Below are 57,671 nucleotides of genomic sequence, written 5' to 3' on the forward strand. Positions count from 1 at the left end.
TTGCAGTACCTCGTCCAGGGTCAGTGGCGCGGCCTGGGCGAACGCCGCACCGGGGCAGAGTGCGATCAACAAGACAACAAGACGATGCCTCATTTCTTGCCCGTCGCGTCTTCTTCGGTCTTGCCGGCGGCTGGCTTGGCCTTGCCATCCTGCTGCATGCCCGCTGCGGGGCGCTGCCCGAATTCCAATGGGAAATTGTTGAGCTGGCGCCACAGTTCGTAGCCCACCTTCACCGTCTCGCCCTGCACCCAGCCGCGCACCTTGCCGCCCTGGCGGGCGAATTCCTGGGCGGGCCAGGCCGGTTTGCCCGGCGCCGGTTCGACCAGGATGCGGAACACGCCGTCGGGCGCAGCATTGGGGTCGATGGCGCGCACCCGGCCGTCGAACATACCGTGCGCCACCGACGGCCAGCCGCTGAACTGGATCGCCGGCCAGCCTTCGAATTCCAGCCGCACCGGGCGGCCGGGACGGATCAGCGGTACGTCGCGGCCGTCGATGTACAGCTCGACCGCGCGTTCCACCCGCTCGGGCGCGATCACCGCCAGCACGGTGCCTGGCGACACCATCGCACTGCCGCTGGCGGCGTTGAGTTGTTGCACGCGGCCATCGCGCGGGGCGCGCACCAACTGCGCGGACTGGCGGTTTAACTGGATGTCGATGCGGGTCAGCTTGGCGCGCGATTCGGCCAGCTTGGCATCGGCTTCGGCCACCTTGATCTGGGTCAGCTCGAAGTCGCGGCGGCCTGCCAGACCTTCGGCGAGCAATTGCCGGCTGCGCTCCACGTCGATGCTGGCAACTGCACGCGACTGCTGGAGGGCGGCGATCTCGGCCTGCGCCTGCGCCCGTTCGCTGGCGAGGCGGGTGAGCAGGTCAGGATCCAGGTCGCCCACGCGGGCGATCGGATCGCCCTTGGACACATGCTGGCCGTCGTGCACGTACCAGCGTTCCACCCGGCCGGGCACGAACGCGGTGACCTGCTGCTGGCGGTCGTCCGGATCCAGCGCCACCACCTGGCCCTTGCCGCTGGCGGTCTGTACCCAGGGCACCAACGCCAGGATGGCACTGCAGATGACGATGCCGATCAGCAGCATCCAGGCCAGCACCTTGGCGATGCTGGGCGGGCGCATGGCCGACAGGGTGGGGAAGTGCAGCATGCGGTCAGTGGCGTATTGCATTGCCTGCCTCCTGTGCCGATGCGATCAGTTCCGCCCGCGTGGCGTAGCGTTGCTGGTGTCCAGGCTCCAGCCGGAACCAGCCATCCAGGGTGATGTCTTCCGGCCGGCCGGTACACAGCAAGACCGTGGTTCCGGCGTCCTTGAGCCGGCGCAGCACCGCCGCCAGGCGTTCGGTGGGGATCAGGTCGAACAGCTGCGACAGCATCAGCACCCGCGGGCGTACCAGCAAGGCGTTGGCCAGCTTCAGGCCCATCACATCGCCGATCCACAGCGGGTAGCCCGAGGCCGCCAGGCGCGTATCCAGGCCCTGCGGCAGTGCGGCGATGCGGGCGCGCAAGCCCACCGCATCGATCGCTTCGAGCATGCTCTCGGAGCTGACGTCCGGCGAGGCCATCGACAGGTATTCGCGAATGGTGACTTCCACGATGGTGGGGCGATCAAGCACAGTGACTTCCGAGCGCAGCAGGTACATGTCGAAGGTCGCCATGTCGGCGCCGCCCACCATCACCAGCCCGCGCTCCGGGACCTCATGGCGCTTGAGTACCATCGCCAGCAGACGTTCGGCGCCACCGGATGCCAGCGTGACCAGCTGCTCGCCGGCCTCCAGCGCGAAATCGAAGCGCGCACCTTCGATCACCACGCCATCCAGGCGCACGTCGCTGTTGCGCGGGGTCTTGCCAGCAATGGCCACCGCGCGCTCCTGCGGGATGGCGTACAGCAGCGATAATTCCTCTGCGCTGGCCACCAGGTCGTAGAACGTATCCAGGTAGGTCCCCAACTGCGCGATGCCGTAGAACACCGCGCTCAGGATCAGCTCGGCCGCCACCAGCTGGCCGATCGACAATTCGCCACGCAGGATCAGGCTGCCGCCCAGCGCCAGCAGCGCCGCGCTGGCCACCGCATAGGTGAGTAGAAATGCCAGCGTCTGGGTGAATGTGTAGCGGAAATGACGCCGATGGCGTGCCACATAGGCCGCCGTCACCGCTTCGGAGCGCTCCATCGCAAAGTTGAGGTGGCGGCTGGATTTGTAGAAACCATTGGAGCCGCCAACGCTTTCCAGCCAGTGTGCGGCATTGTGCTTGGCGTGACTCAGGTCGACTGCGGTGCGGATCGAACTGCGTGACCAGATCATCCAGATCGAGAAGATCACCAGCAACAGCAGCGCATTGAAGGCCAGGAAGAACGGATGGTAGAAACTGGTGACGATCAGCCCCACCGCCGACTGCAGCACGATGGTGAAGGCGCCCACGGCCAGGCTGGGGACAGCCTTCTGCACCACCACCAGGTCGAAGTAGCGGTTGAACATGTCGCCGCGGTTCTGGTCGGTGAAGAAGGGGTTCTGGGCGTGTACCGCCCGCACCGTGATCTCGGCCACCACCCGCGCGAACAGCCGGCGCTCGAACAACGCCATGACCCACACCCGCATCGCGCTCAGGGCGGCCACCAGCAGCAGCAGGCCCAGCAGCAGGCCGGACAGTGTCCATAGCGGCGTGGGCAGGGCGATATTGGCCACGCTGTTAATCAGTAGCTGCACCGAGATCGGGGTCGCCAGCGACAGCAGGCTAATCGCGATGCCGTACACCAGGGCCAGCCGCACATACGGCATGTCCGGCCCGACGATCTCCGCCAGCCAGCCCGCCGCTTCCCGCCATCCGATCTGCTTTGCCGCCATGTTCCTTCCACTGTTGATTTCAAGCAAGCATTGACGAGTTGCGGCAACAGAACAAGGCCGAACCGCTTATCCACCGCATAGGATTTTCCTATGCCGCTGCCGCGCGCAGCAAGTCGGCGATCAGCCCGAACGCGGGCGCGCGGCCGGCGCCTTGCCGCCAGAGCAGTCCAATCTCGCGGTAATAGCGTCCTCCCTTGATCGGACGCACCACCACGTCGTCGCCTTCGCGGATCTCCTGGCGCACGTACAGGTCGGGCAGCAGCGCCAGCCCCATGCCCATGCCGGCCATTTGCCGGATCGCATCCAGACTCGTTCCTTCGTAATCGCGCAGGACATTGGCGCCGACGTCCACCGCAATCGCGCTGATCTGTTCGGCCAGGCGGTAGTCCGGCATCAGCGTGAGCAGGTTGGCGCCACGCAGGTCGGCCGGGGTGATGTGGCGTTTGCTGCGCAGCGGGTGATCGGCGGCCATGGTCACGTGCAATGGCTCGCGGAACAGCCGTTCGCTGTGCAGGTTGCGGCCGGCCATCGGCAGTTGCACCAGCACCAGGTCGTGCACGCCATTGGCCAGGTCGTTGGCCAGCACGTTCGGCAAGCCTTCGCGGACGTGCACGCGCAACGCCGGGTGCTCGCGATGCAGGCGCGCCACCAGGCTGGGCATCAGATAGGCGCCCAGCGTGGGCGAGACGCCGAGCCGGATGGTGCCGATCAAGGTGTCGGCCGAGGTGGCGCGCAGCTCTTCCAGGTCGGCCACGTCCAGCAGGATGCCGCGTGCGCGGTCGCGCAGGTCGCGGCCCAGCGGGGTCAGGATGGCGGGCACGCCGCGCTCGAACAGCGGTGTACCGATGATGGTCTCCAGTGCGCGGATCTGCTGTGACAGCGACGGCTGCGACACGCCCATCTGCTCTGCCGCGCGGGTGAAACTGCCGGTGTCGGCCAGCGCGACGAAGTAGCTGAGTTGGCGAAGCGTGGTCTTGGGGCGGGGCATGGGTTCAGCCGTGCAGGCAGTGGCGGAAGCGCAGCATCGGTGGCGGGTGGGTGAACGCCGCGTAGCGGCCGCCGGCGCGTCAGCCAGGCGTCACTAATCGATGTCACCAATCAGCGTCACTGATCGATGAACTGCAGCCGCGCCAATTCCGCATACAGGCCGCCCTCTGCGATCAGCTGTGCGTGGGTGCCCTGCGCAACGATGCGGCCGGCATCCATGACCACGATGCGGTCGGCTTTGAGCACGGTGGCCAGGCGGTGCGCGATGACCAGGGTGGTGCGGCCCTGCATCAGCCGATCCAGCGCTTGCTGCACGGCGCGTTCGCTCTGCGCATCCAGTGCGCTGGTGGCCTCGTCCAGCAGCAGGATCGGCGCGTCCTTGAGCAGGGCACGCGCGATTGCCACGCGTTGTTGCTGGCCGCCGGACAGGCGCGTGCCGCGCTCGCCCAGCTCGCTGGCGTAGCCCTGCGGCAGCGCCCGGATGAAGACATCGGCTTCGGCAGCCGCAGCGGCGGCTTCCACCTGCGCGTCGCTGGCCTGCAGCCTGCCGTAGCGGATGTTGTCGGCGGCACTGGCGGCGAACAGGGTGGGTTGCTGCGGCACCAGCGCAATGTGTTCGCGCAAGCGCACCGGGTCGGTGTCGCGCAGGTCCACCTCGTCGATGCGCACGCGGCCACTCACCGGGTCATGGAAGCGCAGCAGCATCGACAACACCGTGCTCTTGCCGGCGCCGGAGGGGCCAACCAAGGCCACGGTCTCGCCGGGGCTGACATGCAGGTCGAAGTGATCCAGCGCCGGTGCAGCGGGGCGCTGCGGGTAATGGAACACCACCTGGTCGAAGTGGATCGCGCCATGCAGCGGCTGCGGCAACGGCGTGGGCGTGGCCGGTGCCACGATTACCGACTGTTCGTCGAGCAGTTCGCCGACGCGGCCCATGCCGCCGGCGGCGCGCTGCAGTTCGTTCCACACCTCGGCCAATGCCCCGACCGAACCGCCGCCGATCAGCGCGTACAACACGAACTGCCCCAGCGTGCCCGGGGTCATGCGCCCGGACACCACATCGTGCGCGCCCAGCCACAGCACACCGACGATGGCGCCGAAGATCAGCATGATCGCCACGGCGGTGACGCCTGCCTGGGTACGTACCCGCAGCCGTGCGGTGTCGATGGCGGACAACAGCGCCTGGCTGAACCGTTGGCTCTCGTACTGCTCGCGCGCATGCGCCTGCACGGTGCGCACCGCGCCCAGGGTTTCGGCGGCCAGCGTATTGGCATCGGCCACGCGGTCCTGGCTGGCGCGCGAGATCTTCTGCAGCCGGCGCGCGCCCAGCACGATGGGCAGCACCGCCAGCGGGATGCCGATCAGGGTGAAGCCGGCCAGACGTGGGCTGGTGACGAACAGCATCACCATGCTGCCGACCACCGTCACTGTACTGCGCAACGCCACCGACATGGTGGTGCCGATCAAGCCGCGCAGCAGTTCGCTGTCGGCCGACAGCCGCGACACCAGTTCGCCGCTACGGCTACGGTCGTGAAAGCCGGCGTCCAGCCCGATCAGATGCGCATACAGGCGGCCACGTAGGTCGGCGACCACCTTTTCGCCCAGCAGCGAGACGAAGTAGAACCGTGCCGCGGTGGCCAGTGCCAGTACCACCGCCACCACGAACAGTAGGGCGAATGCCTGGTTGATCTGCGCCCCGCCGGAGAAGCCGTGGTCGATCATGCGCTTGACCGCGGCCGGCAGGCTCAGCGTGGCCGCCGAGGAAATCGCCAGCGCGATCAGCCAGGCGGCAAACAATCCGCGCTGGCGCTGCACGAACGGCCACAGGGCGCGCAGGCTGCCAAGCTTCCGCAACGGGTTGGGCCTGGCGGCGGCTGGCTGGTTCATGCGGCTTCCGGTGTTGAGAGGTGGACACGGTTGCGACTGGCGTCGCACAGGCGGGTTTTCAAGCCTGCAAGCTGATCTGCAGGCAATTGCACGCGCAAGGCTGCGCCATCGGCATCGAAACGCTCGTCCAGCTTGTCGGCATGGAAGGCGACCAAGGCGGCATGCACCAGCCCCAGGTCGTCGAACCGACAGTGCAGATCCAGCTGCGTCAGTGCGATCAATGGCCGTCGCGTCGCCAGCCGCAGGCACTCGGCCGCAGCGCCGCCATAGGCGCGCACTAACCCGCCGGCACCGAGCTTGATGCCGCCGTACCAACGGGTGACCACCACCACGACGCGATCCAGGCCCTGGCCATCGATCGCCGCCAGGATCGGCCTGCCCGCCGTGCCGCTGGGCTCGCCATCATCGCTGGAGCGGTATTCCTGCCCGAAGCGGTAGGCCCAGCAGTTGTGGGTGGCATCGGGGACCGCCACGCGTTGCACCAGTTCCAGTGCCTGTGCGGAAGCATCCAGTGCACAGGCGTGGGCCAGAAAGCGACTGTGCTTGATGTCCAGGCTGTGGTGCGCGTCAGCGGCAAGGGTCTCTGGCATCGCCGCCATTGTACTGCGGGGTGGTGGCACCGATTGCGGCGGCGTGATCGCCGACGCCCTGTTGCGGGCGCCGGCGACCGGTCATACCAGCGTGGAGCGACGCTTCTCGTCGATCCATTTCGAGGCCTGGGCCGGCGTGTAGTGCTGCATCCATTCCAGCATCTGCGCGATGTCGCTGCCGTACCACAGGTCGGTGCGCTGGTCCGGGTGCAGGAAGCGCTCTTCCACCATGCGATCGATCATGCCGATCAGCGGCGCATAGAAGTTCTCGATATCCAGAAAGGCGCAGGGCTTGTTGCCGATGCCGAGCTGGCGCCAGGTGAGCATTTCGAAAATCTCTTCCATGGTGCCGAAGCCACCGGGCAGGGCGACGAAGGCATCGGAGAGTTCGAACATGCGCATCTTGCGCTCGTGCATGGAGCCGACGATTTCCAGCGTGGTCAGCCCGCGATGCGCCACTTCCCAATCGGCCAGTTGCTGAGGAATGACGCCGGTCACTTCACCGCCGGCCGCCAGGACCGCATTGGCCACCGTGCCCATCAGCCCGACATTGCCGCCACCGTAGACCAGGCGCAGGCCGTGCGCAGCAATGCGCTGACCCAGCGCCGTGGCGCGCTCGACATAGGCGGGCTTGTTACCGGCATTGGAGCCGCAATAGACGCAGAGGCTTTTCATGGGGGGAATCGGGAGTTGGGAATAGGGAATGGGTCGAAGCAAATACAGAAGCCAGAACGCATGACGCCGGACCTAGGTCCGGCGTCAGCATGAGGAGTGAGGTGATGGGAACGCTCTTACGATTCCCAATTCCCCACTCCCGATTCCCGGCTTAGTTAGCCTTATGGATCGCGCGCTTGCTCACCGCCATCGCGGCGTCGTGGATGGCTTCGGACAGCGTCGGGTGCGCATGGCAGATACGTGCCAGGTCGTCGGCCGAGCCGTTGAATTCCATCGTCAGCACGCCTTCGTGCACCAGCTCGGAGACGCCCACGCCCACCAGGTGCATGCCCAGCACGCGGTCGGTCTCGGCATCGGCGATCACCTTGACGAAGCCGGCCGGCTCGCCCATGGCCACCGCGCGGCCGATTGCCGCAAACGGGAAGCTGCCAGCCTTGTAGGCCACGCCTTCGGCCTTGAGCTGCTGCTCGGTCTTGCCGACCCAGGCAATTTCCGGCTCGGTGTAGATGACCCACGGAATGGTGTCGAAGTTGACGTGACCGGGCAGGCCGGCGATCAGCTCGGCCACCGCGATGCCTTCCTCGAAGCCCTTGTGCGCCAGCATCGGGCCGCGCACGCAGTCGCCGATCGCCCACACGCCGTCGACGCCAGTGTGGCAATGGCCATCGACCTCGATCTGACCACGGTCGGTGACCTTGACCCCGGTGCCGTCGGCCAGCAGGTTCTTGGTGGCGGCCTTGCGGCCCACGGCCACCAGCAGCTTGTCCACGGTCAGGGTCTGCTCGCCGGCGGCGTCGGTGTAGTTGAGCACCACCTGCCTGGCATCGCCGCTGCCGGTGATCTCGGTCTTGCCGACCTTGGCACCCAGCTTGATATCCAGGCCCTGCTTCTTGAATTCCTTCAGCGCGGTCTTGGCCACTTCAGCGTCGGCCAGCGCCAGGAAGTCCGGCAGCGCTTCGAGGATGGTGACCTCGGCGCCCAGGCGCTTCCACACGCTACCCAGCTCCAGGCCGATCACGCCAGCGCCGATCACCGCCAGGCGCTTGGGCACGGCGGTGAAATCCAGGCCGCCGACGTTGTCCACGATGGTGTCGCCATCGAACTTGGCGAACGGCAGTTCGATCGATTCCGAACCGGCCGCCAGGATCACGTTGGTGCCCTTGAGCTCGATCTCGCCGCCTTCGTGCTGGGTGACCTTGACGATATTGCCCGGCAGCAGCTGGCCGAAGCCGTAGTACGGGGTGATCTTGTTGGCCTTGAACAGCATCGCGATGCCGCCGGTGAACTGCTTCACGATCTTGTCCTTGCGGCCGATCATGGTGGGCACGTCCATCTTGGCGTCGTTGAAGCTGATGCCGTGGTCGCCGAACAGGTGACCCATGTTCCAGAACTGGCGCGAGGAATCCAGCAGCGCCTTGGACGGAATGCAGCCCACGCGCAGGCAGGTACCGCCCAGGGCGGGCTTGCCGTCCTTGCCGAGTGCCGCATCGATGCAGGCGACCTTCATGCCCAGCTGGGCCGCGCGGATGGCGGCGTGATAACCGGCCGGACCAGCACCGATGACGACGACGTCGAATTGTTCGCTCATTTCATTTGCTCACGGGAATGGGGAATAGGGAATGGGGAATCGCAGCAGCGCATGCGCCTGTCGCGTCCCATCCAGGTCCAGGCGGGAATGGAGCGGTCGATGGGTGCTTGTCCCATTCCCGACTCTCCATTCCCGATTCCCGGCGCTTACAGACCGAACAGCATGCGGCCCGGGTTTTCCAGCTGATTCTTGATGTCGACCAGGAACTGCACCGAATCCTTGCCGTCGATGATGCGGTGGTCGTAGGACAGCGCCAGGTACATCATCGGGGCGATCACCACCTGGCCGTTCTCGGCGATCGGACGTTCCTTGATCGCGTGCATGCCCAGGATGGCGCTCTGCGGCGGGTTGATGATCGGGGTGGACAGCAGCGAGCCGAAGGTGCCGCCATTGGTGATGGTGAAGGTGCCACCCTGCAGGTCATCCAGGCCCAGCTTGCCGGCGCGCGCCTTGGCGGCGTAGTCGGCGATGCCCTGTTCGACGTCGGCGAACGACTGGCGCTCGACGTTACGCAGCACCGGCGTGACCAGGCCCTTTTCGGTGGAGACGGCAATCGAGATGTCGCTGTAGCCGTGATAGATGATGTCGTCGCCGTCGATCGAGGCGTTGACCAGCGGGAAGCGCTGCAGCGCGTTGGCAGCGGCCTTGACGAAGAAGCTCATGAAACCGAGCTTGATGCCGTGGGCCTTCTGGAACTCGTCCTGCAGCTCCTTGCGTGCGGCCGACACCTTGGCCAGGTTCACTTCGTTGAAGGTGGTCAGCATCGCGGTGGAGTTCTTGGACTCCATCAGGCGCTTGGCAATGGTCTTGCGCACGCGGGTCATCGCCACGCGCTCTTCCGGCCGGGCGCCCGACGCCTTGCCCACGCCGCCGGCCTTGGCGAAGTTGACGATGTCTTCCTTGGTCACCGCACTGCGGCGGCCGGTGCCTTCGACCTGCGACGGATCCACGCCCTGGGTGATCGCGGAGAAACGCGCACCCGGGGGCAGCGCATCTGCAGCAGACTTGGACGCGGCGGCCGGCGCGGCGGCGGCAACTGGCGCCGCCGCTGCAGCAGGAGCAGCCGGCGCAGCAGCCTTTTTCTCTTCGGCCGGCGCGGCAGCAACCACGGCACCTTCTTCGATGATTGCCAGGATTTGGTTGCTGGTGACCGTGCTGCCGGCTTCGAACTTGATTTCCTTCAGTACGCCATCGACCGGCGAAGGAACTTCCAGCACGACCTTGTCGGTTTCCAGGTCGACCAGATTCTCGTCGCGCTTGACCGCTTCGCCGGCCTTCTTGTGCCAGCTGGCGATGGTGGCGTCGGAAACGGATTCGGGCAGTACCGGAACTTTGACTTCGGTGGCCATTCGGGGAGCGTCCTAGGGTTTTCGTTCTTTGGGGAAGAGGAGTTATTCAGCGACTTGGTCGTTGAACGGATTGATGAGCGCATCGGCGACCAGCTTCTGCTGTTCGGCGATGTGGTCGGCCATGTGGCCAGCGGCAGGCGAGGGCGAACGGGCGCGGCCGGCGTAATGCAGGCTCTGACCACCGGCCAGGCAGAAGTTGAGGTGGTGACGGATCTGGTACCACGCACCCTGGTTCTGCGGTTCTTCCTGGCACCACACCACGTCGGTGGCATTGGCATAGCCCTTGAGCTCGGCCGCCAGCTGCGCACGCGGGAACGGGTACAGCTGCTCGATGCGCACGATGGCAACATCGTCCTGGCCGCGCTTGGTCTGGTCTTCGAGCAGGTCGTAGTAGACCTTGCCCGAGCACAGCACCACGCGCTTGACCTTGGCCGCCTCGGCCTTGGCATCCGGGATCAGATGCTGGAATTGCCCGTCGGCCAGTTCTTCCAGGCTCGACACCGCCAGCTTGTGGCGCAGCAATGACTTGGGCGTCATCACCACCAGCGGCTTGCGGGTAGTCATGCGCATCTGGCGCCGGATCATGTGGAAGCACTGCGCCGGGGTGGTCGGTACGCAGACCAGCATGTTCTCCAGCGCGCACAGCTGCAGGAAGCGCTCCAGGCGTGCGGAGCTGTGCTCCGGGCCTTGCCCTTCGTAACCATGCGGCAGAAACAGCGACAGGCCTGCGATACGCCCCCACTTGGCTTCGCCAGCGGCAATGAACTGGTCGATGACCACCTGCGCGCCGTTGGCGAAGTCGCCGAACTGCGCTTCCCAGATGCACAGTGCATTCGGGTCGGTGGTGGAGTAGCCGTATTCGAAGCCCATCACCGCTTCTTCGCTGAGCAGCGAGTCGATGACGGTGGCGTCTTCGGGGTTCTGCACCAGCTGGCGCAGCGGCAGGTAATAGTTGTCGGTCTTCTGGTCATGCAGGATCGCGTGACGGTGGAAGAACGTGCCGCGACCGGCGTCCTGGCCGACCAGGCGCAGCTTGTGGCCTTCGGCCAGCAACGTGGCATAGGCCAGGTTCTCGGCGAAGCCCCAGTCGCCCAGTTGGTCGCCGGCGGCCATCTTGACGCGATCGTCGTAGATCTTGGCCACGCGCGCATGCAGCTCGACGCCTTCGGGGATGGTGGTGATCAGCTTGGCCAGGCGGTCCAGCTGCTCGCGCTGGACGCGCGTATCCACCGGGTCGGCGGCGGTGCCGACCAGGTACTTGGACCAGTCGATGGCAAATTCGTCCGGCTTGCGCTTGGCCAATTCGGTGGTGTATTCGCCCGAATCGAGCTTGTTGCGGTAGCCGTCCACCAGCGCCTTGGCCTCGTCGGCGCTCAGCACGCCGTCGCTTTCCAGCTTGGCGGCATACAGCTCGCGGGTGGTCTTGTGCTTGCGGATGGTCTGGTACATCACCGGCTGAGTCGCTGCCGGTTCGTCGGCCTCGTTATGGCCCCAGCGGCGGTAGCAGACCAGGTCGATGACCACGTCCTTCTTGAACCGCTGGCGGAATTCATAAGCCAGCTTGGACACGAACATCACCGCGTCCGGGTCGTCGCCGTTCACGTGGAAGACCGGCGCGCCGATCATCTTGGCGACGTCCGTGCAGTACAGCGTGGAACGCGCGTCGTCACGGGTGCTGGTGGTGAAACCGATCTGGTTGTTGATGACGATGTGCACGGTACCGCCGACCGCGAAACCGCGCGCCTGCGACATCTGGAACAGTTCCATCACCACGCCCTGGCCGGCGAAGGCGGCATCGCCGTGGATCAGGATGGGCAGCACGGTCTTGCGCTCGGCATCGCCGAAGCGCTCCTGGCGCGAACGCACGCTGCCGACCACGACGGGATCGACGATTTCCAGGTGCGAGGGATTGAACGCCAGTGCCAGATGCACCTGCTTGTCGCTGCCGACTGCGATATCGGCCGAGAACCCCATGTGGTACTTGACGTCGCCGGTGTGCGCGCGGTCGTCATGGGCATGCTCGAACTTGCCTTCGAACTCGTCGAACAGCTTGCGCGGGTTCTTGCCCAGCGTATTGACCAGCACGTTGAGGCGGCCGCGGTGGGCCATGCCGATCACGATGTCCTTGACCTGATCGTTGCCGGACTGGCGAATGATCTCGTCCATCATCGGGATCAGCGCATCGCCGCCTTCCAGCGAGAAGCGCTTCTGGCCGACGTACTTGGTGTGCAGGTAGCGCTCCAGGCCTTCGGCGGCGGTGAGCCGCTCCAGGGTGCGCTTGCGGCTGGCCGCGTCGCCAGCGATCTTGCCGCCGGCATCTTCCAGGCGCTTGTAGATCCACTGGCGCTGGTCGAATTCCTGGATGTGCATGAATTCGGCGCCGATGGTGCTGGCGTAGGTCGCCTTCAGGCGCACCAGCAGGTCCTTCAGCTTCATGCGCGGCTGGCCGCCGACGCCACCGGTGCTGAACTCGCTGTCCAGATCCGCCTGCGAGAGGCTGTGGAACGGCAGGTCCAGATCGGGCGGGTTGACCGGAGGGGTCAGGCCGAGCGGGTCCAGCTGCGCGCCCAGGTGGCCACGCGCACGGTAGGCGGTAATCAGGCGGCCGACGTTACGCTCGCGCTCGTCGCTGGCCGCTGCGCCGGTGCCGGCGTTGGCGGCCTGCCTGGAGGCAGTGAGAATATGGGCGATGGCGGCCGAATGCGGCACGTCACCGGCATCGCGACCCTGGAAACCGTCGAAATAACTCTTCCACTTCGGATCGACACTGTCCGGGGCGACGAGGTACTGCTCGTACAGATCCTCGATGTAGGCGGCGTTGCCGCCGGCGAGCTGCGATGACTGCGCGAACTGCTTTAGGAGATTATCCACGATGGTAAGTCGGGTCTGCTGTGGGGATGATTGTGCGGAAGCGGCAGGGCAAGATGCCTTGTCGGTCGGTCTCAAATCTCGAAAAATTATACCCCCTTGCGCTGGTGAGGGGGCGTCTGCGAGCTGACCGGCGGGGTAGACCACTGGCGTGCGCGCCTGCGTGAGAAGGGCCTTGCGGCATCAGATACCGAGTGCACGCGCCTCGTTCCAAAGTGCGCTGCGCCCCCATATCTGCGCGAATTCGCGCGCCAGCTGGCGGCTGCGGGCCGCGCCGGACAGCCAGGTTTTGCCGTCGTCGTAGCGATGACCTGTTGGACGAAAGTAGTAGGCGTCGTCGCCGACCACGTAGGCCGACGCATCACTGGTATCGACCGGATCGCTGACCGCGCGGAACCGGAACACGCTGGGCAGGCGTTGCGCCAGGCGCAGCATGGCGCTGCTACTGGCAGTGGCGCTGGCGGTGTCCTGCACCAGCACCTGCACCCGCTTGTCGTGGCGGGCGGTGGCGAAGCGGCGCAATGCGTCCAGCACCGCGGCGTTGTCGAACAGCGGCGGGTCCAGGGCACGGGTATAGATCAGTACCTGGCGGCGCGCGCTGCACAGCAGGCCGGTGGTGGCAGCCAGGGCGGTACCGAGGGTGTCCACCGCCATCGGGCCGTCGAGCCGGCGATGGACTGGCGTTCCGGGTGCATCGCCGATGTCGGCACTGCGGTCGGTTGACAGGTCTGCAGGGCTGTCGGGAAGAAAACCCTGGCGTGCGAACACCGCCTCGGCGCCGGCGGTGACGCGGGCCTGCAGGCGTGGCCAGCCATGCTGGGTGGCGCTGACCACGGCGGCGGAAAGCAGTTGGTCTGACAGGCCGCGGCGGCGCCAGTCCGGCAGTAGGCCAAGCCGGTCGATGCGCCGGTCCGGGGTCAGCCGGACCGAGGCGACCAGTTGGCCGTCCTCGGTCCGTGCGGCCAGGTGCAGGCTGAGCGGGTCCAGTGCGTCCCACTCGTCCTCGGCCGGACCGCCCGGGGCCGCGCTGCCGCAGGCCCGGCGCAGCGCACGCAGGGCCGCCGCGTCGGTGGCCGGGTCCAGCGAAACGATCCGTGGCCTGCCGTGTGGGCTCATGTGCGCGGAGAGGTGCCTTCGTCTTCGTCGCTGTCCTCGTCCTCGTCTTCGCCGAGGTCCGCTTCGGTGGCATCGACGCGCTCCTGCGGGTTGTCCGCGTCGTCTGCGATCGCCTCCACATCCGCGTCGTGGTCGATGGCGGCGTCGGCGTCCACGGTATCGGCGTCGTCATCTGCGTCGTCGTGATCGGCTGATACGCTCAGTGCAGCTGCCTGTGCGTGGTCGATGTCCTCGATGTCCTCATGCGTGTCGTCATGGGCACGCTGGTAATGGCCCTGGGCCAGCAGCTCCAGCACCACCTCGCGGCCGCGTGCCGATAGCTGCCCGTAGAGCGTGCCATCGATCTCTTCGGCCGCCGCCAGGCGTGCGGCGTCCTTGGCCGACAGCGCAAATTCCAGACCGCTGCAGAACAGGGTGGCGCCGCGCTTGGCACGCCGCCAGGCCAGCCGCGACCACGGGTGGCGATACAGCACCACGCCTTCGTCCAGGGCCTGTTCGACCGCCTCGCGCGGAATCGGTTCCGGTGCCGGCACCACGTCGCCGGAGGCGCGGTAGGTGGTCATGAAGCGGCCGAACCAGTCGCCCAGGCGATCCGGGTCGTTCATGCGTAGCGCATTGAGCGCTTCGACCACGCGGTTCATCGCAGTGACGTCGATCTCGTACGGGTCGGCCGGCAGCTTCAGGTCTTCGTCGTGATAGCGCACGGCCTCGTCGGCATCGGCGATCAGGGTGTCCAGGTAGTCGCCGATCAGCTCGGCCGAGGAGGGCGCGCGGGTGCCGATGGAGAAGGTCAGGCAGGGATCTTCGGCCACGCCGTGATGCGGCACCAGCGGTGGCAGGTACAGCATGTCGCCCGGGCCCAGTACCCAGTCGTGGGTGGGCTTGAAGTCGCGCAACAGTTTGAGGTCGACATCGGCGCGGAATGCCTGTGGCGTGGGCTTGCGGCCCTGCGAGGCGCGCGCATCGATCTGCCAGCGGCGGTGGCCCTGGCCCTGCAGCAGGAACACGTCGTAATGATCGACATGCGCGCCGACCGAACCGCCGGTGGCAGCGAAGCTAATCATGATGTCGTCGATGCGCCAGCGCGGCAGGAAACGGAACTGCTCCAGCAGGCCGCGCACGTCGGCGTCCCACTTGTCCACGTCCTGCACCAGCAAGGTCCAGTCATGGTCGGGCAGGCCGGGGAAGTCGGTTTCCTGAAACGGGCCGGTGCGCACGTCCCAGCCGTCGGTGGCGCGGTCGTGGCGGATCAGCCGCGCCAGCACGCCCTCCTCGCAGGCCAGCCCGGCCAGGTCTTCCGGCTGCAGCGGCGAGACGAAGTCCGCGAAGGCATTGCGGATCAGCAGTGGGTGCTTGTGCCAGTAGGTGCGCAGGAAGCGCTCCACCGGCATGCCCAGCGGCTGACCCGGACGGGCCTGGACTTCGATGACGGGAGGGTTTGCCTTGCGTGCAGCCATGGGGGTTCCTTGCAGGGGATCGATGAAGTGCCGGCGGCGCAGGCCGGGCCGGCGCGTACCGGCACCATTGTCCGATGCCTGCGCCGGATCTGCACCTGCAAGCGGGGGCGCGAACAGGCAAGGCTTCAGGGAAGTGGTGGCCGGCGATCCCGCACCGATGTAGGCCCGCTGTGGTGAGCGACGCTTCGCCGTGCAGCATGGCCCTGTGCCTGGGTCCTGCCTTGGGATCTGCCCGGCGTGTGGCCGGGTGGGCGTGCTGGGCCGCGACTGCGGCAGGCCCCGTCATGAGGCGGCGCTGACCGACGCTGGGATATTGGCGAACGCCGTGGCGAGAGCCCTTGGTCCTGCGGGTAACCGCGTAGCGTGCGCGCCGCCGGTTGCAGCGTCACGCACGGAGGTGGCTTACATCAGCTTGTTGCCACTGCCGCTGTCGTCCAGCGTCGGCTTGCTGGATGGGTTGACGGTGTTGTCGTTGCCGGAAAACCGTACTTGCTTCACTTCGCGCGCCAACACCAGGTTCTTGTTGCCCTGGATGTCCACGCGATCCACATTGGTCAGATTCAGCGTGTTGTCGTGACCGCTCACGCTGAGCTGGCCGAGCTGCCTGTTGAGTACGGTGAAATTGCTGCCTTCCACGCGGATGCTGCGTGCGTTGTCCAGATTCATCGCGCCACGTGAGGCGGTGATGGTCACTGCGCCGCAGTTGCCATGCAGGATCCATTCGCTGTCATTGCGGGTCAGCCGGACATCCTTGCCATCGCAATCCGCGCCGCTGGCCGGGTCGGTGAGGGTGGAGGACATGGCCGATACCGCCTGCGCGGCCGGGCCGTCGGCACCGCATCCGCTCAATGCGGCGATGCTGGACAGCGCAATCAGCGACGCGATACTCCGAACTGCACGCATGGGTGGTCCCTCGCTTGGATGAGGCCGGCACCATAGCAGCCAGGCCGGGAAGCGTCGTTGACGCCGGCTCGACGCCCGGGCATTGCCGGCCAATCCGGCCACGCTTCCCGTTCGGGACGGCGGCAGACACGCGACCATCCATCGTGCGTCAGCGATGGCCGGGCCTGTCCGGCACGGCCATTGTCTGCATTCCATCCGTTTGGAGCGGCCCACAACGCGTCGCGGGCAGTCATCAGGTGGGACGGATGGTGCGCTCAGAACCGGAGCGTGGCCGGGGCACATGCCGATTCCGGGTGCCGTTCGCGCCCGTAGAGTGGTTGCGCCGTAGAGTGGTTGTGCCGTAGAGTGGTTGGCCGCGTCTAGATCGCGCGCGCCAACTGCTCGGCCAGGCCGGTGTAGCCGCCCGGAGTGAGTGCACGCAGGCGCTGCTTGTCGTCTTCCGGCAGCTGCAGGCGTTCCACGAAGGCCTGCATTGAGGCGGCGGTGATGCCTTGGCCGCGGGTCAGCGCCTTCAATTGCTCGTACGGGTTGGGCAGGCCATGGCGGCGCATCACCGTCTGCACAGCTTCGGCCAGCACTTCCCAGGCCGCGTCCAGGTCCGCGTCCAGGCGCTGTGGATTGACGGTCAGCTTGCCCAAGCCCTTGGCCAGCGAATCCAGCGCCACCTGGGTGTGGCCGAACGCCGTGCCGAGCGCGCGCAGCACGGTGGAGTCGGTGAGGTCGCGCTGCCAGCGGCTGATCGGCAATTTGGCGGAAAAATGCTCGAACAAGGCATTGGCGATGCCGAAGTTGCCTTCCGCATTTTCGAAGTCGATGGGGTTGACCTTGTGCGGCATGGTCGAGGACCCGACTTCGCCTTCCTTCAACTTCTGCTTGAAGTAGCCCAGCGAGATATAGCCCCAGATATCGCGCGCCAGATCGATCAGGATGGTGTTGGCGCGGCGGGCGGCATCGCCGATCTCGGCGACGTTGTCGTGCGGCTCGATCTGGGTGGTGTAGGGGTTGAACACCAGGCCCAGGCTCTCGACGAACCGCCGTGCGAACGCCGCCCAGTCCAGCTGCGGGTACGACACCAGGTGCGCGTTGTAGTTGCCGACCGCGCCGTTGATCTTGCCGGTCAGCTCGACCGCGGCGATCTGCGTGCGCTGGCGTTCCAGGCGCGCCACCACGTTGGCGATTTCCTTGCCCAGCGTGGTGGGCGAGGCGGTCTGGCCATGGGTGCGCGACAGCATGGGCTGGGCCGCCTGCGCATGCGCCAGGCGGCGCAGCGAGGCGACGATGCCGTCCAGCGTGGGCAGCAGCACCTCGCGCCGGGCCTGTTCCAGCATCAGGCCGTAGCTGAGGTTGTTGATGTCCTCGCTGGTGCACGCAAAGTGCACGAATTCCAGTGCCGGGCCCAGCTCGGCGTCGTCGGTGAGCTGCTCCTTGATGAAGTACTCCACCGCCTTGACGTCGTGGTTGGTGGTGCGCTCGATCTCCTTGACGCGGGCGGCGTGGGTGACGCTGAAGCCATCGGCCAGCGCACGCAGGCGCTGCGCGGCGCTGGCCGAAAACGGCGCCAGCTCGGCGATGCCCGGTTCGGCGGCCAGGGCCAGCAGCCACTCGATCTCGACCTTCACCCGCGCCTTGATCAGGCCATATTCGGAGAAGATCGGGCGCAATGCATCCACCTTGGAGGCGTAGCGGCCGTCGAGCGGGGACAGGGCGAGCAGGGCGGAATCCGACATGGGCAGGGCACTGGGAAGCTGGCGGGGCCGATATTCTACGCCGCCCCGGCCTCGGCTTCGCCCACCGGCCGCACCGTCACCGCCTGGATGCGGTGGCCAGCCATGCGCCGCACGGTCAGCGCGTGGCCGTCCAGCTCCAGGGTCTCGCCTTCGTCGGGCAGCCGCTGCAACTGATGCACGATCAGCCCGCCGACCGAATTGACATGATCCGGGGCGCTCAGATCCTGGCCGAGCAGGCGCTCCAGGCGGAAGATCGAGGTGCTGCCGGCCACCAGCAGCGAGCCGTCCTGGCTGCGCACCGGGGCATCGCGCACCACATGGCGGTGTTCGTCCTCGATCTCGCCCACCACCACTTCCAGCAGGTCTTCCAGGGTGAAGAAGCCCAGGATGCGGCCTTCGTCCTCCACGCACAGCGCCAGATGGGTGGTGCCGGTGCGGAATTCTTCCAGCGCATGCGGGATCGGCGTCTCCAGGGTCAGCAGGGTGGCTGGGCGCAGCAGCGGGCGCAGGTCGTCCAGGTCCTGGCCACGTGCCATCGCCACCAGCAGATCCTTGGTGTGCAGGATGCCCAGCACCTGCTCGCCGTCGGTGTCGAACCAGGGGTAGCGGCTGTAACGCGACTCGCTGAATTCGGCGAGTACCGCATCCAGATCCATGCCCTCGCGCAGGCTGCGCAGGTGCTCGCGCGGGCGCATCAGGTCGCCGGCCACCAGGTCCGGTAGCTCCAGTGCGTGGCTCATCAGCGTCAGCCCATGGTCGGGCGCGGGCGCATTCGGATCCTGGCGGCCCACGATCAGCTTGAGTTCCTCGCGCGAGTAGCGGTGCGACTGATGTTCGATATCGCCCCAACCCAGCCGCCGTAACAGGCCGTTGGCACTGGTGTTGAGCAGCCAGATCGCCGGGAACATGATCCAGTAGAAGACATACAGCGGCGCCGCAGTCCACAGCGACATCCGCTCCGGACGGCGGATCGCCATGGTCTTGGGCGCCAGTTCGCCCAGCACGATGTGCAGGAACGAGATCAGGCTGAAGGCGATCGCCAGCGCGGTGAACTGCGCGGCTTCCGGCGACAGGCCAAGCCTGTCGAACAGCGGCTGCAGCAGATGCGCGAAGGCCGGTTCGCCCACCCAGCCGAGGCCAAGCGAGGCCAGGGTGATCCCCAGCTGGCAAGCCGACAGATACGCATCCAGGTGCGCATGCACGTCGAGCAACAACCGCCCGCGCCACCCGTTGTTCTGTGCCAAGCCCACCGCCTGGGTATGCCGCAGTTTGACCAATGCAAACTCGGCGGCAACGAAGAATCCGTTCAACAGCACCAGCAGCAGCGCGACGAACAGCAGCAAGACGTTACCGAGCATATCCGCCTCCGCAACGATCGATTGCAGTGCCCGAATGCATCAGCGCGGGCAGGGGCGAAACGGTGGGGTGTACAGCAAAGCACGACACGCTCGGTGCGTTTCTACAGTCAGGGTCGTCGCCCATGGCGGCGTGGTACCTCGGATGGATGATTCGGCAGTCTAGCCCACGCAGTGCGACGACACGGTCGCAACGGGGGAGCGGGTATCGTAGGCGGCCTTGCCAGCGTGGGCATGCCCGCGGCCAGCCATTGCGTCACCACAAATCACCAATTGCGGAGAGTGCAGATGAGCGAACGTTTCAGGACCGAACACGACAGCATGGGCGAATTGCAGGTGCCCGCGGATGCGCTATGGGGCGCGCAGACCCAGCGCGCCGTACAGAATTTCCCGGTCTCCGGTCAGCCGATGCCGCGCGGTTTCGTTCGCGCGCTGGGGCTGATCAAGGCCGCTGCGGCGAGCGTCAACGCCGACCTGGGGTTGTTGCCCAAGGCGATCGCCAGGACCGTGCAGGAGGCGGCCTTGCAGGTGGCCGACGGCGCGCATGACGCGCAATTCCCGATCGATGTGTACCAGACCGGCTCGGGTACTTCGTCCAACATGAATGCCAACGAGGTGATCGCCACGCTCGCCACGCGGGCTGGCAAGTCCACGGTGCATCCCAACGACCACGTCAACCTGGGACAGAGTTCCAACGACGTGGTGCCTACCGCGATCCGTGTCTCCGCCCTGCTTGCCGTGCAGGAGCACCTGCAGCCGGCGCTGAAGCATCTGCGCAAGACCATCGACAAGCGCGCCAGATCGCTGGACAAGATCGTCAAAACCGGGCGCACTCATTTGATGGATGCGATGCCGCTGACGTTCGGGCAGGAATTCGGTGCCTGGTCTGCGCAACTGCGCTCGGCGCAGGAGCGGATCGATGACGCGCTCAAGCGCCTGCGCCGGTTGCCGCTGGGCGGCACCGCGATTGGCACCGGCATCAATGCTGATCCGCGCTTTGGCGCAAAAGCCGCCAAGGCCTTGTCGAGCCTGAGCGGGGCCAGGTTCGAAAGCGCGGAAAACAAGTTCGAAGGCTTGGCCGCGCAGGACGATGCGGTGGAATTGTCCGGCCAGCTCAATGCGCTGGCGGTGGCGCTGATCAAGATCGCAAATGATTTGCGCTGGATGAATGCCGGACCGTTGGCCGGGCTGGGAGAGATCGAGTTGCCGGCGTTGCAGCCGGGCAGCTCGATCATGCCGGGCAAGGTCAACCCGGTGATTCCCGAGGCCACGGTGATGGCCTGCGCCCAGGTCATCGGCCACCACACCGCCATCACGGTGGCCGGGCAGACCGGCAATTTTCAGTTGAACGTGACCCTGCCACTGATTGCCTACAACCTGCTGGATTCGATCACCTTGCTGAGCAATGTGTCGCGTCTGTTGGCCGACTCCGCCATTGCCGGCTTGAAGGTGCGTCAGGAGCGCGTGCGCGAGGCGCTGGATCGCAATCCGATCCTGGTGACCGCGTTCAATCCCCTCATCGGCTACGAAAAGGCGGCCGCGATCGCCAAGCGCGCCTACAAGGAGCAGCGCCCGGTGCTGGAGGTGGCCAAGGAAGACAGCGGACTGAGCGAAGCCGAACTGCGGCGATTGCTGGACCCGGCCGCGCTGACGCGCGGGGGGATCCAGGCCGGCAGCAGTGGAAGCGGTGGCTGACAACCGCAGCGTGCGCGCGTAGGAGCGCACCCGGGCGCGATGGGGCGTTGTCGATAAAGCCCTGTCGCGCCCAGGTTCGCTCCTACAGGACTTACGCGAATCCGCGGCCTCGCCAGGACTCAGTGCCGCTCCGCCTGCACGTTGCCGAAACTTTCGCGGTACGGCTGCAGTGACGGGATTTCCTCCAGCAGCTCTCTACTGATTTGTTGGATCTCCGGAGTGGCGGTCAATTTGATCGACTTGTAACCCGGGTCCGGGCCAGCGTCGTTGATCGCTTGTTGGCGCAGCATCTGCAGGTGCCCGAACAGCAGTTGCAGCTTGGCGCGGGTCGGCTCCTTCTGCGGTAGCGCGATATCGTCGATCTTGAGCGTGCCGTCCGGGGTGATCTCCGCATTGGCGGCGGGCGGGCGGCGAATCATCACCGATTGCGTGGTGATGGCCACGCGCGGCTTGCCACGTTCGGCGCGCCGGGACGACTGATCGCCGCAGGCGGACAGGGTGCACAGCAATAGCGCCATGCAGAGCATCACGAACTTGTTCATGGAATCGGTGGGTCGAGGGGAGTGCACCAGTGTAATCCCGCCGCGCGTTGCGGGTGCCGGTGCATGCGGCGCTCACTTGCGGCAGTCGGCAACATCCTTTTGGGTGAGATTGGCATACGGGCCGAATTCGGGCACCGCAGTGGCGGCGGCATCCTGCGCACCGCGCAGCTTGTCCAGCTGGTCGCAGATCAGCATGGCCTTCTGTTTGAAGGTTGCCGCTTCGGCTTCGATCTTGTCGCCAATCTGGTCGGGGTTGCCGCTCAGTACGCCTTTGAGCGCTTCACCGGCGGCATGCGCGCCGAATGCCGCGCCCTGCGTGCCGATATCGATGCCCTTGGCCGCAACGCCCTGGATCTGCGCGTAGTAATGGCGCATCGCCTGATGCTGCACCTGGTTCAAGTTCACCGCCTTGCTGTCGATGCTGAGCGCACCGTCGGCACTGATGGTCGCCGCCGGCAAGCCGCTGCGCTTGAGCGTCACGCTCTTGCCGTTGAAGCTCACGCCGCCGCCGCTGTCATTCTCGCCCGAGACCACGACCTTCGGCTCGGACTTGCCGCAGCCTACCAGTAACACGCTGGCCATTACCGCAGAAATCAGGAGTTTCATCCGCTATTTCCCCAAGTGAAGGATTACTTGCCGGTCGGCACGCGCGTGGTGCCGGTCACGTCGCTGACATTGACATCGCCGCTGCCCTTGCGCGCAACGCTGACATCGCCGCGGATGTTGTGGATGTCGAGCGCGCCGGAATTGATCGCTTCCACGGTAACGTTGCCCTGCACATCGTGGACCTCTACATCACCCGATCCGATCGTGCCCAGCTTCACATTGCCGGCCACGCCACGCAGTTTGACCTCGCCGGAGCCGACCTTGCCGATCTCGGCTGCACCATGGATCTGCCTGGCCTTCAGGTCGCCCGAGCCGACGCTTAGCACGCGCAGCGCACCGATGTCCTCCAGCTCGACGTCGCCGGAACCCACCTTGGCGGTAACACGCCCCTTGCTGCGGCGAATGACCATGTCGCCGGAGCCGACGTCGGCGCTGACCGCTGCGGCGCCGGCGATCTGGGCATCGCCGGAACCCACATCGAATTGCACCAGCACCGTGTTGGGCACGCTGCCGCGCAGATCCAGGTAGGAATAGCTTTCCCCGAAGGAAAACCGGCGGTCATCGTTCAAGGTGACCACCAGCTTGTCGCCAACACGCTTCTGGGTCACGGTCAGGCCCTTGAGCAGTTCCGCCCTGGCAGCACAGGCGCGCCCGCCCAGTTTTCCACCACTGCTCGGCAACGCGTCCAGATGCAGGTCGTTGGAGCCGACTTCGAACAACACCGATTTCACGCCGGTCAGTTGCAGTTCCAGGCTGCGCGGCTCGGAAAACTTGCACTGCTCTTCCGCTGCGGCGGCGCCGGGCAGGGCAAGCAGGATGGACAGGGTCAGAGGCAGGCGCATACGGTGTCCTTCAGGCTTCGGAGCGCCGGCGGCGCAGGTAGATGGAGGCAGCGATCAGCGCAGCACCGATGGCGGCACCGATCCAGATATCGACATTGCCGTAGACGCGCGCGCTGTCGGTGTGCTGCAGGGCCCACTGCACCAGGTCGCTGGGGTTCTGCAGGGTGCTGCTGTCCAGGTTGCCGCTGACCGCACGCGCCGACCAGGTGCCGGGCAGGGCGCTGAGCAGGCCGCGGTAGCCGACGATGTACCAGATCCAGCCGATCGGCAGCGACACGCCCGGCATTGCCGACAGGATGCTCAGCATCACGCAGGCCAGCAGCGGGAACAGCACCGCCCACAGGAACGGCTTGCTGCTGGCCCACGCGGAGCAGAACATCAGCCAGCCGACGGTGGGCAACGACCACAACAGGCTCATCGGCACGGTTTTGAGCAGCAACCACAGCATCGCGAACGGATGCGAGTGCGTGGCCATCGCCCAGGGGCTGGGCGCACCGGCGATCAGGGCGCCGCCGATGGCGATCAGCCACAGCGCCAGGCCCACCACCAGGCCGATCGCGATGGCAATCAGCGGCGCCAGCAGCAGCGCCCAAGCCGCCTTGGACAGCACGGTCTGCACATCCGACACCGGCAACGACTTCCAGAACAGCACGCTGCGGTCGCGGCGGTCGTCGTACAGGCTACCCAGCGAATAGAAGAACACCACGAAGGCCAGTACCACCGAGGCGATGCCGATGCCGCCCAGCAGCAGGCCGTCGCCCACCTGGCCCAGGGTGCGGGTGTATTCGGCCATGTCGCCCAGGTGGACGCTGTCGCCGACCATGTTGCGGCGCGCGGTGATCGCGCCGATCACCGCGCCCAGCAGCGCGAAGAACACCGCGATGCCGCCGGTGATGAGCTGCGCCCAGACGAAGCCGCCACGATGTTCCCAGTATTCGCGCTTGAGCAGCCAGGCGAAGGTGCGCGAGGAGGATGCTTGGTGGGTCATGGCATTCATGCGTAGGTCCCCTTCATGACGGCTACAAACAGGTCGGCCAGGCCGGGATTGCGGGTTTCTCCAACGCCGGCGAGCTGTGCCTTGGGCACTCCGTCGAACAGCATCACGGTCTTGCCGAACGGCAGGCTGCGCTCGTCGATCGGCCTGAGCGCACGCGCGGTGTCCACCTGCTCGGCGCTGACCAGCACTTCGGTGTAGCGCTCGGCCACGTCTTCCATGTCGGCGGTCAGCACGATGCGGCCGTCGCGGATGAACATCACATCGGTGAGGATGTGTTCGATCTCTTCTACCTGGTGGGTGGTGACGATAATGGTCTTCTGTTCGTCGAAGTAGTCCTCCAGCAGGCGCTGGTAGAACTGCTTGCGGTACAGGATGTCCAGGCCCAGGGTGGGTTCGTCCAGCACCAGGATGCGCGCGTCGATGGCCATCACCAGCGCCAGGTGCAGCTGCACGATCATGCCCTTGGACAGCTCGCGCACCCGCGCGCTGCGGTTGAGCTGGGTATTGGCCAGGAAACGCTCGCACTTGGCGCGATCGAAGCGCGGGTGCACGCCGGCCACGAAGTCGATCGCTTCGCCCACCCGCAGCCAGCGCGGCAGCACCGCCACGTCGGCGATGAAGCAGACCTGATTCATCAGCGCGTTGCGCTGCGTGCGCGGGTCCATGCCCAGCACGCGCAGCTCGCCGTCGAAATCGGTCAGGCCCAGTACGGCCTTGAGGGCCGTGGTCTTGCCGGCGCCGTTGGGGCCAATCAATCCGACGATGCGACCGGCAGCGATGGTGAAGCTGGTGTTGTCCAGCGCCAGTCGGTGTTTGTAGGCCTTGCGCAGGCCGCGGGCGTCGACGACAAGGTCGGTGGAGACGGCGGTCATGGTGTTTTCCCCTGTGGCAACAGATCGTCGATGGACAGGCCCAGCCGCTGGATCCGTTCCAGCACCGCCGGCCATTCTTCGTTCAAGAAGCGCTCGCGCTCGCTTCCGCGCAGCTTCTGTGCGGCTTCCGGGGTCATGAACATCCCCAGGCCGCGACGTTTTTCCACCAGATTCTCGTCGGCCAGTTCCTGATAGGCGCGAGAGACGGTGATGGGATTGAGTTGGTAGTCAGCGGCCACCTGCCGTACCGAGGGCAGGGCGTCTCCAGGTTTGAGGATTCCATCGAGCATCATGGCAATGACCCGGTCCTTGAGTTGGCGATAGATGGGAGCGCCGTCGCTCCATTGAATGTCGTTCATGGTCAGCTCCGTGGACGCAGAACCTGCGCGAAGGAGAAATAGGGCATCGACAGCGAGGCGCGCGGATGCCGGTCGGGCCGGCTGCGCGCTTCGGGGGGAGTTGTCGCGTTTTCCGTAACCGCCTCCGACACGCCATAATCGGCGCCGGACTCCGTGACCTGACTGGAAGCGGCTCCCAGGCAACCAATGGCAAACAGGGTGCTGCCGAACAGCAACAGCGGAACTGGTCGCGTGGTGCGTGTGCTGTTCATGCTTTCCCCCTGCGTTGGATGACTGGTGTTGTATTCAACTATAACACCGACACGCAGCCCGTCAACTGCTTGTCGTACCCAACTGATGGCACCCCTCGCGCAGGCCGGGTTGCCGCCCACTTCCAAGGAATCGCCATGGTCATGAAACGTCTGCTGATGCTTGTTATTGCTGGCTTTTTCGCTGGGTCGGCGGTGGCCGCCGACGCGCCATTGCTGGATCTGGACTACCGCCCGTTGGCCGGCAAGGCGCCCATCAACCTGAACCGTAGCTACGGCGGCAAGGTGCTGATGGTGGTCAATACCGCCAGCAAGTGCGGCTACACCCCGCAGTACGAAGCCCTGGAAGCACTCAATCAGCGTTTCGGCAGCCGTGGCTTTTCGGTGCTGGGCTTCCCGTCCAACGATTTCCGGGGGCAGGAACCGGGATCGGAGAAGCAGATCCAGGAATTCTGCACACTGACCTACGGCGTCAAGTTCCCCATGTTCGAGAAGGTGCATGTGTTGGGCAAGGAGGCCACGCCGCTGTACCAGCGGCTGACCCAGGCGACCGGCGTGGCGCCGGGCTGGAACTTCCACAAGTATCTGGTCGCTCGCGATGGGCGCGTGGTGGCGCAGTTCCCCAGCAAGATCAAGCCGGACGATCCGAGCGTGCTGGCGGCAATCGAACGCGAGCTCAATGCGCCCTCGCGCTGAGCGCGGCTCTCGCAACGCCGCGTGCGCATGCGACAATGCCTGTTCAGCGCCGTCGGCGGCGTGTCTTTTCACTTTCGGGAAGTGCATCGAATGAAGATGGGAAAGCGCGGCGCGGCGGCGTCGCTACTGATGGTGGCAATGGCGGCTTCGGTGCCGGCGATGTCGCAGCAACCGGCCGCAGCGGCCACCAAGGAGAAGCCAGTTTTGAATGCATCGTCTGAGAAGAGCACGCGCGACAACGTCAGCTACGCCATCGGCATGGACGTGGCGCGTTCGTTCGAGCCGATTGCCCAGGACATCGATCTGGGTGCGATGCAGCGCGCCATCGAAAATGCGTTCAAGGGTGGCAAGCCGCTGTTGTCCGACGAGCAGACCCAGGCCACCGACACCGCCTTGCGCACCGCGCTGGCGGCCCGCAACGGCCAGCAGGTGCCGGGCATGGCACCGGGTTCGGCGCCTGCCACGCCTTCGAAGGAAAACGTCGGCCTGATGCTGGGCGACCGTGCGGTGGGTCCGTCGTTGGCCGGCATCAAGGACGAGATCGACCTGCCGATCCTGATGGACGCCGTGCGAACCGTGTTCGCCAAGGGCACCACGCGCCTGACCCAGCAGGAAGCGGCCGCCACCATGCAGGCGTTTGCTGCTGCCAAGCAGGGCGCTGCCGGTGCCAAGAATCGCGAAGAAGGCAATGCTTTCCTGGCCAAGAACAAGGCCGAGAAGGGCGTCATCACCACCGCGTCCGGCCTGCAGTACATGGTGCTGCGCCAGGGCAGCGGCGAGCGCCCGATGCGTACCAACAAGGTTCGCGTGAACTACGAAGGCAAGCTGCTCAATGGGCAGGTGTTCGACAGTTCCTACCAGCGCGGCCAGCCGGCCGAGTTCGGGCTGGACCAGGTCATTGCCGGCTGGACCGAAGGCGTTGCGTTGATGCCGGTCGGTTCGAAATATCGTTTCTGGATTCCATCCAACCTGGCCTATGGCCCGAACGGCACGCAAGGGGGGCCGATCGGACCGGATGCAACGTTGACGTTCGATGTCGAACTGATGGGTATCCTTCCCTGATCCCCCACAGGAGTACCCCCACCCATGCGAGTTGCGATCTTTGGTACCGGTTATGTTGGTCTTGTCACCGGTACCTGTCTGGCCGAAGTAGGTCATCACGTCATCTGCGTGGATATCGACCAGGCGAAAGTTGATGGTCTCAATCGTGGGGTGATTCCCATCTACGAACCCGGCCTGGAGCCGATGGTGAAAGCCAACCACGCCTCTGGCCGGTTGCGCTTCACCAGCGACGCCGCCGAGGCGATTGCGCACGGCGAAATCACCTTCATCGCCGTGGGCACGCCGCCGGACGAAGACGGCAGTGCCGACCTGCAGTACGTGCTGGCCGTTGCGCGCACGGTCGGCCGCCATATCGATGGGCCAGCGATCGTGGTCAACAAGTCCACCGTGCCGGTCGGCACCGCCGACAAGGTGCGCGCGGCGATCCAGGAAGAGCTGGATGCACGCGGCGTGGAGCATGAATTCGATGTGGTTTCCAACCCCGAGTTCCTCAAGGAAGGCGATGCGGTGGCCGACTGCATGCGACCGGACCGCATCGTGATCGGCGCCAGGAAGCCGGCGGCGATCGCGCGGATGCGTCGCCTGTACGCGCCGTTCAACCGCAACCGCGATCGCATCGTGGAAATGGACGTGCGTTCGGCCGAGCTGACCAAGTACGCGGCCAACGCGATGCTGGCGACCAAGATCAGTTTCATGAACGAGATCGCCAATATCGCCGAGCGTGTCGGTGCGGACGTCGAGCATGTGCGTAACGGCATCGGCTCGGATCCACGCATCGGCTGGCACTTCATCTATCCCGGCGCCGGTTATGGCGGCTCGTGCTTCCCCAAGGACGTGCAGGCACTGGCCAAGACCGCCGAGCAGTACGGCATGCAGCCGACCCTGCTCAATGCGGTGGAAAGCGTCAACAACGCGCAGAAGGGGCACCTGTTCGAGCTGGTGCAGCGTCACTACGGTGGCGAAGGTTCCGGCAGCATCGCCGGCAAGACGTTTGCGGTGTGGGGCCTGGCGTTCAAGCCCAACACCGACGACATGCGTGCGGCCTCCAGCCGTCGCCTGATGGCGCAGCTGTGGGAAGCCGGTGCCAAGGTGCGCGCCTACGACCCGGAAGCGACCCACGAGGCCAAGCGCATCTTCGGCGAGCGTGACGACCTGACCTTCTGCGACAACGCGTTCTCTGCATTGGAAGGCGCCGATGCGTTGGTCGTGGTCACCGAGTGGAAGCAGTTCCGCAGCCCGGATTTCAGCAAGATCAAGCAGGCGTTGACGGACGACGTCGTGTTCGACGGCCGCAACCTGTACGACCCGCAGGAAATCGAAGCTGCAGGACTGGCGTACTACGCTATCGGACGAGGCCGTTCGTTGCATGCATGAGCAACTCTCGCCGCGCGACCAGGAACTGGATGCGCGGTTGGTGGAACTGGAAACGCGCCTCTCCTTTCAGGAGCAGGCGCTCAATGAGCTGAGTGAAGCGCTTGCGGACGCCCGGTTGACGGGCGCCCGCAACGCCGAACTGATCCGCCACTTGCTCGAGGATTTGGGCAAGGTGCGCTCCACGTTGTTTGCCGATGCGGCCGATGAACCGCCGCCGCCGCACTATTGATTGCAGATTGCCACCGCCATGAGCGATACCTTACGTGACCAGTTGCTTGGCCTGGGCTTCAAGTCCGCGCCCAAGCCCGAACGCAAACCCGACGCACGGCCTGCCGCGCGTCCACATGGCAAGGGTGGCAAGCCCGCACCCGGCGGCAACACGCCGGGTGGCCAGGGCCGGGGACCGCAGCGGCCGCACGCCGCCGCGGCCACCGACGGCGGCAACCCACGCAAACACGACGGACGGCCCGGTGGGCCGCGTCCGCCGCATGCCGCCACCGATCGGCGCGGTCCCAGGCCCGCCCGCACGCGCGAAGACATCGACCTGGCCAAGGCCTATGCGATCCGTGCGCAGCGCGAAAAGGACGAGCGCATCGAAGCGGAGCGGTTGAAGCAGGAAGAAGCCCGCCTGCGCCGCGAAGCCAAGACCAAGCTGGAAGCGCTGCTCAAGGACAAGGGCCTGAACCATGCCGAGGCCGATATCGCCCGGCATTTCCCGTATGGCGGCAAGATCAAGCGCATCTACGTCACCGCCGATCAGCTCAAGGCGCTCAACGCTGGCGAGTTGGGCGTACTGCAGCTCAACGGGCGCTATCTGCTGGTGACTGCCGAAGTACTGGCCGAAGCCGAAGCGGTGTTCGCGCCTTCGGTTGCACTGAAGGTGGACCCTGATGCACCGGCAAGCGAGGATCCGTACGCGGATCCGCAGTATCAGGTGCCTGACGATCTTGTTTGGTGATATCTGTTGGCAAGTAAGGGCCAAAACGCAGGGCGCCGCAAGGCGCCCTTTGCGTATCCAGAAGGAAATTGATGGAGAAAACAGCGGCGTTTCGTGCACCGGGAAGCGGTTACTTTGCTTATATCGATGGACTGCGTGCGATCGCCGTCCTCGCGGTGATTGTGTATCACCTGGATGCCGACTGGCTGCCGGGCGGGTTCACCGGCGTCGACGTGTTCTTCGTGATTTCCGGGTTTGTCGTCAGCGCATCGGTCGATCGCTTGCCGCGACTCGAATGGCCTGCAGAACTGGCGCGGTTCTATGCGCGACGGCTGAGGCGCATCGCGCCGGCCTTGGTGGTTTGCCTGATCGGAACCGCGCTTGTGTCGGCGTTGTTCATTCCGAAATCGTGGCTGAGCGAGGCGAGTTCCGAAACTGGCCGAATGGCATTCGTCGGCTTCAGCAACTGGGTGCTGGCTGCGGCGGGGCACGACTATTTTTCGCCACGCGCCGAATTCAATCAATACACGCAAACCTGGTCGCTGGGCATCGAAGAACAGTTCTATCTGCTATTTCCGTGGATGTTTCTGTGCTGGAGGCGGGGCGGTAGCGGACGCCTTTGGTCGCTGGGTCTGTTTGTCGCTGCCACGGCTATCTCGCTGGGCTATGCGTGGCTGAGAGCGCGCTCGCCCGATCAGGCAGCCACCACGTTCTATCTCACGACGGCGCGCTTCTGGCAGCTGGGTGTCGGTGTGGTGACGTATCAGGCCCTGGTATTGTTGCGTGGTCGGCATGGTCAGTGCCTGTTCGATCGCGGGATTTCCATGCCGGCGCCATTACGCGCGCTGCTGCTGCTGACGGCGCTGACCTGTGTTGCTTACGGACTACGCTACGCGCGCCCAGGGCATTCGCCATGGAGTGATGGTGCATGGCCGGTGCTGGGAGCGTCAGGGTTGCTGTTGCTGTTGCATCGTCAAGCGGATAACCCGATAGGGCGGCTGTTGTCCGCGGCGCCGATGCTGGCCGTCGGACGTCTTTCGTATTCTCTGTATTTGTGGCATTGGCCGGTACTGGTGGTGCTGCGTTGGACGATTGGCCTGGATGCCTTCGCGACCAAGATGGTCGCGTTGCTGCTCACATGCCTGTGCGCCATCGCCTCTTATCGCTGGGTCGAACTTCCCTGGCGTCATCGTCGTCTGAACGTTGCAGCCAACGCCAGGTTGCTGGGGGTCGGTGTCGGTGCGCTGGTGCTCGCTGCTGGCGTGCAGCTGCTGGTGATAAAGACACAGCCCTATACCTCGCTCAGTGTGGTGAGCCGCAATCCGGGTGATTGGTATGCATACGCGCGTGGTCTGGATCAGGAAATTCCAGACTGCGAACTGTCGACCAGGAGCGTGTCGATCGGCGGATGGCGCACCAAGATATTCTCGCGCGGAACGTGCGTACTGCCGGTACACAACCATCGGCAGATCTTTGTGCTCGGCGACTCGCATGCGTTGTCCTACAGCGAAATGCTGCGCCGGTTCACCGTGATGGAAGGTGGCAGTGTGCGCCTTTACGGTGCCGCCGGTTGCGCGATTGCGCCAATGACGCCTGATCCGGGTGCGGCACGTTGTCGAGCATTCGTGCGGCAGATGCTGGACGACGTCATTGCCAATGCGCGTCCCGGTGATGTGCTGTTCCTTCCGGGACTGAGGGTGCCGCGTCTGGCCGAGCAGGACCAATTGTTCGATCTGTCTTTCAATACGTCCCGCTTGCATAGCGCGCAGGCGAGAGCACAGCGGCAACTGGAGGCAGAAGCGACAATCACATTGCTGGAGCCAGTGCAGGCCAACGGCGTGCACATCGTGCTGGAAGCACCCAAGCCGGTGCTCAAGGCGCCGGCATACCGGTGCTCTGACTGGTTCAACCGCGACAACCCCATTTGCGTCAACGGAATGCAGATCGAACGCAGTGTGATGGAACGCTACCGAGCGCCTGCGCTGGACGGGTTGCGCCAGATCGTGGTGGGGTTGGAGCGAGCCACCTTGTGGGATCCACTACCGCTGCTATGCGATGCGCATTGGTGCACGCCGGCCCTGCAGGGCAGGCCGTTATTCTTCGACGCCGATCATGTCAGTGGCTACGGCAACCGCGTGCTATTGCCCGACTTCACCGCGCATCTGCGCGCCTTGCCGGCGCAGAGGGTGGCCGGTCAGTAGGCGGCGCAGCGCGCTATACATGCCGGTCACGGCCGCAGCGGCAGCATGCGCGTCATTGCCGGTCCACGCAGCCAGGCATAGGCAGCTGCGTTGTCGCTCACTTTCTGCCGATGGTGCCGCGTATGTCCCAGTCCTCCCACGTTGTGCAAATTCGCGCCGTTGCGCAGGCGTCGTCGATGCCTGCTGCTGCGCTCAGTGGCCTGCGGCCACAGGCGGGTCGCTACCTCGCATTGGCCGGCGCCATAGTGCTGTTGTGCCTGGCTAGTCGACAGGCTTCCGCGCAGGCGGAGGATCCACCTGCATTCGATCGCCCCGGCCTTCCGTTTGCCGCCGACGTGTTGCAGCCCGGCGCGTTCGCCTGGGAGCAGGGCTTGCCGGATGCAAGTACCGACCGAGCCGATGGTCAGCGCACGACGCTCTACACCGCTGACACCGTGCTGCGTCTGGGGCTATCGCAACATGTGGAGCTGCAGCTCGGCAGCGACAGTTACAACTGGCAGCACGGCGGTGGCGCGCGCGTGCGCGGCGGAGGCGATAGCCATGTCGGGCTGAAGGTGGCCTTGCCGTCGCGCTCGGACAGCTTTCATTGGGCGGCGCTAGGCACCTATAGCGTGCCGACCGGCAGCCCCGCCTTCAGCGACGGCCATGCGCGCGAACTGGGGGTGACTGCATCCTGGGACCTTGCCCAACAACGTGCGCTGGCGCTGTACATCAACTATGCGCGTGACGATGACGGGCACAACTGGACCTTCGCGCCCAACTACACGTTCTTTTCCGGCGAACGCTTCAGCAGTTATGTGGAAGCGGGCGTGCAGACCGGCAGCGAGCACTCGCGTGTCGCCGGTGTCGGTGCTGCCTGGCAGTTGCCGCACGCAATGCAACTGGATGTCTCGGTCCTGCGCGGGCTGACATCGGAAAGCCCGGATTGGCAGGGTGGGCTCGGGTTGTCGATCGCCTTCCAGTAACGGGCTTGTTCGGCTCGACATAGGCACAGCGCCGCGCGACGAGGCCGTGCGCGCACGCAAGCCTCCAAAGCAGCAGTGCTGCGTGAGGACGTCGGCTGTCAGATGGGGGGGGGTCGATGCTGCACTGCCGCATGCATTGGGAGCGAGGAAAAGGCTTAATTGGATCGATCCAATTTCAGTCCATTGCATGCACGATGTCCACTCAGCGGGGGCGGGCGCTTGACGCGTTCCAGGCAGGTGCCGGCCGCGCCGGAGGCGGGCCAGACGCGCCCGGCGCGCCGTGGCGCGGTGACGCTGCGCGATATCGCCGGCGCGCTCGGCGTCTCGCGTGCCACCGTGTCGCTGGTGCTGCGTGGTAGCCCGCTGGTGCATGCCACGACCCGTGCACGGGTGGAAGCCGAGCTGGATCGGCAGCATTACGTCTATAACCGCGCTGCGGCCAATCTGCGGCAGCGCACCTCGTCCAGCATCGCGCTGGTCATCAACGATCTGTCCAATCCGTTCTTTGCCGAATTTGCGGCAGGTGTGGACGAGGCGCTGGGCGCGGCCGGGTATGTGACCCTGCTGGGCAGCACTGGCGAATCGACGCAGCGCCAGCATGCGGTGCTGACCTCGCTGATGGAGCACACCCCGGCCGGCATCATCCTCTCGCCCGCAGAAGGCAGCCAGGCACAGGCGCTGGCGCAGGTGGTCGGCCGCCAGCGCAACGTGGTGCTGTTCAACCGCGAAGTGGAAGGGGCGGGGTGGGATCTGCTGGCGCTGGACAACGAGCAGGGCGCCTTGCTCGCCTGTACCCATCTGATCGCGCAAGGACATCGGCAGATCGTGTTCTTCGGTGGCCATGCCGATTCCAGCTCATGCCGGCAGCGTCGCGCCGGCTACACGCGGGCAATGTCCGTGGCCGGGCTGGCGGTGCAGTATGTCGAATCGGCACCCAATCGCCAGGATGCCGCGTTGTGTGGCGCACGCATGCTCGATGGCGGCACGCACGGCGCCACTGCGGCGGTCTGCTACAACGATAGCGTTGCGCTGGGCCTGATGGCGGCCCTGGCGATGCGCGGCGTCGTGCCGGGGCGCGACTTCGCGGTGACCGGCTTCGACGATATCGCCGAGGCCGCGCTGTTCACGCCGGCGCTGACCACCCTGGCTGCCGATCCGCGCGCGCGTGGCCGTCAGGCTGCGCAACTGGTGCTGCAACGCATCGGCAGCCCCGACCTGGCGGTGCAGCGGCTCACCGCCGCGGTGGCGCTGAAGGTTCGCGCCAGCAGCGCCTGCGCGCCCATCGCTGCGGTCTTGCCCGCGCCTTTACGCCGTTCTCCCACCCATTCCCCCACCAAGGCCTCCGGCCGCTGACCAGGCAACTCCTATGGTTTCCCTTTCCACGCAATCCCCTGTGCCAAGCGGCAACAAGGCGCCCGTCAACAACCGCGTCGCGTTGTCGGTGGTCACCACGATCTTCTTCATGTGGGGCTTTCTCACCTGCCTCAACGACATCCTGATTCCGCATTTGAAGTCGGTGTTCGAGCTCAATTTCGCCCAGGCGATGCTGGTGCAGTTCACCTTTTTCGGCGCGTATTTCCTGATGTCGCTGCCGGCCGGTTGGCTGGTGAACCGGCTGGGCTACAAGCAGGGCATCGTGGCCGGGCTGGCCGTGGCGGCGGTCGGTGCCCTGGGCTTCTGGCCGGCGGCGGAGCTGCGTGTGTACGGCGCATTCCTCGGTGCGCTGTTCGTGCTGGCCACCGGCATCACCATCCTGCAGGTGGCGGCCAATCCCTATGTCGCGTTGCTGGGGCCAGAACGCAGCGCGTCCAGCCGGCTGACCCTGGCGCAGGCGCTCAATTCACTCGGCACCGCGATCGCGCCGTTGCTGGGCGGTTGGTTGATCCTGTCCAACAAGGTGATGAGCAGCGACGCGCTCAAGGCGCTGCCGGAACCCGAGCAGCTTGCCTACCGCGTGCAGGAAGCGCAGGCGGTGCAGGGCCCGTACATCGGCCTGGGCGTGGTGCTGTTCCTGCTGGCGATCTTCGTGTTCCTGTTCCGCCTGCCGGCATTGACTGACGCCGGCGCGCAGAAGCAAGAAAGCAAGCATTCGTTGCTGGATGCGCTGCGCCACCCGCATGTGCGCTTCGGCGTGCTGGCGATCTTCTTCTATGTCGGTGCGGAAGTGGCCATCGGCAGCCTGATGGTCAATTACTTCTCGTTGCCGGAGATCGGCGGGTTCACCGAGCGCGAGGCGACCAAGTACGTCTCGGCCTACTGGACGCTGGCAATGATCGGCCGCTTCGTCGGCTCGGCATTGCTGGCCAAGTTGTCGCCGCGCGTGCTGTTGTCGGTGTTTGGGGCGATCAACGTGCTGTTGCTGGGCGCGACCATGCTCAGCGGCGGCATGCTGGCGGTGTATGCGCTGGTGGCGATCGGGCTGTTCAATTCCATCATGTTCCCGACCATCTTCACCCTGGGCATCGAGCGCCTGGGCGCGCTGACCGGCCGCGCCTCCAGCCTGTTGATCATGGCCATTGTCGGTGGCGCGATCGTGCCGTACCTGCAGGGCCTGCTGGCCGACCGCATCGGCCTGCAGGAATCGTTCGTGCTGCCGCTGGTGTGCTACCTGTACATCGTGTTCTATGGCATCTGGGGTTCGCGCCTGCGTGGCGCCCTGGCGGAGGCGCGCGCATGAGTGCGGTCAGGAATCAGGTGATCTGCTTCGGCGAAGCCTTGATCGACATGCTGGCCTTGCCGCAGGCCGCCAGCGACGATGCGCGTACCTTCGCGCAATACGCCGGTGGTGCGCCGGCCAACGTGGCGGTGGCGGTGGCCAAGCTCGGCGGCGCGGCGCATTTTGTCGGCATGCTGGGCCGCGACATGTTTGGCGACTTCCTGCTGCAGAGCCTGCAGCAGGCAGGCGTGGCCACCGACGGCATCGTGCGCACCGACCAGGCCAAGACTGCGCTGGCGTTCGTCGCACTCGATGCCGCAGGCGAGCGCAGTTTCAGTTTCTACCGGCCGCCGGCGGCGGACCTGCTGTTCCGCGCCGACCATTTCGCCGCCGACGGCTTCGCGCAGGCAGCGGTGCTGCATGTGTGCTCCAACAGCATGACCGAGCCGGAGATCGCGCAGTGCACGCTCGATGGCATGCGCCGCGCGCGCGCGGCCGGCGCCATCGTCAGCCTGGACCTCAACCTGCGCCCGATGCTGTGGCCGCAGGACGTGAACCCGGCGCCGGTCCTGTGGGAGGCGCTGGCGCTGGCTGATGTGGTCAAGCTCTCGCGCGAAGAACTCGACTATCTGGCCGGCACCTTGAAGGCCGACGCTGGCGCGGTGACGCAGAAGCTGTGGCAGGGGCAGGCGCGTTGGCTGCTGGTCACCGACGGCGGTGGCCCGGTGCATTGGCAGACGCGTACCGATACGGGCCAGGTGCCAACCTTCGAGGTGCAGGTGCGCGACAGCACTGCGGCGGGCGATGCCTTCGTCGGCGGCCTGCTGTACCAGCTGGCAGCGCGTGCAATTCCGCTTGAGCAGCTGTGCGGCGACCCTACGACGATGGCCGAGGTGATCCGCTTCGCCGCCGCCGTCGGTGCGTTGGCGGTGACGCGCAAGGGCGCGTTTGCAGCGATGCCCGGCATCGATGACGTCCATACCCTGATCCAGGAACAAGCATGAGCCCGTTGCCCGCTTCCCCCACACCCGATTTCCGTTCGGCCGACGTCCTGCGCCAGCACATCGCCGACACCATGGCGTTCTACCACCCGCGCGCGATCGATCCGGCCGGTGGCTTCTTCCAGTATTTCAAGGATGACGGCAGCATCTACGATGCCGGGCACCGGCATCTGGTGAGCAGTACGCGCTTCGTCTTCAACTATGCGATGGCCTACCGCGAATTCGGTAACCCCGAGTATCTGGAAGCCGTGCGTCACGGCCTGGATTACCTGCGCAACGTGCATCGCAATGCCGCCACCGGCGGTTATGCCTGGACGCTGCGCGATGGCGTGGTGGAAGACGACATGAACCATTGCTACGGCGTGGCGTTCGTGCTGCTGGCGTATTCGTGCGGGCTGAAGACCGGCATCGCCGAGGCGCGTGCGTGGATGGACGAAACCTGGCAGCTGCTGGAGAAACACTTCTGGGAGCCGGAATTCGGCTTGTACCGCGATGAAGCCGATGCCCAGTTCAACTTCACCACGTATCGCGGCCAGAACGCCAACATGCACATGTGCGAGGCGATGATCGCCGCGTACGAGGCCAGCGGCGAGCAGCGCTATCTCGATCGCGCATTGCAGCTGGCCGACAACATGACCCGGCGTCAGGCGGCCAAGGCCGATGGTCTGGTGTGGGAGCATTACGACCCGCAGTGGAACATCGATTGGGACTATAACCGCGACAATCCCAAGCATCTGTTCCGTCCCTGGGGCTTCCAGCCAGGCCACCAGACCGAATGGGCCAAGCTGCTGATGCTGCTGGATCGTTATGCACCCATGGACTGGTTGTTGCCGACCGCGCAACACCTGTTCGACGTGGCGGTGGAGCGTTCGTGGGATGCGCAGCGCGGCGGGCTGTACTATGGCTTCGCGCCGGATGGCCAGGTGTGCGACGACGACAAGTATTTCTGGGTGCAGGCTGAGTCGCTGGCTGCGGCGGCCTTATTGGCACAACGCAGTGGCGATGAACGCTATTGGCAGTGGTACGACAAGCTGTGGGACTACTCGTGGAAGCACATGATCGACCACCGTTACGGTGCGTGGTATCGCATCCTGGATGCGGACAACCGCAAGTACAGCGACGAGAAGAGCCCGGCCGGCAAGACCGATTACCACACCATGGGTGCCTGCCACGAAGTGCTGAACGTGCTGCGCCCGGCGACTTGATGCGCATGTGATCTCGTAGGAGCGCACCTGGGCGCGATGGGGCTTTACCGGTACGGCCTCGTCGCGCCCAGGTGCGCTCCTACACCGGTACAGCCCCGTCGCGCCCGGGTGCGCTCCTACGCTTGCGTGCCGTGCTTATTCGGGGTCGTAATCCAGATTGGACGCCAGCCAGCGTTCGGCCAACGCCAGGGTGATGCCCTTGCGCTTGGCGTAATCGGCAACCTGTTCCTTGCCCAGCCGCCCGACTACGAAGTACTGGCTCCTGGGATGGCTGAAGTAATAGCCCGACACCGCTGCAGTGGGCAGCATGGCAAAGCTCTCGGTCAGCGACATGCCGGCATGCCGCTCGGCGGCGAGCAAGTCGAACAGCATGCGCTTTTCGCTGTGTTCGGGGCAGGCCGGATAGCCGGGCGCCGGGCGGATGCCGCGATAGCGCTCGGCGATCAGCGCCTCGTTGTCCAGGTGCTCATCGTCCACATAGCCCCAGAACTCGGTGCGCACACGCTGATGCAGGCGCTCGGCCAGCGCTTCGGCCAGACGGTCGGCCAGGGCCTTGAGCAGGATGGAGTTGTAGTCGTCGTGCGCGGCTTCGAAGCGGGCGATGTGCGGATCGATACCAAGGCCGGCCGTGACCGCGAACGCGCCGATCCAGTCCTGCTTGCCGCTGTCCTTGGGCGCGATGAAATCGGCCAGGCAGAAATCCGGGCGATCGATGGGTTTGTCGACTTGCTGGCGCAAGAAATGCAGGGAATGGGGAATGGAGAATCGGGAGTGGTCGGGTGCCGATGCATCGCCTTGCGATTCCCGATTCCCGATTCCAGATTGCGAAGGCTCTGTCAGCACCACAACATCATCGCCTACCGCATTGGCCGGCCACAGCCCGAACACCGCCTTGGCCGTGAGCCATTTTTCGGCAACGATCTGCTTGAGCATGCGCCGCGCATCGCGATACAGCTCGCTGGCCTGGGGGCCGACGAGCTCGTCGCTGAGGATGGCCGGAAACTTGCCGGCCAGTTCCCAGGCCTGGAAGAACGGGGTCCAGTCGATCAGCTCCACCAACTTGGCCAGCGGGTAGTCGTCGAAGACGTGCAGGCCCGGCTGGCGCGGCGTGAGCGGCGTGTAGTTGCTCCAATCGCCATCGAACCGTTGCGCGCGCGCCTTTTCCAGCGACACCAGCCGCTTGGCGTCGCCACGGTTGCGATGACGCGCGCGGATCTCCGCGTAGTCGGCATCGTTGGCGGCCACGAACGCCTGGCGCAGGTCGCGCGAAATCAGCGATTGCGCCACGCCCACCGCGCGCGAGGCATCCTTTACCCACACGGTGGGTGCACTGTAGTGCGGGTCGATCTTCAGCGCGGTATGCGCACGCGAGGTGGTGGCACCACCGATCAACAAGGGAATCTCGAAGCCCTGGCGCTGCATCTCGCGTGCGACGTGCGACATCTCTTCCAGCGAGGGTGTAATCAGCCCGGACAGCCCGATCAGATCCGCATGTTCTTCGCGTGCGCGGTCCAGGATCACCTGCGCGCTGACCATCACACCCAGGTCCACCACATCGAAGTTGTTGCAGGCCAGTACCACGCCGACGATGTTCTTGCCGATGTCGTGCACATCGCCCTTGACCGTGGCCATGATGATCTTGCCGTTGGACTTGCCAACATCGCCGGTGCGCAGTTTTTCCGCTTCGATGAAGGGCAGCAGGTAGGCAACGGCTTTTTTCATCACGCGTGCGGACTTGACCACCTGCGGCAGGAACATCTTGCCGGCGCCGAACAGGTCGCCGACAACATTCATGCCGTCCATCAGCGGGCCTTCGATCACATCCAGCGGGCGGGTGGACTGCTGGCGCGCCTCTTCGGTATCCGTTTCCACATAGGCGTCGATACCGTGCACCAGTGCATGCGCCAGACGTGCACGCACCGCCTTGTCACGCCAGGCCAGGTCTTCGGCTTTCGATGCCCCCTTGGTGCCCTTGTAGCGCTCGGCGATGTCCAGCAACCGTTCGGTGCCGTCGCGGCGCCGGTTGAGGATCACGTCCTCCACGCGCTCGCGTAGCTCCGGGTCCAGCTCGTCGTAGATCGGCATGCCACCGGCATTGACGATGCCCATGTCCATGCCGGCCTTTATCGCATGGAACAGGAACACCGAATGGATCGCCTGGCGCACGCTTTCGTTGCCACGGAACGAGAAGGACACGTTGGAGACGCCGCCGGAGATATGGCAGTGCGGCAGCGTGCGCTTGATCTCGCGCGTGGCCTCGATGAAGTCCACCGCGTAGTTGTCGTGTTCCTCGATGCCGGTGGCCACGGCAAAGATGTTCGGATCGAAGATGATGTCTTCCGGCGGGAAGCCCACCTGCTCGGTCAGCACGGTGTAGGCGCGCGTGCAGATTTCCACCTTGCGCGCGCAGGTATCGGCCTGGCCCACTTCATCGAAGGCCATCACCACTGCGGCAGCGCCGTAGCGAAGTACCTTGCGCGCCTGTTCGATGAAGACCGCTTCGCCTTCCTTGAGCGAGATCGAATTGACCACGCTCTTGCCTTGCAGGCATTTCAGGCCGGCTTCGATCACCGTCCACTTGGACGAATCCACCATTACCGGGATGCGCGCGATGTCCGGCTCGGACATGATGAGGTTGAGAAAGCGGGTCATCGCCTTTTCGGAATCGATCAGGCCTTCGTCCATGTTGACGTCGAGGATCTGCGCGCCGTTGGCGACCTGCTGGCGCGCCACCTCTACCGCCTCTTCGTAGCGCTCTTCCTTGATGAGTTTGCGGAACTGCGCGCTGCCGGTCACGTTGGTGCGCTCGCCGACGTTGACGAACAGCAGGTCCGGGGTGATGACCAGCGGCTCCAGCCCGGACAGGCGGGTGTAGCGGGGAGTGCTCATGCAAGCCTCTGCTGGACGGTGACGGCGCGATCGGTTTTGATGGATTGGTGTCTATGGCCCTGCGATGGCGTGCGGTGGAATGCGGCCCTCATCCGGCGCTGCGCGCCACCTTCTCCCGCAACCGGGAGAAGGGTGATTGGCTGCGCAGGGCGGGTCTTTGTGGCAAGCCAAGCCATACGCTGTCCTTCTCCCGCAAGCGGGAGAAGGGTGATTGGCTGCGCACGGCGCATCTTTGTGGCGAGCCAAGCCATGCGCTGTCCTTCTCCCGCAGGCGGGAGAAGGGTGATTGGCTGCGCACGGCGGTTCTTTGTGGCGAGCCAAGCCATGCGCTGTCCTTCTCCCGCAGGCGGGAGAAGGGTGATTGGCTGCGCACGGCGGTTCTTTGTGGCGAGCCAAGCCATGCGCTGTCCTTCTCCCGCAGGCGGAAAAAGGGTGATTGGCTGCGCACGGCGCATCTTTGCGGCAAGCCAAGCCATGTGCTGTCCTTCTCCCGCAGGCGGGAGAAGGTGCCCGAAGGGCGGATGAGGGCCTGCCGTGCGCATCACGCCACCAGCTCCTGCCCACCAGGCAATTGCCGAGGCGGCAGATCGGCCACCGCCTCGGCGATGGCGCGGATGTGATCGGGCGAGGTGCCGCAGCACCCCCCGACCAGATTGAGCAAGCCGGCCTGCGCAAACTCGCGCAATGTCTCCGCCATCTCTTCAGGGGTTTCGTCGTACTCGCCAAATGCATTCGGCAGGCCGGCATTCGGATGCGCGCTCACATAGCCGTCGGCGATCTGCGCCAGCGTCTCCACATGCGGGCGCAGGTCCTTGGCGCCCAGCGCGCAGTTCAGGCCCACCGACAACGGTCGCCCGTGCGCCACGGAGGCATAGAACGCTTCGGCGGTCTGTCCGGACAGGGTGCGCCCGGACGCATCGGTGATGGTGCCGGAGATCATCACCGGCAGGCGCCCGCCGCGCGTTTCGAAGACTTCTTCGATGGCGTACAGCGCCGCCTTGGCATTGAGGGTGTCGAAGATGGTTTCCACCATCAAGGTGTCGGCGCCGCCGTCGATCAAGCCCTCGATCGCCTCGCGATAGGTCTGCCGCAGTGCATCGAAGCTGGTATTGCGATAGCCGGGGTCGTTGACGTCGGGGCTGATCGAGGCGGTGCGGCTGGTCGGGCCGAGCACGCCAATGACAAAACGCGGCTTGTGCGGGGTCAGTGCTTCGACCGCATCGCAACAGCTGCGTGCAACCTGGGCACCGGCCTTGTTCAACTCATAGACCAGGTGTTCCAGGTGATAGTCGGCCTGGCTCACCGAGGTGGCGTTGAAGGTGTTGGTCTCCAGCAGGTCGGCACCGGCATCCAGGTAGGCGCGGTGGATGCCGGCGATGATCTCCGGGCGCGTCAGCAGCAGCAGGTCGTTGTTGCCCTTCAGGTCATGCCCTTCCGGCGCATGTGCGTGATCGCACCCCGGCCCATGCACATGCGCGCTGTCGTAGCCCTCGGCAAAGCGGGTGCCGCGGTAATCCGGCTCCTGCAGATCGTGGCGCTGGATCATGGTGCCCATTGCGCCATCGATGATGAGGATGCGCTCGCGCAACGCGGCAGTGAGCTTGGCAGCACGCTCCGGATGCAGCCACGGCAGCGAGAACGGGATTGGGGATTGGGGATTGGGGATTGCAGCGGGCGTCATGATGCGATTCTCCGAGAGGCAGTGGCGCTGCTTTCAACGATTCCCGATTCCCAATTCCCAATTTCCGGCTTCACAGCAATCAATGAAATCACCTCGAAATGCGGCGGCCGCTTTTCGCGCGTTACCGTCTCCAGGCTGGACACCTCCAGCCCCGCTTTCTCGACGAACTTGCGCAATTCCTTGGCGGCAAAACCCAGGTTGACGTGGCCGTAGGCATGTACGGCGGCGCGGTGTTCGTGCTTGGCCAGGCTGCACAGCAGCAGCCGGCCGCCGGGGCGCAGCACACGCGCCGATTCGGCCACGGCCTGCGCCGGCTTGGCGGCATAGGTGAGTGCATGCATCAGCACCACCAGGTCGAAGCTGGCATCGGGGAACGGCAGCGCATGCATGTCGCCTTCGCGCACTTCTACGTTGCGCAGCTTGCGCAGGCGCTCGCTGGCGGCGGCCACCACGCGCGCACTGGTGTCGATGCAGATGTAGCGGGTCGCGTGCGGGGCCACCAGCTCGGCCAGCACGCCATCGCCGGAGGCGATGTCCAGCACGTCGCCGGTTTCCAGCAGGGGCAGCGCGGTGCGCGCCAGCGCTTCCCAGGTGCGCCCGGGCGAGTAGTGGCGCTCCATGTCGCCGGCCACCGAATCGGCCCAGTTCTGGTCGGCGGCGCGGTTGGCCAGCACGGCGGCCACGCGCTCGCCATCCTGGCGCAGCAGCGGGTCGTCGCTGCCGGTGCTCAGCGCCAGCCACAGCGCACGCTGGGCCGGGTCCAGCGACACCTCATCGAAGCGGTAGTATGCGGACACACCAGCGCGGCGGTCGCGCACCAGCCCGGCTTCCTTGAGCTTGGCCAGGTGGGTGGACACCCGCGGCTGGGCCAGGCGGGTGATGGCCGACAGCTCGGCCACGGTGAGTTCTTCCTGTTCCAGCAGGGCCAGCAGGCGGACTCGGGTGGCGTCGGCGAATACTTTCAGGCGGGCCGACCAGTCTTCCAGATCCATGAATATCTCTATATCGCGATATGGAGATATTTTCGGCCGGGCAGGGGGTGGGGTCAACTACATACGCATGCGAATGGTTGTGGCTACAATGGGCGCACAGCCAATCCCCGGGAGGGGTCGAACGTGGATTTCAGCTTTACCGAAGAACAACGGATGATCCAGGACGTGGCCCGCCGGATCGGCCAGGAAAAGATCGCCCCCAGTGCCGAGCAGTTCGATCGCAGCGGCGAGTTTCCGCTGGAGAATATCCAGCTGCTGGGCGAGAACGGCCTGATGGGCATCGAGGTGCCGGCCGAGTACGGCGGCGCCGGCATGGACCCGATCAGCTATGCACTGGCGATGATCGAGATCGCCGCCGCCGACGGCGCGCATGCCACCATCATGTCGGTCAATAACTCGCTGTTCTGCACCGGCATCCTGAAGAACGGCACCGAAGCGCAGAAGCAGCGCTACGTGCGCGCGATTGCCGAAGGCACCCACATCGGCGCTTTCGCACTGACCGAGCCGCAGTCCGGCTCCGATGCCTCGGCAATGCGCTGCCGCGCGGTCAAGCAGGGCGATGGCAGCTTCGTCGTCAACGGCAAGAAGAGCTGGATCACCTCCGGCCCGGTGGCCAAGTACATCGTGCTGTTCGCGGTGACCGAGCCGGACAAGGGCTCGCGCGGCATCACCGCGTTCATGGTCGATACCGAGCGCGCCGGCTTCCATCGCGGCAAGACCGAGCCCAAGCTGGGCATCCGCGCCTCGGCCACCTGCGAGATCGAGTTCGCCGACTATGTGGCGCAGCCGGACGAGGTGTTGGGCACCGAGGGCGAGGGCTTCAAGACCGCGATGAGCGTGCTGGATGCCGGGCGCATCGGCATTGCCTCGCAGGCGGTAGGCATCGCGCGTGCCGCCTATGAAGCCACGCTGGCCTACGTGAAGGAACGCCAGGCGTTCGGCGCGGCGATCGGTACCTTCCAGATGACCCAGGCCAAGATCGCCGACATGAAGTGCAAGCTGGATGCGGCGCTGCTGCTCACGCTGCGCGCGGCCTGGCTCAAGGGGCAGGGCAAGAAGTTCGGCACCGAGGCGGCCGTGGCCAAGCTCACCGCGTCGGAGGCGGCGATGTGGATCACCCACCAGGCGGTGCAGATCCACGGTGGCATGGGCTACTCGAAGGAAATGCCGCTGGAGCGTTACTTCCGCGACGCCAAGATCACCGAGATCTACGAAGGCACCTCCGAGATTCAACGCCTGGTGATCGCGCGCGGGGAGACCGGGTTGCGCTGAGCGGCCCATCCGGTGCGTCTCGTAGGAGCGTGCCTGCGCGCGACTTGGCGTTATCGATAACGCTTCGTCGCGCGCAGGCACGCTCCTACGAAACGCTGGCGCGCTTGTCGTTGGCCGCGTGCGCAGACCACAATCGCCGCTACCCCGTCGCTGGTGCGCGCATGTTCCGGTCGTTGCACGCTGTGTTTTTCCGTCGTTCGCCGTCTGCCATTGCGCCTGCGCTGGTGTGCTGGGGGCTGTTGCTGGCCTGTGCCTGTGCAGGTGCGCAGACGCCCACGCCTTCGATCGTGCCCACCGATCGGCTGCAGGAGCCCTGGTGGGCGCAGCGGCATGCGCAGGTGCTGGAGCAGGTGAAGCAGCACGCCAACACGCCGCTGCTGTTGATCGGCGATTCCATCACCCAGAACTACGAGAAGGCCAAGGCGCCGGACGAAGACTTCCAGTCCACCTGGCAGGCCTTCTACGGCAGCCGTCGTGCGCTGAACCTGGGTTTCAGCGGCGATGGCACCGAGAACGTGCTGTGGCGGCTGGCCAATGGCGAAGTGGACGGCCTGGCTCCCAAGGTCGCGCTGGTGCTGATCGGTACCAACAACACCGGTCATCTCGGCCAGAGCGCCGAGCAGGCCCAGCTCGGCATCGATGCGGTGGTGGCGGCCATCGAGCAGAAACTGCCACGCACCCACATCCTGCTGCTGAGCGTGCTGCCCACGGATATTTCCGCAGAGAAGTCGCGTCGCGATGCGCAGGTCAACCAGGGGCTGGCGGTGCGCTACGGCGACAACCCGCGCGTGACCTATCTGGACGTGGGCACGGTCTTCCAGCGTGCGGGCACGCTGCGGACCGAGCTGTTCTACGACACCCGCTTTCGGCCTGCCGCCGGTGCCCTGCATCCGGACACGCAGGGCCAGCGCATGCTGGCCGAGGCGATCGAACCGACCCTGGCGCGGCTGCTTGGCGAACCGCCGGTCAAGCCGGTTGCCGAGCTCGGGCGGGATGCGGCAACCGCGTTGATGCCGGTCGATTGGCTGGAGCAGGATTCCTACGACTGGTATGCGCGCCACCACGCAGCGCTGGCCGTGGCACGTACGCTCAAGCCGGAGGTGGTGATGATCGGCGACTCGATCACCCATTTCTGGGCTGGTCCGCCGCAGGCCACTCGCGTCAGCGGCGCGGCGTCCTGGCAGTGGTTGTACGGCAAGCGGCCGGTGCTGAACCTGGGCTTCGGCTGGGATCGCACCCAGAACGTGCTGTGGCGCATCCGCCAGGGCGAACTCGACGGCCTGGACCCGCGTTGGGTGGTGCTGCATATCGGCACCAACAACCTCACCGGCACTGCGCAGTCGCGCGCCAGTACGCCGGCCGAGGCGGCCCAGGGCGTGGAGGCCGTGGTCGCCGAGGTGCGCCGCCGGTTGCCCAACAGCAGGTTGATCCTGATGCAGATCATGCCGCGTGGTTTCCGTGCCGATAGCCCGCTGCGTGCGCCGATCGCCGAGACCAATCGCCTGCTGGTCGCCCGTTTCGCCAAGGACCCGTCGGTGCGGTTGCTGGATATCGGCCCGCAACTGCTGCAGGCCGACGGTTCCCTTCCCGAAGCCCTGATGCCCGACAGCACCCATCCCAGCGAAGCCGGTTACCGCATCTGGGCGCAGGCATTGCGCGTCGCCGGGATCACTGCGGTGCCGTAGGCACGATGCCGGAGGCGCTGGCCAGGCTGTCCTGGAATACTTGGGCCTTGATGCGAGATGCGCGGCGTGAATGCCGTGCCGCACAGGTGGTGACACGACTGATCCAATAGGCAGGCGCAAGATGCGCATCGATCGGTCGAGGCGCCCGGAAGATCCGGACCCCATAAACCAGAAGACCCCCGATCGCTCGGAGGTCTTTTTAAACTGGTGCCCAGAAGAGGACTCGAACCTCCACGAAGTTGCCCCCGCTAGCACCTGAAGCTAGTGCGTCTACCAATTCCGCCACCTGGGCAGGTGAGCCGCGAATTTTGCAGACTCCCGGCTGGCTTGTCAACGGGTTTCATGCATCCATGGCCGGCCGCCGGGGCCGGCCTGCCGCCCACGCCAGGACCGCAGGGGGTACCATAAGGGCAATGACGAAGAAAAACCCCCCAGATTCCGCCCGGCCCAGCCGCCGTAAATCCGCCAGCCCGGGCGATTCCTCCACCGCCGAACAACAGAAGTTACCCGGGTGGATGCCCGACTTCCTGGTCCGCGCCGCTGCCGGTGCATCGACCAGGTCCGCCAACAAGCGCGCCGCCGCCAAGGCGGCACCGGAGCCGCCTTCCGCTCCACTGCCCGCCGCTCCGCGCGCGCCGCATCCGCGCAAGAGCGGCCCGCCGGCACCGCCGCCCGAGCGTTTTGCAGAGGCCACCGCCGCGCCTGCCACCAGTTTCAAGGACCCGCATGCCGACCGCGAGGCGCTGCGCTATGCCGAGCCGATCGCCAGCCGCGAAGCCATCCTGCAGCTGCTGGAAGCCTGCGACGGCCCGCAGACCGCCGAAGAGATCGCCGAGCAGCTCGGCCTGAGCGATCGCATCGATGCGCTGGGCAAGCGCCTGGCCGCGATGGTGCGCGAAGCGCAGCTGGTGCAGAACCGTCGCGGCGGCTATGCCCCGGTGCAGCAGACCAGCCTGATTGCCGGCGTGGTGATCGCCAATCCCGAGGGCTTTGGTTTCCTCAAGCCGGACGAGGGTGGCGACGACCTGTTCCTGCCGCCATTCGAAATGCGCAAGGTGATGCACGGCGACCGTGCATTGGCCAACGTGACCGGCATCGACCGTCGCGGCCGCCGCGAAGGTGCCATCGCCCGCGTGCTCGAACGCGGCATGTCGCGCATGCTCGGGCGCTTTTTCTACGAACACGGCGTGGCCTACGTCGATCCGGACGACAAGCGCGTGCAGCGCAACGTACAGATCGCCCCGGACGGCATCGGCGAGGCGCGCGAAGGCCAGTTGGTGGTGTGCGAGCTGATCGCACCGCCGGATGCGCGCCGCCCGGCCATCGGCAAGATCATCGCCGTGCTCGGCGACAAGCTGACCCCGTCGCTGGTGGTGGAAATGGCCATCCATGGCCATGAACTGCCGCACGAGTTCCCGCAGGAAGTGCTGGACGAAGCCGCGGCCGTGCCGTTGGTGGTCGAGCCGCAGATGATTGGCGGCCGCGTGGACCTGCGGCAGATGCCGCTGGTCACCATCGATGGCGAAGACGCCAAGGATTTCGACGACGCGGTGTACTGCGAGCCGAACGCAGACGGCTTCCGTCTGGTCGTGGCGATCGCCGACGTGTCCAACTATGTGCGTCCTGGTACGCCGCTGGACGATGAGGCGCAACAGCGTGCCACCTCGGTGTATTTCCCCGGCTTCGTGGTGCCGATGCTGCCGGAAACGCTGTCCAACGGCATCTGCTCGCTGATGCCCAGGGTCGACCGCATGTGCTTTGTCTGCGACATGCAGGTGGGCCGCGACGGCGAGGTCAGCGGCTCGCGCTTCTACGAAGCGGTGATGAATTCCCACGCACGCCTGACCTACAACCAGGTCTGGAAGGCGGTGGGCGAGGACGATGCCGACACCAAGGCCTTCATCGGCCCGCTGTTGCCGCAGGTACAGCGCCTGCATCAGCTGTATCACCTGTTGTCCAAGGCGCGCACGCACCGCGGCGCGATCGAGTTCGAAACCTCCGAAGTGCGCTTTGTGCTCGACAATACCGGCGAAGTCACCCAGGCCGGCATGCTGGTGCGCAACGACGCGCACAAGCTGATCGAAGAATGCATGATCGCCGCCAACGTGGAAGCCGCACGCTACCTGCTGAGCGTGCATGTGCCCGCGCCATACCGCGTGCATGAGCGCCCGCCGGAGAGCAAGTACGAGGACCTGCTGGAGTTCCTCAAGGAATTCCAGCTCAGCCTGCCGGCCTGGAGCAAGGTGCGCCCCGCCGATTACACCAAGCTGCTGAAGAAGGTGCGTGCGCGCCCGGATGCCGCATTGCTGGAATCGGTACTGCTGCGCAGCCAGAGCCTGGCGGTGTATTCGCCGGACAACAACGGCCACTTCGGCCTGGCGTTGGAGGCGTATGCGCACTTCACCTCGCCGATCCGCCGTTATCCGGACCTGCTGGTGCACCGCGCGATCAAGCACGCGCTGACCGGCGCCAGCCCGGAGAAGTTCATCTACACGCCGCGGCAGATGGCGGCGCTGGCGCTGCAGTGTTCCGAGCGTGGGCGGCGTGCCGACGAGGCCGAGCGCGAAGTGGATGAGCGTTACCGCGCCGCCTGGATGGAGAAGCATGTCGGTGGCCAGTTCGATGGCGTCATCAGCGGCGTGACCGGCTTCGGCCTGTTCGTGGAATTGAACGAATCCAAGGTCAACGGCCTGGTGCATGTCACCCAGCTGCCGCAGGACTATTACCAGTTCGACCCGATTCGCAAGACGCTGAGCGGCGAGCGCCGTGGTCGCGAATTCCGGCTGGGCGACCCGGTGCGCGTGCTGGTCCTCAAGGCCAGCATGGAAGAGCGCAAGATCGATTTCCGGCTGGCCGAAGAGCGCGACCCCGCCGAGGCGCCGTTGCCGCCGCGGGAAAAGCCTGCCAAGCGCAAGAAGAAGTCGCACTGATCGATCTGAGGCATGACGTTGCCGGTGGCGCAGTGCTGCCGGCAACACATCCGATCAGCAGACCCACCCGACGCGCTCGCGCGCCGTGCGGGCAGGGTGTAGCGGCAGCATCCGGGTCACGATACGGCGCAGTGGCCGGCCTGGTCGTGACGTGGCAGGCCGCAGGGCCTACCATGCCCGCTTTCATCTTTTCGTATTCCGCGCAATGAGCAAGCAGAACCAGTGGATCGTCGGCGTCAACGCCGTCGCCTCGTCCGTCGAGAATGATGCCGACAACGTGCGCGAGGTGTTGATCGAGGCCGGCAGCAAGAATCCGCGGCTGACCGAGATCGAGGAACAGGCGCGCCGCAAGGGCATCGACGTGCGCCGGGTCAATACCCAGGCGCTGGACGGCGTGGGTGGGCAGGTGCGCCACCAGGGCGTGGCTGCGCGCTATGCGGCGGCGCGGCTGTGGGCGGAAAACGAGCTGGAGGGGCTGGTCGATGCGGCCGAGGGGCGTGCGCTGGTGCTGGTGCTCGATGGCGTGCAGGACCCGCACAACCTGGGCGCCTGCCTGCGTAGCGCGGCGGCGGCGGGCGTGACCGCCGTGGTGATCCCCAAGGACAAGTCGGCCACGGTGAACGCCACCGTGCGCAAGACCTCGGCCGGTGCCGCCGACCGTATCCCGGTGGTGGCGGTGACCAACCTGGCGCGTTGCCTGCGCGATCTGCAGAAGCAGGGCGTGTGGCTGTACGGCCTGGCCGGCGAGGCCGAGGCCTCGCTGTACAGCGTAGACCTGCGCGGCAATGTCGGGCTGGTGCTGGGCGGCGAGGCCGATGGCCTGCGCCGTCTCACCCGCGAGCATTGCGACGGGCTGGTCAAGATCCCGATGCCGGGCGATATCGAGAGTCTCAACGTCTCCGTGGCCACCGGGGTAACCCTGTTCGAAGCGGTGCGCCAACGCCTGGGTCAGTGAGGATCGCGCACCCGCCGGGAGGGTGGGAGCGGTAGCGCAGCGCCGCCGCTCGCGGGCACATAGGGGGGGGCTTGGCCGGTGCACTGGCTGGCCCTTATCTGCGCAGATGGTCAGCGGGCGGTTGCCGGGGCGATGATGCCCTCGGGCTGCGTAACGCTGCTGGGGCAATGCTTCCGCGACCACCGGGCGGCGCGGTTCGGCACGCGCGCTGGTTTTTGCCTACCATATCGACAGTGAACGGCGTGTCGATCTGATGAAACTTGGGGTGGGCGCCTGCGGCAGGGGCGAGAATGGGGGCGCCGACGCAGCGTGGGCACGGGCGTACGGGCGGTGGCGGCGCTGGCCAGGCGTCGGTGTGTGCATGCTGTTGACGCTGTACGCATTCGCCGTATTCGCCGCGCAGGCCGGTACGGCGCCGTTGCGTGATTACGCCATCGACAGCTGGAGCTCGCGCAACGGCTTGCCGCACAACTCGCTGCGCGACATCGCCCAGACCCCCGACGGCGCCCTGTGGTTTGCCACCTGGGAAGGCCTGGTGCGCTACAACGGGCTGGAATTCACCGTCATCGACCGCAGTACCCGGCCCGGCCTGCCCGATAACGGCGTGGGAGCGCTGTATGTGGACCGCCATGGCGCGCTGTGGCTCAGCGATGCACGCGGCAATCTGGTGCGGCATGGCGCCGATGGGCAATGGCGCCACTGGCCGCGCAGGGGGGCGTGGCCGCAGGCGCTGATCCACGCGATGACGATGGATGCGGAAGGCCGCATGTGGCTCTTGTTCGAAGGGCACGGGCTGGGTTGCCTGTGGCCGGATGGACGCTTCGACTATTTTCCGCCGCGCGATGGTGTGCCGCTGCAGAGCAGCTTCCCGCGCATGCTGTTCGACAATGACGGCCGGTTGCTGATCGGTACGCTGGACGGGTTGGTCTATCGTGAACCGGATGGGCGCATGCGCCGCGCGCCAGCGGCGTTTGGGCTGCCACCGGGTCTGGCGTGGCCGTATCGCGCCCCGGACGGCAGGCTGTGGGTGGTCGCGGACGATGGGCTGTACCAGTTGCACGATGGGCGTGCCGATCTGGTGCACCGGGTTCCAGAGCAGGGCCATTTCACCGCGATGCTGCAGGATCGCAACGGCGATCTCTGGCTGGGCAGCGAGAACCAGGGGCTGCTGCGCATCGGCAGCCACGGGGTGGAGCACCTGCCGGCCGGGCGCAGCCTGCCCGGTGGGCGTATCGTCAGCCTGCGCGAGGATGCCGAAGGCAGCATCTGGGTGGGCGCCAACGGCGGCCTGTTCCGGCTGCGCGAGACCTTGTTCAGTAGCTACAGCCAGCGCGACGGCTTGAGCGGGGACTATACGCGCGCGGTGCTCGAGGATCGCGATGGCAGCCTGTGGATCGCCGGTACCGCCGGTCTGGATCGCATGCTGCCGGATGGGCGCATCGTCCCGGTGCCGGTCGCGCTGCCATCCGGGCGCCGGCCATCGGTGCTCAGCCTGGCGCTGGACCGCAATGGCGACCTGTGGGTGGGCACCTATGCCGATGGTGTCTTTGTGTTGCGCGGCGGACGGGTGCTGCGCCAGTTCGGCGAAGCCGAGGGCATTCCGAGCGGTCACATCCGCGCCATCCTCGTGGACGATCCCGACGTGGCGTGGCTGGCCACCCAGCGCGGCGTGGTGAAGCTGGTGGATGGCAAGCGCGTGCCATTGGCAATCGCTGGCATGCCCGAGGGCGTGATTACTGCCTTGGCCAGTCTCGATGGTGCGCTGTGGATCGGCTCGGTGGATGGCGCGGCGGTGTTGCGCGAGGGCCAGCTGCGACCGCTGGATCTGCAGCGCCTCGGGGGGGCGCGCAGCGTGTTCGGGTTCCAGTCGATCGGCAAGGCCATGTGGATCTCCACCGACCGTGGCTTGTATCGCGTCCGCGGTGGCACGCTTGCGCGGGTGGGCCTGGAGCAGGGCATGCCGGTCGATACGGTGTTCCAGGTGGTGAAGGACCAGCTTGGCAATGCCTGGATCAGCAGCAATCGCGGTATGTTGCGCAGCGCATTCGGCGCGCTCGACGCGGTGGCCGATGGGCGCGGCAGGCTGGACGTCGAGCGCTACGGCGAGATCGATGGCATGGGCAATGCGCAGGCCAACGGTAGTTCCGGGCCGAGCATGATCGAGCGCGCGGATGGGTCGGTATGGGTGGTCACCGCCGGCGGAGTCAGCACGGTCGATCCGGCGCGTCTGCGGCGGTTTCGCGAACGTCGCCCGCCGCCGGCAGCGATCGAGCGCGTGCAGCAGGATGGCCAGCCGCTGGACTGGCGGCAACCGGCCGCGCTGCCCGGTGGCCACCGTCTCAGCGTGGCCTACGCGGGCATGAGCTTTCTATTGTCCGAACGCATCGAGTACCGCACGCGCCTGGATGGCCTGGACAAGGGATGGATCGAGCGCGGCCGGCAGCGCAACGTGGAATTCATCGGGCTACCGCCCGGTCATTACACGCTGCGCGTGAGCGCCCGCCATCCGGGCGGGGCGTGGAGCCGTCAGGAAGCGCGCTGGACCTTCGACGTGTTGCCGCTGTGGTGGCAGCGCCAGGATGTGCGCCTGGCGGCGCTGCTGGTTGCGCTGGTCGCACTGGCCTTGTCGTATCGGTTGCTGCTGCATCGCTACAAGACCCACAACGCCCGGCTCGCCGAACTGGTGCGCAGCCGTACCCACGACCTGCAGCTGCAGGCACAGCGCCTGCTGTACGCCAATCAGGAAAAGAGTGAACTGCTGACGCGGCTACGCATCAAGTCCGATGTGTTCGAACGCCAGGCGCACGAGGATGCGCTGACCGGGCTGCCGAACCGTCGCCATTTCGACGAGGCCTTGGCGCGCGACATCAGCCGTGCACGCCGCAACGGCCGGCCACTGGTGCTGGCGATCCTGGACATCGATCATTTCAAGCGCATCAACGATCATTATTCGCATGCCAGCGGCGACACGGTGCTGCACGAAGTGGGTGCACTGCTGACCGCCGCCGCACGCGCCACGGATCTGCCGGCGCGGCTGGGTGGCGAAGAGTTCGCCCTGCTGCTGGCCGACACCACGCTCGACGATGCCCAGGCATCGTGCCTGCGCATTCGCGCGCTGTTCCACGCGCGCCATGATTGGGGCGGCGTGGATGGGCTACGGGTGACGTTCAGTGCCGGACTGGCGCAGTTGCGCGAGGACGACACCGCATCGTCGCTGATGCAGCGCGCCGATCACGCGCTATACGAGGCCAAGAGCGCGGGGCGCGACCGGATCAGCGGGACTTAGGGGCGGGAATTGGGAATCGGGAATCGCAAAAGCGTGCAGCATGCCCGCCGCAAGGCGTAAGCGATTCTCCCGAACAGTGAAGAAGCCGATGCGGCAAGCTTTACGATTCCCCATTCCCCATTCCCCATTCCCCATTCCCCATTCCCGATTAACCAGGCCCCGGCCAGGCATTGGCGATCGTGCAGAACAGCCGTGCGGTCTGCTCGGTGTCGTAGACCGCGCTGTGCGCATCGGCGGTGTTCCAGTCCAGGCCCGCCGCCTGGGCGGCGCGCGCCAACACGGTCTGCCCATAGGCCACGCCGGCCAGGGTGACCGTATCGAATACGCTGAAGGGGTGGAACGGATTGCGCTTGTGCTCGACGCGCGCCACGGCTGCGTTGAGGAAGTTCAGATCGAAGTGCGCGTTGTGGCCAACCAGGATCGCGCGCTGGCAGCCGTATTTCTTCACCGCTGCGCGCACTGGCGCGAATACATGGTCCAACGCGTCCTTTTCCTGCTTGGCCAGGCGGAACGGATGGTCGAGCACGATGCCGGTGATTTCCAGCGACTTCGGGTCGATCTCCAGCCCTGGTGCAGGCACCAGGTGCGCGCTGGCGGTTTCGCCGGGGAAAAAGCGCCCGTCCGCATCCATCTCGATCGGCACGCAGGCGATTTCCAGCAAGGCATGCCGGTTCCAGTCGAAGCCGCCGGTTTCCACGTCCACCACCACGGGCAGATAGCCGCGGAAACGCCGCGACATGGGCAGGATGGAGCGGGCAGAGGGCGGGGCGACCGGTGCGTTCATCCGTATAGCCTAGCAGGTCGCACCGCGTGCCTGGCCTTGGCCATCTGTCGCCGTCCCGGTCCTGCCTTGCGCGCTGACGCGTGGCCGGCGGCGTGCAGGCGGCATCCGCAGGTTCCCTGGTCGACTTCTCCGGCGACTTGCCTGGCGGGAGCGGCCTGGCCGCAGAGGGCGAAAAAAAACGGCCCGACCCCAAGCTGTGGTGGGTCGGGCCGATCTAACGACACCTCGAGAGGCAGTTCAGGCAATGCGGCGACCGCAGGCCCCGCGCGTCGGGTACGCGCGCGTCGTCTGGTTCAGATCACGCCGGTGGTGCTGGTGTCGTCGCGCTTCACGCGCGGCGGCAGCGGTTGTTCGCCGTGCACCAGGAACCACACGTTCTCGGCGATGTTGGTGGCGTGGTCGCCGATGCGTTCCAGATTCTTGGCCATGAACAGCAGATGCGTGCAGGGGGTGATGTTGCGCGGGTCTTCCATCATGTAGGTGAGCAGTTCGCGGAACAGCGCGGTGTACTGCGCGTCCAGGCGTGCGTCTTCGTCGCGTACGCGGATCGCGGCGTCGGCGTCCTTGTCGCGATACGCCTGCACTGCCTCGCGTACCGCATCGGCGGCCATCTGGCCCAGCGCGCGGAGGCCCACCGTCTGCGGCAGCGGCGGCGCGGCATTGAGTGCGATCGAGCGCTTGGCCACGTTGGCCGCGTAATCCCCGATGCGTTCGATATCGGCCGGAATCCGCAGGCCGGCCAGGATCTCGCGCAGGTCGCGCGCCATCGGGCCACGCAAGGCCAGCCGCATCACGTCATGGCTGATGGCGTGTTCCAGTGCGTCGATCGCTTCGTCATTGACCACGATGCGGTGTGCGGCGTGGTCATCGCGACGCTCCACGACGTCCAGCGCCGCTTCCAGTTGCGCCACCGCCGTCTCGCCCATGCGCACGATCTCGGCGACAAGCCGGTGCTGCTCTTCGTCGTAGCTCTTGACGATATGGTCGTTGGGGTGCTGGTTCATCGTGGTCTCGATTTTCTAGGCAGTGGTGGACGTCCGTTGCCCTGCACGCGGCGAGCCGTGTGCAGGGCAACGGTGTGGCTGCTTCAATGCAGCGCAGGTGATGCGTTGGCAGACATCAACCGAAACGACCGGTGATGTAGTCCTCGGTCTGCTGCTTGGAGGGCTGGGAAAAGATGGTTTCGGTGCGGTCGTGTTCGATCAGGTCGCCCAGGTACATGAAGGCGGTGTAGTCGGACACGCGCGCGGCCTGCTGCATGTTGTGGGTCACGATCACGATGGTGTAGTCGCGCTTGAGTTCTTCCACCAATTGTTCGATACGGCTGGTGGAAATCGGGTCCAGCGCCGAGGTCGGTTCGTCCAGCAGCAGCACGTCCGGCCGCAAGGCCACCGCGCGTGCGATGCACAGGCGCTGCTGCTGGCCGCCGGACAGGCCAAGCGCGCTCTGCCCCAGCTTGTCCTTGACCTCGTCCCACAGCGCGCCCTGGCGCAGCGCCTGTTCCACCCGCTCCTGCATGTCGGCCTTGGACAGTTTTTCGTGATGGCGGATGCCGTAGGCCACGTTCTCGAAGATCGTCATCGGAAACGGCACCGGCTTCTGGAACACCATGCCCACCTTGCTGCGCAGGCGGTTCATCGAGTACTTGGGCGAGAGGATGTTTTCCCCGTCCAGCAATACCTCGCCGCGCGCCTCCATCTTCGGGTACAGCGCATAGATGCGGTTGAAGATGCGCAGCAGGGTCGACTTGCCGCAACCCGATGGCCCGATCAGCGCAGTGACGCGCTTTTCCGGAATTTCGATATTGATGCCCTTGAGCGCGTGGTACTTGTCGTAATAGAAGTCCAGCTCGCGGGCGGCCACCTTGACCTGTGCCTGCACGCTCGGCGCCCGTGCGGCAGCCGGAACGGCGATGCGATGCATCGGCTTGGCGTTTTGAAGATCGTTCATGTCCGGGGTCCGAAAGGAGAGGTCAGTCATTGGAAATCTTGTTGCGCACCAGCAACGCGCGTGCGCCCAGGCTCACCAGCAACACGAAGACGGTCAGTACCAGTGCGCCGGCCCAGGCCAGCGTCTGCCAGGATTCGTAGGGGCTGCCGGCGAACTGGTTCATGATGATCGGCACGCTGGCCATCGGCTGGAAGATGTTGCTGTTCCAGTACTGATTGCCGAAGGCGGTGAACAACAGTGGCGCGGTTTCGCCGCTGATGCGCGCCAGCGCCAGCAGCACGCCGGTGACGATGCCGGCCGAGGCGCTGCGGTAAAGCACCTGCACCGTCACCTTCCACTGCGGAATACCCAGCGACAACGCGGCCTCGCGCATCTGCGCCGGCACCAGCCGCAGCATCTCGTCGGTGGTGCGCACCACCACCGGCAGCACGATGAAGGCCAGCGACAACGCACCGGCGAACGCCGAGAAGCGCCCACCGGTCTGCATCACGTACAAGGTGTAGACGAACAGGCCCAGCACGATCGACGGCGCCGACAGCAGGATGTCGTTGACGAAGCGCACCACCTCGCCGGCCTTGCGCGCATTGCCGTATTCGGCCAGCCAGGTGCCGGCGGCCACGCCCAGCGGGGTGCCGATTGCCAACGCCAGCCCGCACATCACCGCGCTGCCGTAGAAGGCATTGAGCAGGCCACCTTCCTGCATCGGCGGCGGGGTCATCTGGGTAAACAGCTTGAGATCGATGCCAGGCAGACCCTTGGACAACAGCGTCCACAGGATCCAGGCCAGAAAGCACAGCCCGAACAGGGCGGTGATGCACGACAGCAGCAGCGCCACCGCATTGGTGATGCGGCGCCGGGTGTAGAGCGATTGCGAGACCGAAGCGGCGGACATCAGTTGCCCTCCCGGCGCGAGAGCTGCATCAGCATCAAGCGCGCGATCGCCAGCACGATGAAGGTCACGATGAACAGCACAAAACCCAGCAGCAACAGGGCCGAGCGATAGGTTTCGGTGGCCTCGCCGAAGTCATTGGCGATCAATGCGGCAATGGTGGTGCCCGGCTCCAGCAGCGATGGCGACAGCCGCACCGTGTTGCCCACCACGAAGGCCACCGCCATGGTTTCGCCCAGCGCGCGTCCCAGGCCCAGGAACACACCGCCGATCACCGCCGAGCGGGTGTAGGGCAGAACGATGTCCCAGCTCACTTCCCACTTGGTGGAACCCAGTGCGTAGGCCGATTCCTTCAGGCGCGTGGGCACGGTCAGGAATACTTCGCGCATCACCGAAGAAATGAAGGGAATCACCATGATCGCCAACACGAAGCCGGCGGTGAGCAGGCCGATGCCCAGCGGTGGGCCCTGGAACAGCGGGCCGATCAGCGGCAACGTGCCCAGATGGTCGTTGAGCCAGGGCGTCACGTGCTCGGTCATCACCGGGACCAGCACGAACAGGCCCCACATGCCGTAGATGATCGACGGAATGCCGGCCAGCAGTTCGATGGCGGTACCGACCGGCCCACGCAGCCAGCGCGGTGCCACTTCGGTGAGGAAGAACGCGATGCCGAAGCTCACCGGCACCGCGATCAGCATCGCGATCAGCGCGGTGACCAGGGTGCCGTAGATCGGCGCCAGCGCACCATATT

At 65.8% G+C, this 57,671-nt stretch carries 46 protein-coding genes, 1 tRNA gene, 1 other RNA gene and 1 pseudogene (2 of these 49 cut by a window edge); 17 read left to right on the top strand and 32 right to left on the bottom strand.

Annotation, left to right across the window (positions count from 1 at the left end; genetic code table 11):
• From ACCQ13_RS06440 to ACCQ13_RS06515, 16 genes are all read right to left on the bottom strand, one after another.
• Positions 1-93: the 5' end (the start) of a TolC family protein gene (locus ACCQ13_RS06440; RefSeq protein WP_104601786.1), read on the bottom strand. The gene continues 1,311 nt to the left of window position 1, outside the view; only the first 93 of its 1,404 coding nucleotides appear in the window; it begins with the start codon at positions 91-93; its stop codon lies off the left edge, out of view.
• Positions 90-1,175: an efflux RND transporter periplasmic adaptor subunit gene (locus tag ACCQ13_RS06445; RefSeq protein ID WP_159406854.1), complete on the bottom strand. Its 1,086-nt coding sequence runs from the start codon at positions 1,173-1,175 to the stop codon at positions 90-92. The genes ACCQ13_RS06440 and ACCQ13_RS06445 overlap by 4 nt, the downstream gene beginning before the upstream one ends.
• Positions 1,159-2,847 carry an ABC transporter transmembrane domain-containing protein gene (locus tag ACCQ13_RS06450; RefSeq protein WP_104601784.1) on the bottom strand — a complete coding sequence of 563 codons (1,689 nt, stop codon included), beginning with the start codon at positions 2,845-2,847 and terminating at the stop codon, positions 1,159-1,161. The genes ACCQ13_RS06445 and ACCQ13_RS06450 overlap by 17 nt, the downstream gene beginning before the upstream one ends.
• 88 nt (positions 2,848-2,935) lie before the next feature.
• Complete coding sequence (locus ACCQ13_RS06455; RefSeq protein ID WP_104601783.1) at positions 2,936-3,835, bottom strand: hydrogen peroxide-inducible genes activator; 900 nt, start codon at positions 3,833-3,835, stop codon at positions 2,936-2,938.
• A 116-nt stretch (positions 3,836-3,951) separates the two neighbouring features.
• Positions 3,952-5,721, bottom strand: coding sequence for an ABC transporter transmembrane domain-containing protein (locus ACCQ13_RS06460; protein WP_159406855.1), 1,770 nt, complete (start codon positions 5,719-5,721; stop codon positions 3,952-3,954).
• A complete protein-coding gene (locus ACCQ13_RS06465) occupies positions 5,718-6,320 on the bottom strand; it encodes an IMPACT family protein (protein WP_167526844.1) in 603 nt (200 codons plus the stop codon). Before ACCQ13_RS06465 ends, ACCQ13_RS06460 begins: the two co-directional genes overlap by 4 nt.
• Positions 6,321-6,392: 72 nt before the next feature.
• Positions 6,393-6,986: an LOG family protein gene (locus ACCQ13_RS06470; RefSeq protein WP_104601781.1), complete on the bottom strand. Its 594-nt coding sequence runs from the start codon at positions 6,984-6,986 to the stop codon at positions 6,393-6,395.
• A 151-nt stretch (positions 6,987-7,137) separates the two neighbouring features.
• Positions 7,138-8,574, bottom strand: a complete 1,437-nt coding sequence (gene lpdA / locus ACCQ13_RS06475; protein WP_104601780.1) for a dihydrolipoyl dehydrogenase — start codon at positions 8,572-8,574, stop codon at positions 7,138-7,140.
• Positions 8,575-8,720: 146 nt separating this feature from the next.
• Positions 8,721-9,923: a dihydrolipoyllysine-residue succinyltransferase gene (gene sucB, locus ACCQ13_RS06480; protein ID WP_159406857.1), complete on the bottom strand. Its 1,203-nt coding sequence runs from the start codon at positions 9,921-9,923 to the stop codon at positions 8,721-8,723.
• A gap of 42 nt (positions 9,924-9,965) precedes the next feature.
• Positions 9,966-12,794 carry a 2-oxoglutarate dehydrogenase E1 component gene (locus ACCQ13_RS06485; RefSeq protein WP_159406858.1) on the bottom strand — a complete coding sequence of 943 codons (2,829 nt, stop codon included), beginning with the start codon at positions 12,792-12,794 and terminating at the stop codon, positions 9,966-9,968.
• Between the two features lie 180 nt (positions 12,795-12,974).
• Positions 12,975-13,907, bottom strand: coding sequence for a GNAT family N-acetyltransferase (locus tag ACCQ13_RS06490; protein ID WP_159406859.1), 933 nt, complete (start codon positions 13,905-13,907; stop codon positions 12,975-12,977).
• On the bottom strand, positions 13,904-15,364 hold the full coding sequence (locus ACCQ13_RS06495; protein ID WP_159406860.1) for a ribosomal protein uL16 3-hydroxylase: 1,461 nt from the start codon (positions 15,362-15,364) through the stop codon (positions 13,904-13,906). The genes ACCQ13_RS06490 and ACCQ13_RS06495 overlap by 4 nt, the downstream gene beginning before the upstream one ends.
• 402 nt (positions 15,365-15,766) lie before the next feature.
• On the bottom strand, positions 15,767-16,267 hold the full coding sequence (locus ACCQ13_RS06500; protein ID WP_104601775.1) for a DUF3060 domain-containing protein: 501 nt from the start codon (positions 16,265-16,267) through the stop codon (positions 15,767-15,769).
• A gap of 206 nt (positions 16,268-16,473) precedes the next feature.
• A non-coding RNA gene (locus ACCQ13_RS06505) (sX9 sRNA) lies at positions 16,474-16,549 on the bottom strand.
• Positions 16,550-16,626: 77 nt separating this feature from the next.
• Positions 16,627-17,994 carry an adenylosuccinate lyase gene (gene purB / locus ACCQ13_RS06510; protein WP_104601774.1) on the bottom strand — a complete coding sequence of 456 codons (1,368 nt, stop codon included), beginning with the start codon at positions 17,992-17,994 and terminating at the stop codon, positions 16,627-16,629.
• A gap of 35 nt (positions 17,995-18,029) precedes the next feature.
• Positions 18,030-19,352: a hemolysin family protein gene (locus ACCQ13_RS06515; RefSeq protein ID WP_159406861.1), complete on the bottom strand. Its 1,323-nt coding sequence runs from the start codon at positions 19,350-19,352 to the stop codon at positions 18,030-18,032.
• Positions 19,353-19,637: 285 nt separating this feature from the next.
• On the opposite strand from ACCQ13_RS06515, the gene ACCQ13_RS06520 reads away from it, so the two are divergent.
• A complete protein-coding gene (locus ACCQ13_RS06520) occupies positions 19,638-21,044 on the top strand; it encodes a class II fumarate hydratase (protein ID WP_159406862.1) in 1,407 nt (468 codons plus the stop codon).
• 119 nt (positions 21,045-21,163) lie between these two features.
• Here ACCQ13_RS06520 and ACCQ13_RS06525 read toward each other — a convergent pair whose 3' ends face one another.
• The 7 genes from ACCQ13_RS06525 to ACCQ13_RS06555 all read right to left on the bottom strand — a co-directional run bounded on the left by ACCQ13_RS06525 (position 21,164) and on the right by ACCQ13_RS06555 (position 25,513).
• Positions 21,164-21,586, bottom strand: a complete 423-nt coding sequence (locus tag ACCQ13_RS06525; protein ID WP_167526845.1) for a hypothetical protein — start codon at positions 21,584-21,586, stop codon at positions 21,164-21,166.
• Positions 21,587-21,658: 72 nt separating this feature from the next.
• Positions 21,659-22,192 (bottom strand): DUF2884 family protein, encoded by a 534-nt coding sequence (locus ACCQ13_RS06530; protein ID WP_159406863.1) that lies wholly within the window; start codon positions 22,190-22,192, stop codon positions 21,659-21,661.
• 23 nt (positions 22,193-22,215) lie between these two features.
• Positions 22,216-23,034 (bottom strand): DUF4097 family beta strand repeat-containing protein, encoded by an 819-nt coding sequence (locus tag ACCQ13_RS06535; protein WP_104601769.1) that lies wholly within the window; start codon positions 23,032-23,034, stop codon positions 22,216-22,218.
• Between the two features lie 10 nt (positions 23,035-23,044).
• Complete coding sequence (locus ACCQ13_RS06540; protein ID WP_104601768.1) at positions 23,045-24,031, bottom strand: ABC transporter permease; 987 nt, start codon at positions 24,029-24,031, stop codon at positions 23,045-23,047.
• Entirely contained in the window at positions 24,028-24,903 is an 876-nt protein-coding gene (locus ACCQ13_RS06545) for an ABC transporter ATP-binding protein (RefSeq protein WP_104601767.1), read from the bottom strand. The genes ACCQ13_RS06540 and ACCQ13_RS06545 overlap by 4 nt, the downstream gene beginning before the upstream one ends.
• Entirely contained in the window at positions 24,900-25,262 is a 363-nt protein-coding gene (locus tag ACCQ13_RS06550) for a GntR family transcriptional regulator (RefSeq protein WP_159406864.1), read from the bottom strand. Before ACCQ13_RS06550 ends, ACCQ13_RS06545 begins: the two co-directional genes overlap by 4 nt.
• A 2-nt stretch (positions 25,263-25,264) precedes the next feature.
• Complete coding sequence (locus tag ACCQ13_RS06555; protein ID WP_104601765.1) at positions 25,265-25,513, bottom strand: hypothetical protein; 249 nt, start codon at positions 25,511-25,513, stop codon at positions 25,265-25,267.
• Positions 25,514-25,648: 135 nt separating this feature from the next.
• Between ACCQ13_RS06555 and ACCQ13_RS06560 the strand changes: the two genes are divergently transcribed.
• The 11 genes and pseudogenes from ACCQ13_RS06560 (at position 25,649) to ACCQ13_RS06610 (ending at position 37,607) form a co-directional block, all read left to right on the top strand.
• Positions 25,649-26,206, top strand: a complete 558-nt coding sequence (locus ACCQ13_RS06560) for a glutathione peroxidase (RefSeq protein ID WP_159406865.1) — start codon at positions 25,649-25,651, stop codon at positions 26,204-26,206.
• 90 nt (positions 26,207-26,296) lie between these two features.
• Positions 26,297-27,268, top strand: coding sequence for an FKBP-type peptidyl-prolyl cis-trans isomerase (locus tag ACCQ13_RS06565; protein ID WP_104601763.1), 972 nt, complete (start codon positions 26,297-26,299; stop codon positions 27,266-27,268).
• Positions 27,269-27,292: 24 nt separating this feature from the next.
• The gene (locus ACCQ13_RS06570) at positions 27,293-28,642 is read left to right on the top strand and encodes a UDP-glucose dehydrogenase family protein (protein WP_104601762.1); all 1,350 of its coding nucleotides are present in this window, start codon (positions 27,293-27,295) and stop codon (positions 28,640-28,642) included.
• On the top strand, positions 28,635-28,871 hold the full coding sequence (locus ACCQ13_RS06575) for a SlyX family protein (RefSeq protein WP_024939344.1): 237 nt from the start codon (positions 28,635-28,637) through the stop codon (positions 28,869-28,871). Before ACCQ13_RS06570 ends, ACCQ13_RS06575 begins: the two co-directional genes overlap by 8 nt.
• Before the next feature lie 18 nt (positions 28,872-28,889).
• Entirely contained in the window at positions 28,890-29,600 is a 711-nt protein-coding gene (locus ACCQ13_RS06580) for a DUF2058 domain-containing protein (protein WP_337999780.1), read from the top strand.
• Between the two features lie 71 nt (positions 29,601-29,671).
• Positions 29,672-31,780: an acyltransferase family protein gene (locus ACCQ13_RS06585; RefSeq protein ID WP_159406866.1), complete on the top strand. Its 2,109-nt coding sequence runs from the start codon at positions 29,672-29,674 to the stop codon at positions 31,778-31,780.
• Between the two features lie 242 nt (positions 31,781-32,022).
• The gene (locus ACCQ13_RS06590; RefSeq protein ID WP_372372406.1) at positions 32,023-32,745 is read left to right on the top strand and encodes a transporter; all 723 of its coding nucleotides are present in this window, start codon (positions 32,023-32,025) and stop codon (positions 32,743-32,745) included.
• Between the two features lie 264 nt (positions 32,746-33,009).
• A pseudogene (locus tag ACCQ13_RS06595) lies at positions 33,010-34,098 on the top strand (LacI family DNA-binding transcriptional regulator); the annotation flags it as partial.
• A 13-nt stretch (positions 34,099-34,111) separates the two neighbouring features.
• Positions 34,112-35,422 (top strand): L-fucose:H+ symporter permease, encoded by a 1,311-nt coding sequence (gene fucP, locus ACCQ13_RS06600; RefSeq protein WP_104601757.1) that lies wholly within the window; start codon positions 34,112-34,114, stop codon positions 35,420-35,422.
• Complete coding sequence (locus ACCQ13_RS06605; protein WP_167526846.1) at positions 35,419-36,405, top strand: carbohydrate kinase family protein; 987 nt, start codon at positions 35,419-35,421, stop codon at positions 36,403-36,405. The genes fucP and ACCQ13_RS06605 overlap by 4 nt, the downstream gene beginning before the upstream one ends.
• Positions 36,402-37,607: an AGE family epimerase/isomerase gene (locus ACCQ13_RS06610; protein ID WP_104601755.1), complete on the top strand. Its 1,206-nt coding sequence runs from the start codon at positions 36,402-36,404 to the stop codon at positions 37,605-37,607. Before ACCQ13_RS06605 ends, ACCQ13_RS06610 begins: the two co-directional genes overlap by 4 nt.
• A gap of 135 nt (positions 37,608-37,742) precedes the next feature.
• On the opposite strand, the gene metH is transcribed toward ACCQ13_RS06610, so the two are convergent.
• The 3 genes from metH to ACCQ13_RS06625 form a co-directional block, all read right to left on the bottom strand.
• Positions 37,743-40,496 carry a methionine synthase gene (gene metH / locus ACCQ13_RS06615; RefSeq protein ID WP_274392073.1) on the bottom strand — a complete coding sequence of 918 codons (2,754 nt, stop codon included), beginning with the start codon at positions 40,494-40,496 and terminating at the stop codon, positions 37,743-37,745.
• Positions 40,497-41,037: 541 nt separating this feature from the next.
• Positions 41,038-42,177, bottom strand: coding sequence for a homocysteine S-methyltransferase family protein (locus ACCQ13_RS06620; protein ID WP_104601752.1), 1,140 nt, complete (start codon positions 42,175-42,177; stop codon positions 41,038-41,040).
• Positions 42,174-43,169, bottom strand: a complete 996-nt coding sequence (locus ACCQ13_RS06625; protein ID WP_167526847.1) for an ArsR/SmtB family transcription factor — start codon at positions 43,167-43,169, stop codon at positions 42,174-42,176. Before ACCQ13_RS06625 ends, ACCQ13_RS06620 begins: the two co-directional genes overlap by 4 nt.
• A 153-nt stretch (positions 43,170-43,322) precedes the next feature.
• Here ACCQ13_RS06625 and ACCQ13_RS06630 point away from each other — a divergent pair, with 153 nt between their 5' ends.
• Both ACCQ13_RS06630 and ACCQ13_RS06635 read left to right on the top strand, forming a co-directional pair.
• The gene (locus ACCQ13_RS06630; protein WP_223214444.1) at positions 43,323-44,441 is read left to right on the top strand and encodes an acyl-CoA dehydrogenase family protein; all 1,119 of its coding nucleotides are present in this window, start codon (positions 43,323-43,325) and stop codon (positions 44,439-44,441) included.
• Between the two features lie 161 nt (positions 44,442-44,602).
• The gene (locus ACCQ13_RS06635) at positions 44,603-46,126 is read left to right on the top strand and encodes a platelet-activating factor acetylhydrolase IB subunit (protein WP_159406870.1); all 1,524 of its coding nucleotides are present in this window, start codon (positions 44,603-44,605) and stop codon (positions 46,124-46,126) included.
• 205 nt (positions 46,127-46,331) lie between these two features.
• Here ACCQ13_RS06635 and ACCQ13_RS06640 read toward each other — a convergent pair.
• Positions 46,332-46,418, bottom strand: a tRNA-Leu gene (locus ACCQ13_RS06640).
• Between the two features lie 121 nt (positions 46,419-46,539).
• Here ACCQ13_RS06640 and rnr point away from each other — a divergent pair.
• The 3 genes from rnr (at position 46,540) to ACCQ13_RS06655 (ending at position 53,297) form a co-directional block, all read left to right on the top strand.
• The gene (gene rnr / locus ACCQ13_RS06645; protein ID WP_104601749.1) at positions 46,540-49,056 is read left to right on the top strand and encodes a ribonuclease R; all 2,517 of its coding nucleotides are present in this window, start codon (positions 46,540-46,542) and stop codon (positions 49,054-49,056) included.
• A 205-nt stretch (positions 49,057-49,261) separates the two neighbouring features.
• A complete protein-coding gene (rlmB, locus tag ACCQ13_RS06650; RefSeq protein ID WP_104601748.1) occupies positions 49,262-50,011 on the top strand; it encodes a 23S rRNA (guanosine(2251)-2'-O)-methyltransferase RlmB in 750 nt (249 codons plus the stop codon).
• 253 nt (positions 50,012-50,264) lie between these two features.
• Entirely contained in the window at positions 50,265-53,297 is a 3,033-nt protein-coding gene (locus tag ACCQ13_RS06655; protein ID WP_159406871.1) for a ligand-binding sensor domain-containing diguanylate cyclase, read from the top strand.
• 148 nt (positions 53,298-53,445) lie between these two features.
• Here the strand turns inward: ACCQ13_RS06655 and rnt are convergent, their stop codons facing one another.
• From rnt to pstC, 5 genes are all read right to left on the bottom strand, one after another.
• Positions 53,446-54,081, bottom strand: a complete 636-nt coding sequence (rnt, locus tag ACCQ13_RS06660) for a ribonuclease T (RefSeq protein WP_104601746.1) — start codon at positions 54,079-54,081, stop codon at positions 53,446-53,448.
• A 293-nt stretch (positions 54,082-54,374) separates the two neighbouring features.
• Positions 54,375-55,085, bottom strand: coding sequence for a phosphate signaling complex protein PhoU (gene phoU / locus ACCQ13_RS06665; protein ID WP_104601745.1), 711 nt, complete (start codon positions 55,083-55,085; stop codon positions 54,375-54,377).
• Positions 55,086-55,200: 115 nt separating this feature from the next.
• Positions 55,201-56,031 (bottom strand): phosphate ABC transporter ATP-binding protein PstB, encoded by an 831-nt coding sequence (gene pstB, locus ACCQ13_RS06670; RefSeq protein ID WP_104601744.1) that lies wholly within the window; start codon positions 56,029-56,031, stop codon positions 55,201-55,203.
• A gap of 22 nt (positions 56,032-56,053) precedes the next feature.
• Entirely contained in the window at positions 56,054-56,923 is an 870-nt protein-coding gene (pstA, locus tag ACCQ13_RS06675) for a phosphate ABC transporter permease PstA (protein ID WP_104601743.1), read from the bottom strand.
• Positions 56,923-57,671, bottom strand: partial view of a phosphate ABC transporter permease subunit PstC gene (gene pstC / locus ACCQ13_RS06680; RefSeq protein WP_104601742.1) — the 3' portion only. The gene runs 226 nt beyond the window's last position; the window shows 749 of its 975 coding nt (coding positions 227-975); its start codon lies beyond the right edge, outside the window; the stop codon is at positions 56,923-56,925. Before pstC ends, pstA begins: the two co-directional genes overlap by 1 nt.

This window comes from Xanthomonas sp. NCPPB 1638 (assembly GCF_041475635.2).
GTDB classification, from domain to species: domain Bacteria; phylum Pseudomonadota; class Gammaproteobacteria; order Xanthomonadales; family Xanthomonadaceae; genus Xanthomonas; species Xanthomonas cucurbitae.

Coding starts and splice junctions, on each gene's coding strand:
- ACCQ13_RS06445 (WP_159406854.1), bottom strand. CDS start 1,175: ATGCAATACGCCACTGACCGCATGCTGCACTTCCCCACCCTGTCGGCC.
- ACCQ13_RS06450 (WP_104601784.1), bottom strand. CDS start 2,847: ATGGCGGCAAAGCAGATCGGATGGCGGGAAGCGGCGGGCTGGCTGGCG.
- ACCQ13_RS06455 (WP_104601783.1), bottom strand. CDS start 3,835: ATGCCCCGCCCCAAGACCACGCTTCGCCAACTCAGCTACTTCGTCGCG.
- ACCQ13_RS06460 (WP_159406855.1), bottom strand. CDS start 5,721: ATGAACCAGCCAGCCGCCGCCAGGCCCAACCCGTTGCGGAAGCTTGGC.
- ACCQ13_RS06465 (WP_167526844.1), bottom strand. CDS start 6,320: ATGGCGGCGATGCCAGAGACCCTTGCCGCTGACGCGCACCACAGCCTG.
- ACCQ13_RS06470 (WP_104601781.1), bottom strand. CDS start 6,986: ATGAAAAGCCTCTGCGTCTATTGCGGCTCCAATGCCGGTAACAAGCCC.
- lpdA (WP_104601780.1), bottom strand. CDS start 8,574: ATGAGCGAACAATTCGACGTCGTCGTCATCGGTGCTGGTCCGGCCGGT.
- sucB (WP_159406857.1), bottom strand. CDS start 9,923: ATGGCCACCGAAGTCAAAGTTCCGGTACTGCCCGAATCCGTTTCCGAC.
- ACCQ13_RS06490 (WP_159406859.1), bottom strand. CDS start 13,907: ATGAGCCCACACGGCAGGCCACGGATCGTTTCGCTGGACCCGGCCACC.
- ACCQ13_RS06495 (WP_159406860.1), bottom strand. CDS start 15,364: ATGGCTGCACGCAAGGCAAACCCTCCCGTCATCGAAGTCCAGGCCCGT.
- ACCQ13_RS06500 (WP_104601775.1), bottom strand. CDS start 16,267: ATGCGTGCAGTTCGGAGTATCGCGTCGCTGATTGCGCTGTCCAGCATC.
- purB (WP_104601774.1), bottom strand. CDS start 17,994: ATGTCGGATTCCGCCCTGCTCGCCCTGTCCCCGCTCGACGGCCGCTAC.
- ACCQ13_RS06515 (WP_159406861.1), bottom strand. CDS start 19,352: ATGCTCGGTAACGTCTTGCTGCTGTTCGTCGCGCTGCTGCTGGTGCTG.
- ACCQ13_RS06520 (WP_159406862.1), top strand. CDS start 19,638: ATGAGCGAACGTTTCAGGACCGAACACGACAGCATGGGCGAATTGCAG.
- ACCQ13_RS06525 (WP_167526845.1), bottom strand. CDS start 21,586: ATGAACAAGTTCGTGATGCTCTGCATGGCGCTATTGCTGTGCACCCTG.
- ACCQ13_RS06530 (WP_159406863.1), bottom strand. CDS start 22,192: ATGAAACTCCTGATTTCTGCGGTAATGGCCAGCGTGTTACTGGTAGGC.
- ACCQ13_RS06535 (WP_104601769.1), bottom strand. CDS start 23,034: ATGCGCCTGCCTCTGACCCTGTCCATCCTGCTTGCCCTGCCCGGCGCC.
- ACCQ13_RS06540 (WP_104601768.1), bottom strand. CDS start 24,031: ATGAATGCCATGACCCACCAAGCATCCTCCTCGCGCACCTTCGCCTGG.
- ACCQ13_RS06545 (WP_104601767.1), bottom strand. CDS start 24,903: ATGACCGCCGTCTCCACCGACCTTGTCGTCGACGCCCGCGGCCTGCGC.
- ACCQ13_RS06550 (WP_159406864.1), bottom strand. CDS start 25,262: ATGAACGACATTCAATGGAGCGACGGCGCTCCCATCTATCGCCAACTC.
- ACCQ13_RS06555 (WP_104601765.1), bottom strand. CDS start 25,513: ATGAACAGCACACGCACCACGCGACCAGTTCCGCTGTTGCTGTTCGGC.
- ACCQ13_RS06560 (WP_159406865.1), top strand. CDS start 25,649: ATGGTCATGAAACGTCTGCTGATGCTTGTTATTGCTGGCTTTTTCGCT.
- ACCQ13_RS06565 (WP_104601763.1), top strand. CDS start 26,297: ATGAAGATGGGAAAGCGCGGCGCGGCGGCGTCGCTACTGATGGTGGCA.
- ACCQ13_RS06570 (WP_104601762.1), top strand. CDS start 27,293: ATGCGAGTTGCGATCTTTGGTACCGGTTATGTTGGTCTTGTCACCGGT.
- ACCQ13_RS06575 (WP_024939344.1), top strand. CDS start 28,635: ATGCATGAGCAACTCTCGCCGCGCGACCAGGAACTGGATGCGCGGTTG.
- ACCQ13_RS06580 (WP_337999780.1), top strand. CDS start 28,890: ATGAGCGATACCTTACGTGACCAGTTGCTTGGCCTGGGCTTCAAGTCC.
- ACCQ13_RS06585 (WP_159406866.1), top strand. CDS start 29,672: ATGGAGAAAACAGCGGCGTTTCGTGCACCGGGAAGCGGTTACTTTGCT.
- fucP (WP_104601757.1), top strand. CDS start 34,112: ATGGTTTCCCTTTCCACGCAATCCCCTGTGCCAAGCGGCAACAAGGCG.
- ACCQ13_RS06605 (WP_167526846.1), top strand. CDS start 35,419: ATGAGTGCGGTCAGGAATCAGGTGATCTGCTTCGGCGAAGCCTTGATC.
- ACCQ13_RS06610 (WP_104601755.1), top strand. CDS start 36,402: ATGAGCCCGTTGCCCGCTTCCCCCACACCCGATTTCCGTTCGGCCGAC.
- metH (WP_274392073.1), bottom strand. CDS start 40,496: ATGAGCACTCCCCGCTACACCCGCCTGTCCGGGCTGGAGCCGCTGGTC.
- ACCQ13_RS06620 (WP_104601752.1), bottom strand. CDS start 42,177: ATGACGCCCGCTGCAATCCCCAATCCCCAATCCCCAATCCCGTTCTCG.
- ACCQ13_RS06625 (WP_167526847.1), bottom strand. CDS start 43,169: ATGGATCTGGAAGACTGGTCGGCCCGCCTGAAAGTATTCGCCGACGCC.
- ACCQ13_RS06630 (WP_223214444.1), top strand. CDS start 43,323: ATGATCCAGGACGTGGCCCGCCGGATCGGCCAGGAAAAGATCGCCCCC.
- ACCQ13_RS06635 (WP_159406870.1), top strand. CDS start 44,603: ATGTTCCGGTCGTTGCACGCTGTGTTTTTCCGTCGTTCGCCGTCTGCC.
- rnr (WP_104601749.1), top strand. CDS start 46,540: ATGACGAAGAAAAACCCCCCAGATTCCGCCCGGCCCAGCCGCCGTAAA.
- rlmB (WP_104601748.1), top strand. CDS start 49,262: ATGAGCAAGCAGAACCAGTGGATCGTCGGCGTCAACGCCGTCGCCTCG.
- ACCQ13_RS06655 (WP_159406871.1), top strand. CDS start 50,265: ATGAAACTTGGGGTGGGCGCCTGCGGCAGGGGCGAGAATGGGGGCGCC.
- rnt (WP_104601746.1), bottom strand. CDS start 54,081: ATGAACGCACCGGTCGCCCCGCCCTCTGCCCGCTCCATCCTGCCCATG.
- phoU (WP_104601745.1), bottom strand. CDS start 55,085: ATGAACCAGCACCCCAACGACCATATCGTCAAGAGCTACGACGAAGAG.
- pstB (WP_104601744.1), bottom strand. CDS start 56,031: ATGAACGATCTTCAAAACGCCAAGCCGATGCATCGCATCGCCGTTCCG.
- pstA (WP_104601743.1), bottom strand. CDS start 56,923: ATGTCCGCCGCTTCGGTCTCGCAATCGCTCTACACCCGGCGCCGCATC.